Annotated in this window: 54 protein-coding genes and 1 riboswitch (2 of these 55 only partly in view); of the genes, 35 read left to right on the top strand and 19 right to left on the bottom strand. The window is 63.5% G+C overall.

Going from position 1 to position 55,391, the window contains the following annotated elements; translation table 11 throughout:
- Positions 1-522, bottom strand: partial view of a DUF2269 family protein gene (locus FJ960_RS08365; RefSeq protein ID WP_140713068.1) — the 5' portion only. The gene continues 30 nt to the left of window position 1, outside the view; only the first 522 of its 552 coding nucleotides appear in the window; it begins with the start codon at positions 520-522; its stop codon lies off the left edge, out of view.
- Positions 523-844: 322 nt separating this feature from the next.
- On the opposite strand from FJ960_RS08365, the gene FJ960_RS08360 reads away from it, so the two are divergent.
- From FJ960_RS08360 to ftsH, 15 genes are all read left to right on the top strand, one after another.
- Positions 845-1,225, top strand: a complete 381-nt coding sequence (locus tag FJ960_RS08360; protein WP_140713066.1) for a cbb3-type cytochrome c oxidase subunit I — start codon at positions 845-847, stop codon at positions 1,223-1,225.
- Between the two features lie 385 nt (positions 1,226-1,610).
- Positions 1,611-2,144 carry a DUF1465 family protein gene (locus FJ960_RS08355; RefSeq protein ID WP_027141789.1) on the top strand — a complete coding sequence of 178 codons (534 nt, stop codon included), beginning with the start codon at positions 1,611-1,613 and terminating at the stop codon, positions 2,142-2,144.
- A 96-nt stretch (positions 2,145-2,240) separates the two neighbouring features.
- Entirely contained in the window at positions 2,241-2,753 is a 513-nt protein-coding gene (gene ruvC / locus FJ960_RS08350) for a crossover junction endodeoxyribonuclease RuvC (RefSeq protein WP_027141790.1), read from the top strand.
- A gap of 13 nt (positions 2,754-2,766) precedes the next feature.
- Positions 2,767-3,387 carry a Holliday junction branch migration protein RuvA gene (gene ruvA, locus FJ960_RS08345; RefSeq protein WP_027141791.1) on the top strand — a complete coding sequence of 207 codons (621 nt, stop codon included), beginning with the start codon at positions 2,767-2,769 and terminating at the stop codon, positions 3,385-3,387.
- 43 nt (positions 3,388-3,430) lie between these two features.
- Positions 3,431-4,468 (top strand): Holliday junction branch migration DNA helicase RuvB, encoded by a 1,038-nt coding sequence (gene ruvB / locus FJ960_RS08340; protein ID WP_027141794.1) that lies wholly within the window; start codon positions 3,431-3,433, stop codon positions 4,466-4,468.
- A gap of 194 nt (positions 4,469-4,662) precedes the next feature.
- Positions 4,663-5,559, top strand: coding sequence for a metallophosphoesterase (locus tag FJ960_RS08335; RefSeq protein WP_140713064.1), 897 nt, complete (start codon positions 4,663-4,665; stop codon positions 5,557-5,559).
- Between the two features lie 169 nt (positions 5,560-5,728).
- Entirely contained in the window at positions 5,729-6,199 is a 471-nt protein-coding gene (ybgC, locus tag FJ960_RS08330; RefSeq protein ID WP_140713062.1) for a tol-pal system-associated acyl-CoA thioesterase, read from the top strand.
- A gap of 259 nt (positions 6,200-6,458) precedes the next feature.
- Positions 6,459-7,169, top strand: coding sequence for a protein TolQ (gene tolQ, locus FJ960_RS08325; protein WP_015315267.1), 711 nt, complete (start codon positions 6,459-6,461; stop codon positions 7,167-7,169).
- Positions 7,170-7,180: 11 nt separating this feature from the next.
- Positions 7,181-7,633 carry a protein TolR gene (tolR, locus tag FJ960_RS08320; RefSeq protein WP_027141797.1) on the top strand — a complete coding sequence of 151 codons (453 nt, stop codon included), beginning with the start codon at positions 7,181-7,183 and terminating at the stop codon, positions 7,631-7,633.
- Between the two features lie 7 nt (positions 7,634-7,640).
- Positions 7,641-8,792 carry a TonB family protein gene (locus tag FJ960_RS08315; RefSeq protein ID WP_140713060.1) on the top strand — a complete coding sequence of 384 codons (1,152 nt, stop codon included), beginning with the start codon at positions 7,641-7,643 and terminating at the stop codon, positions 8,790-8,792.
- Between the two features lie 39 nt (positions 8,793-8,831).
- The gene (gene tolB / locus FJ960_RS08310) at positions 8,832-10,142 is read left to right on the top strand and encodes a Tol-Pal system beta propeller repeat protein TolB (RefSeq protein ID WP_027141799.1); all 1,311 of its coding nucleotides are present in this window, start codon (positions 8,832-8,834) and stop codon (positions 10,140-10,142) included.
- Between the two features lie 235 nt (positions 10,143-10,377).
- Entirely contained in the window at positions 10,378-10,884 is a 507-nt protein-coding gene (gene pal / locus FJ960_RS08305; RefSeq protein ID WP_027141800.1) for a peptidoglycan-associated lipoprotein Pal, read from the top strand.
- A gap of 179 nt (positions 10,885-11,063) precedes the next feature.
- Positions 11,064-12,158 carry a tol-pal system protein YbgF gene (gene ybgF / locus FJ960_RS08300; protein WP_140713058.1) on the top strand — a complete coding sequence of 365 codons (1,095 nt, stop codon included), beginning with the start codon at positions 11,064-11,066 and terminating at the stop codon, positions 12,156-12,158.
- Between the two features lie 58 nt (positions 12,159-12,216).
- Complete coding sequence (gene tilS / locus FJ960_RS08295; protein ID WP_140713248.1) at positions 12,217-13,584, top strand: tRNA lysidine(34) synthetase TilS; 1,368 nt, start codon at positions 12,217-12,219, stop codon at positions 13,582-13,584.
- Between the two features lie 122 nt (positions 13,585-13,706).
- Positions 13,707-15,632 carry an ATP-dependent zinc metalloprotease FtsH gene (gene ftsH / locus FJ960_RS08290; RefSeq protein WP_027141803.1) on the top strand — a complete coding sequence of 642 codons (1,926 nt, stop codon included), beginning with the start codon at positions 13,707-13,709 and terminating at the stop codon, positions 15,630-15,632.
- A 66-nt stretch (positions 15,633-15,698) separates the two neighbouring features.
- On the opposite strand, the gene FJ960_RS08285 is transcribed toward ftsH, so the two are convergent.
- Positions 15,699-16,064 (bottom strand): helix-turn-helix domain-containing protein, encoded by a 366-nt coding sequence (locus tag FJ960_RS08285; protein ID WP_140508974.1) that lies wholly within the window; start codon positions 16,062-16,064, stop codon positions 15,699-15,701.
- Between the two features lie 183 nt (positions 16,065-16,247).
- Between FJ960_RS08285 and FJ960_RS08280 the strand changes: the two genes are divergently transcribed.
- Both FJ960_RS08280 and FJ960_RS08275 read left to right on the top strand, forming a co-directional pair.
- Positions 16,248-17,012: an SDR family oxidoreductase gene (locus FJ960_RS08280; protein ID WP_140508975.1), complete on the top strand. Its 765-nt coding sequence runs from the start codon at positions 16,248-16,250 to the stop codon at positions 17,010-17,012.
- Positions 17,013-17,040: 28 nt separating this feature from the next.
- Positions 17,041-17,910, top strand: coding sequence for an NAD(P)-binding domain-containing protein (locus tag FJ960_RS08275; protein WP_140713056.1), 870 nt, complete (start codon positions 17,041-17,043; stop codon positions 17,908-17,910).
- A 73-nt stretch (positions 17,911-17,983) separates the two neighbouring features.
- Here FJ960_RS08275 and FJ960_RS08270 read toward each other — a convergent pair whose 3' ends face one another.
- Entirely contained in the window at positions 17,984-18,838 is an 855-nt protein-coding gene (locus FJ960_RS08270) for a hypothetical protein (RefSeq protein WP_140713054.1), read from the bottom strand.
- A 369-nt stretch (positions 18,839-19,207) separates the two neighbouring features.
- Between FJ960_RS08270 and glmM the strand changes: the two genes are divergently transcribed.
- The 5 genes from glmM (at position 19,208) to serA (ending at position 25,907) form a co-directional block, all read left to right on the top strand.
- A complete protein-coding gene (glmM, locus tag FJ960_RS08265; protein ID WP_027141808.1) occupies positions 19,208-20,560 on the top strand; it encodes a phosphoglucosamine mutase in 1,353 nt (450 codons plus the stop codon).
- A gap of 248 nt (positions 20,561-20,808) precedes the next feature.
- Entirely contained in the window at positions 20,809-21,651 is an 843-nt protein-coding gene (locus tag FJ960_RS08260) for an outer membrane protein (protein ID WP_140713052.1), read from the top strand.
- A 302-nt stretch (positions 21,652-21,953) separates the two neighbouring features.
- Positions 21,954-22,811, top strand: coding sequence for an outer membrane beta-barrel protein (locus tag FJ960_RS08255; protein ID WP_140713050.1), 858 nt, complete (start codon positions 21,954-21,956; stop codon positions 22,809-22,811).
- Between the two features lie 254 nt (positions 22,812-23,065).
- On the top strand, positions 23,066-24,241 hold the full coding sequence (locus FJ960_RS08250) for a phosphoserine transaminase (protein ID WP_140713048.1): 1,176 nt from the start codon (positions 23,066-23,068) through the stop codon (positions 24,239-24,241).
- Between the two features lie 64 nt (positions 24,242-24,305).
- Entirely contained in the window at positions 24,306-25,907 is a 1,602-nt protein-coding gene (serA, locus tag FJ960_RS08245; protein WP_027141812.1) for a phosphoglycerate dehydrogenase, read from the top strand.
- A gap of 204 nt (positions 25,908-26,111) precedes the next feature.
- Here serA and FJ960_RS08240 read toward each other — a convergent pair whose 3' ends face one another.
- On the bottom strand, positions 26,112-27,029 hold the full coding sequence (locus FJ960_RS08240; protein ID WP_027141813.1) for a DMT family transporter: 918 nt from the start codon (positions 27,027-27,029) through the stop codon (positions 26,112-26,114).
- 211 nt (positions 27,030-27,240) lie between these two features.
- On the opposite strand from FJ960_RS08240, the gene FJ960_RS08235 reads away from it, so the two are divergent.
- Entirely contained in the window at positions 27,241-28,539 is a 1,299-nt protein-coding gene (locus FJ960_RS08235; protein ID WP_140713046.1) for an adenylosuccinate synthase, read from the top strand.
- 75 nt (positions 28,540-28,614) lie between these two features.
- Entirely contained in the window at positions 28,615-30,378 is a 1,764-nt protein-coding gene (locus tag FJ960_RS08230; protein WP_140713045.1) for a hypothetical protein, read from the top strand.
- Positions 30,379-30,404: 26 nt separating this feature from the next.
- Here FJ960_RS08230 and FJ960_RS08225 read toward each other — a convergent pair whose 3' ends face one another.
- Genes FJ960_RS08225 through FJ960_RS08210 form a run of 4 tightly spaced genes read right to left on the bottom strand, consistent with a single transcriptional unit; the run spans position 30,405 to position 33,470 of the window.
- Entirely contained in the window at positions 30,405-30,704 is a 300-nt protein-coding gene (locus tag FJ960_RS08225; protein ID WP_140508989.1) for a CcdB family protein, read from the bottom strand.
- The gene (locus FJ960_RS08220) at positions 30,704-30,946 is read right to left on the bottom strand and encodes a type II toxin-antitoxin system CcdA family antitoxin (protein ID WP_181166098.1); all 243 of its coding nucleotides are present in this window, start codon (positions 30,944-30,946) and stop codon (positions 30,704-30,706) included. Before FJ960_RS08220 ends, FJ960_RS08225 begins: the two co-directional genes overlap by 1 nt.
- A 57-nt stretch (positions 30,947-31,003) precedes the next feature.
- On the bottom strand, positions 31,004-32,824 hold the full coding sequence (locus tag FJ960_RS08215) for an ABC-F family ATP-binding cassette domain-containing protein (RefSeq protein ID WP_140713043.1): 1,821 nt from the start codon (positions 32,822-32,824) through the stop codon (positions 31,004-31,006).
- A gap of 1 nt (position 32,825) precedes the next feature.
- A complete protein-coding gene (locus FJ960_RS08210) occupies positions 32,826-33,470 on the bottom strand; it encodes a thiamine diphosphokinase (RefSeq protein ID WP_140713041.1) in 645 nt (214 codons plus the stop codon).
- Between the two features lie 87 nt (positions 33,471-33,557).
- A riboswitch (TPP riboswitch) is annotated at positions 33,558-33,672 on the top strand.
- A 43-nt stretch (positions 33,673-33,715) separates the two neighbouring features.
- Between FJ960_RS08210 and thiB the strand changes: the two genes are divergently transcribed.
- From thiB to FJ960_RS08190, 4 genes are all read left to right on the top strand, one after another.
- Positions 33,716-34,714 (top strand): thiamine ABC transporter substrate binding subunit, encoded by a 999-nt coding sequence (gene thiB / locus FJ960_RS08205; protein WP_140713039.1) that lies wholly within the window; start codon positions 33,716-33,718, stop codon positions 34,712-34,714.
- Between the two features lie 23 nt (positions 34,715-34,737).
- Positions 34,738-36,405 (top strand): thiamine/thiamine pyrophosphate ABC transporter permease, encoded by a 1,668-nt coding sequence (thiP, locus tag FJ960_RS08200; RefSeq protein ID WP_140713037.1) that lies wholly within the window; start codon positions 34,738-34,740, stop codon positions 36,403-36,405.
- Positions 36,398-37,174, top strand: coding sequence for a thiamine ABC transporter ATP-binding protein (gene thiQ, locus FJ960_RS08195; protein ID WP_140713035.1), 777 nt, complete (start codon positions 36,398-36,400; stop codon positions 37,172-37,174). Before thiP ends, thiQ begins: the two co-directional genes overlap by 8 nt.
- Before the next feature lie 232 nt (positions 37,175-37,406).
- The gene (locus FJ960_RS08190; protein ID WP_140713033.1) at positions 37,407-38,876 is read left to right on the top strand and encodes a M48 family metalloprotease; all 1,470 of its coding nucleotides are present in this window, start codon (positions 37,407-37,409) and stop codon (positions 38,874-38,876) included.
- A gap of 16 nt (positions 38,877-38,892) precedes the next feature.
- Here FJ960_RS08190 and FJ960_RS08185 read toward each other — a convergent pair whose 3' ends face one another.
- Both FJ960_RS08185 and FJ960_RS29435 read right to left on the bottom strand, forming a co-directional pair.
- Positions 38,893-39,756: an RNA polymerase factor sigma-32 gene (locus FJ960_RS08185; protein WP_027141824.1), complete on the bottom strand. Its 864-nt coding sequence runs from the start codon at positions 39,754-39,756 to the stop codon at positions 38,893-38,895.
- 71 nt (positions 39,757-39,827) lie between these two features.
- Positions 39,828-40,013, bottom strand: a complete 186-nt coding sequence (locus tag FJ960_RS29435) for a hypothetical protein (protein ID WP_181174179.1) — start codon at positions 40,011-40,013, stop codon at positions 39,828-39,830.
- Between the two features lie 61 nt (positions 40,014-40,074).
- Here FJ960_RS29435 and FJ960_RS08180 point away from each other — a divergent pair, with 61 nt between their 5' ends.
- The 3 genes from FJ960_RS08180 (at position 40,075) to FJ960_RS08170 (ending at position 42,433) form a co-directional block, all read left to right on the top strand.
- The gene (locus FJ960_RS08180; RefSeq protein ID WP_140509004.1) at positions 40,075-40,848 is read left to right on the top strand and encodes an amino acid ABC transporter substrate-binding protein; all 774 of its coding nucleotides are present in this window, start codon (positions 40,075-40,077) and stop codon (positions 40,846-40,848) included.
- 137 nt (positions 40,849-40,985) lie between these two features.
- Positions 40,986-41,666, top strand: coding sequence for an amino acid ABC transporter permease (locus tag FJ960_RS08175; protein WP_027141826.1), 681 nt, complete (start codon positions 40,986-40,988; stop codon positions 41,664-41,666).
- Positions 41,663-42,433 (top strand): amino acid ABC transporter ATP-binding protein, encoded by a 771-nt coding sequence (locus FJ960_RS08170; RefSeq protein WP_140509006.1) that lies wholly within the window; start codon positions 41,663-41,665, stop codon positions 42,431-42,433. Before FJ960_RS08175 ends, FJ960_RS08170 begins: the two co-directional genes overlap by 4 nt.
- Before the next feature lie 78 nt (positions 42,434-42,511).
- Here the strand turns inward: FJ960_RS08170 and FJ960_RS08165 are convergent, their stop codons facing one another.
- The 6 genes from FJ960_RS08165 to FJ960_RS08140 all read right to left on the bottom strand — a co-directional run bounded on the left by FJ960_RS08165 (position 42,512) and on the right by FJ960_RS08140 (position 48,971).
- Complete coding sequence (locus FJ960_RS08165) at positions 42,512-43,093, bottom strand: CarD family transcriptional regulator (protein WP_006327799.1); 582 nt, start codon at positions 43,091-43,093, stop codon at positions 42,512-42,514.
- 369 nt (positions 43,094-43,462) lie between these two features.
- Positions 43,463-43,801: a ferredoxin FdxA gene (fdxA, locus tag FJ960_RS08160; RefSeq protein WP_013892564.1), complete on the bottom strand. Its 339-nt coding sequence runs from the start codon at positions 43,799-43,801 to the stop codon at positions 43,463-43,465.
- 235 nt (positions 43,802-44,036) lie between these two features.
- On the bottom strand, positions 44,037-44,423 hold the full coding sequence (locus tag FJ960_RS08155; protein WP_140713031.1) for an RNA-binding S4 domain-containing protein: 387 nt from the start codon (positions 44,421-44,423) through the stop codon (positions 44,037-44,039).
- Positions 44,424-44,433: 10 nt separating this feature from the next.
- Positions 44,434-47,835: a helicase-related protein gene (locus FJ960_RS08150; protein WP_140713029.1), complete on the bottom strand. Its 3,402-nt coding sequence runs from the start codon at positions 47,833-47,835 to the stop codon at positions 44,434-44,436.
- A gap of 298 nt (positions 47,836-48,133) precedes the next feature.
- Positions 48,134-48,370 (bottom strand): hypothetical protein, encoded by a 237-nt coding sequence (locus FJ960_RS08145; protein ID WP_140713027.1) that lies wholly within the window; start codon positions 48,368-48,370, stop codon positions 48,134-48,136.
- A gap of 139 nt (positions 48,371-48,509) precedes the next feature.
- The gene (locus FJ960_RS08140) at positions 48,510-48,971 is read right to left on the bottom strand and encodes a TetR/AcrR family transcriptional regulator (protein WP_181174178.1); all 462 of its coding nucleotides are present in this window, start codon (positions 48,969-48,971) and stop codon (positions 48,510-48,512) included.
- Here FJ960_RS08140 and FJ960_RS08135 point away from each other — a divergent pair.
- On the top strand, positions 48,947-49,426 hold the full coding sequence (locus FJ960_RS08135; protein WP_181169922.1) for an NAD(P)/FAD-dependent oxidoreductase: 480 nt from the start codon (positions 48,947-48,949) through the stop codon (positions 49,424-49,426). The genes FJ960_RS08140 and FJ960_RS08135 overlap by 25 nt on opposite strands.
- Before the next feature lie 98 nt (positions 49,427-49,524).
- Here FJ960_RS08135 and phbB read toward each other — a convergent pair whose 3' ends face one another.
- Together phbB and FJ960_RS08125 are read right to left on the bottom strand one after the other, a co-directional pair.
- A complete protein-coding gene (gene phbB / locus FJ960_RS08130; protein ID WP_140713023.1) occupies positions 49,525-50,250 on the bottom strand; it encodes an acetoacetyl-CoA reductase in 726 nt (241 codons plus the stop codon).
- Between the two features lie 109 nt (positions 50,251-50,359).
- Positions 50,360-51,538, bottom strand: coding sequence for an acetyl-CoA C-acetyltransferase (locus FJ960_RS08125; protein WP_140713021.1), 1,179 nt, complete (start codon positions 51,536-51,538; stop codon positions 50,360-50,362).
- 294 nt (positions 51,539-51,832) lie between these two features.
- On the opposite strand from FJ960_RS08125, the gene phaR reads away from it, so the two are divergent.
- Positions 51,833-52,441, top strand: a complete 609-nt coding sequence (phaR, locus tag FJ960_RS08120; RefSeq protein WP_027141834.1) for a polyhydroxyalkanoate synthesis repressor PhaR — start codon at positions 51,833-51,835, stop codon at positions 52,439-52,441.
- Positions 52,442-52,461: 20 nt separating this feature from the next.
- On the opposite strand, the gene FJ960_RS08115 is transcribed toward phaR, so the two are convergent.
- Complete coding sequence (locus tag FJ960_RS08115) at positions 52,462-53,604, bottom strand: citrate/2-methylcitrate synthase (RefSeq protein WP_140713019.1); 1,143 nt, start codon at positions 53,602-53,604, stop codon at positions 52,462-52,464.
- Positions 53,605-53,696: 92 nt separating this feature from the next.
- Between FJ960_RS08115 and FJ960_RS08110 the strand changes: the two genes are divergently transcribed.
- Positions 53,697-54,785, top strand: a complete 1,089-nt coding sequence (locus FJ960_RS08110; protein WP_140713017.1) for a citrate synthase/methylcitrate synthase — start codon at positions 53,697-53,699, stop codon at positions 54,783-54,785.
- 207 nt (positions 54,786-54,992) lie between these two features.
- Positions 54,993-55,391, top strand: partial view of a patatin-like phospholipase family protein gene (locus tag FJ960_RS08105; RefSeq protein WP_140713015.1) — the 5' end (the start) only. Its footprint extends 732 nt past the window's final position; the window shows 399 of its 1,131 coding nt (coding positions 1-399); the start codon lies at positions 54,993-54,995; its stop codon lies beyond the right edge, outside the window.

The following is a 55,391-nucleotide window of genomic DNA, read 5'->3' as shown; positions in this document are numbered from 1 at the left end:
CCGGCCGAGCGCCATTGTGGCGCCGGCGGCAAGAACCACAATCATGCCGGCGAGAATGGCGACGTCGTGCAGGGTCGGCTTCAGCACCATGTCGGTGACGATGACCAGCATCACCGCATAATCGAAGCGCGCCGCCCGCAGGATGCGCTGGCCGTAGGCAAGTGCCGCGGGCGTCACGCCGTCCCTGGCGATCATCGCGGTCATGTGGTCGGCTGTCGGCTTGAAAACGAACATGCCGATGCAGAAGGTCGTGGCGTAGCCGGCAAGGCCGATCAGGATCCAGAGATCGGAAAAGCCGACCCAGAATGAGCACATGATCAAGCCGAAGGCCAATGTCAGCATCGACATCGGCGCGAAGAAGCGGTTGCCCAGCTCGCCGGTGGCGCGCATCGCCTGCAGCGTTCCCTGAATGTTGCCGGCACGATCCGCCAGCGTCGCCAGCACCATCAGCGTGAAGCCGCCACCGACCCAAAGCATCGCCGAAACGATGTGCAGCAATTTGACGATGGAATACCAATCCATGACTTTCTCCCGATGTCCAATGGTTGATGGCGAGGCGGCCATTGCCCGCTCGCCGATCAGATGCCGCAGCGTTTAGCGCCGCGGCTGTTTCGAAACGATGTCGTGGAAAAGCCGGCTGTGTTTCAGACTGCCGGCTAACGAAAGGAGCGACTAATATGATGAACGCACCGCCCGATTTTCTGCTATGTCGGGAGCGTCGGGGGGCGACATCGTCCGGAAACAGTGCCGATGCTAGTGCCGACGCTGGAAGTCCGGCGGCGACAGCGCTCGCCTGGCGATCAACTCATTCCCAGCTTGGGAAAAGGCAATTCGGGGGACTAATATGCAAGGGACAGCACGGAATTTCTTCACGCTGGCGATCATCTATGCGCTGTGCGGCATGGCACTCGGCATCCACATGGCCATCAGCGAAGATCACGGCCAGATGCCGACCCACGCCCACACTATGGTGGCGGGCTGGCTGATGTCGGCGGTCTTCGCGTTCTTTTACCACCTGTTTCCGGCAGCCGGGCAAAAGACGCTGGCCCTGGTCCATTTCTGGCTGACGGCAATCAGCGGCATCGGGCTCATGATCGGCCTTTATATACTGCTTGCCGGAAATCCGCGGATCGAGCCGTTGCTGGGGATATCCTCGATCGGCTTCTACGCAGGCATTCTGCTGTTTGCTTTCGTTGCCTTGCCAGTGGTGTGGAAAAAGACCTGAGGGAAGGTTGAAACCGGGCCTGTGCGGCTGTGCTGTTACGGCACAGGAGCACGGTGTCGGGTTAAAAAATATCAGGGATGTTAAGGGTTCATTAAGCTTTACAGGCGTTTACTATGTCCATCCAGTGATCTGGATTCTTACCGAGTGGTTGGAGCCACTTTGTTTGACGCCTCCCTGTTAAACTCCTGAGAGCCGCCTTATCCGCGGCTCTTTTTTTGTCCGCATTCCGGCGGCATTCCGCGCAGCGGTTCCCCGTTAACCTTCTGTTAAACATGTGCTTGCCTTCACCCCGGACGAAGCGCATTTTCAAGCTTCAGTTATATAGCGTCCCGGGTGTATCGGCAGAGAGCCGAATCGGCCGGTTGCGAGTGCAGGGGCATTATCAATGAACGAGCCTTCGAAGGGCATTGCGAAAACCGTGAAGCTGGCGGAGCGCCGGGTTTTTTCGCACTCCTTCAAGCCGCTTTACCAGGAAGGCATGGGGCTGGTCGAACAGGCGGCGGAGTATCTCGACGGCAAGGGCCGGGCCGAGGCCAAGAAACTGTCGCGGCTGGCGGCCACGCTCTACGCGGCCGAATCGATGCGACTGACCACGAGGCTGATGCAGGTTGCCTCGTGGCTGCTTTTGCAGCGCGCGGCGAATTCCGGCGAGATGACCCGCGACCAGGTCGCCTCGGAAAAGTCCAAGGTGCGTCTCGATACCGCTTCCGCCCATGACGAAGCGGCCGGCTGGGCCGAACTGCCAAACGATTTCCTCGACCTCGTTAACCGATCGCTGCGCCTGCAGGCATTGGTGCGCCGCATGGATGAAGAGATCTACGGCGCCGGCGCGGTGGTCGACATGCAGCCCGTGGCCCGCCGGCCCAATCCGGTTTCGGACCAGATCAGCCTGCTCAACACGGCGTTCGCCCGCAATTAAGCGATCCCGCAATCGCTCCCCTTGAATTGGCAAGGGTTGTTTCTGGTTTGTTCACATTTCGCTGGCATCGCTGTCCGCCGGGGGTAAAGTCACCGGATGGGGGACGCGATTCGCATCATCGGTATCGATCCGGGGCTCAGGCGCACCGGCTGGGGCATTGTCGAGAGCCTCGGCAATTCCTTGCGTTTTGTCGCTTCGGGTACCGTGCGCTCCGAGGACAAGGCAGCGCTGGCGACGCGGCTCTGTCAACTGCATGATGGGCTTGCCGAAGTCCTGCATCAGGCCATGCCGCATGAGGCCGCCGTCGAACAGACCTTCGTCAACAAGGACGCCGTTGCGACGCTGAAGCTCGGCCAGGCGCGCGGCATCGCCATGCTGGTCCCGGCGCGGGCGGGCCTCGTCGTCGCCGAATATGCGCCCAACGCGGTGAAGAAGGCGGTGATCGGCGTCGGCCACGGTGACAAGAAGCAGATCCACATGATGGTGAAGGTGCTGCTGCCGAAGGCGATCTTCGACACCGAACACGCCGCCGACGCGCTGGCCATCGCGATTTGCCACGCGCATCACCGGCAGAGTGCGGCCTATCGGCTGGCAGTATTGGCATCATGAGAGGCTATTGGGGATGATCGGCAAGCTCAAGGGCACGCTCGACGAGGTCGACGAAGACCATTGTCTCGTCGATATCCACGGCGTCGGCTATGTCGCCTACTGCTCGACCCGCACGCTGGCGGCACTGCCTTCGCCCGGCGAAGCGGTGGTGCTGTTCATCGAGACCTATGTCCGCGAGGACATGCTGCGGCTCTACGGTTTCCAGTCGCAGCTCGAGCGCGAATGGTTTCGGTTGCTGATGAACAACGTGCCGGGTGTCGGCGCCAAGGTGGCGCTGGCCATCCTGTCGACGTTAGCGCCGGCCGATCTCGCCAATGCCATTGCACTGCGCGACATCGCCATGGTTTCCCGCGCCCCTGGCGTCGGCAAGAAGGTGGCCGAGCGCATCGTCACCGAATTGAAGGCCAAGGCACCGGCCTATGCAGGCACCGCCACCGGCACCATCGGGCTCAAGCAGGAACTCGGCGAAGGTGTAGCGCCGGCGCCGATCACCGACGCGGTCTCGGCCCTGGTCAACCTCGGCTATTCGCGTGACACCGCCGCCAATGCGGTGTCGGCGGCGCTGAAGACGGCGGGCGAGGGCGCCGATGCGTCGAAACTCATCCGCTTCGGGCTGAGGGAACTGGCGCGGTGAGCCATCGCTTGTCCGAGGCGCTACCCTGTGCAAGTAAGGACCCATGAGCCTTTCCCCCCGTCTCATTGCACCGGAAAAGCGTGGCGAGGACGCCGAGCAGACGTTGCGGCCGCAGACGCTCGACGATTTCGTCGGTCAGGCGGCGGTGCGGGCAAACCTCAAAGTCTTCATCGAGGCCGCCAAGGGCCGCAAGGAGGCGCTCGATCATGTGCTGTTCGTGGGACCGCCGGGGCTGGGCAAGACGACGCTGGCGCAGATCATGGCGCGTGAGCTCGGCGTCAATTTCCGCTCGACCTCCGGGCCGGTCATCGCCAAGGCAGGCGATCTCGCGGCACTGCTGACAAATCTCGAAGAAGGCGATGTGCTGTTCATCGACGAGATCCACAGGCTCAACCCGGCGGTGGAGGAAATCCTCTATCCGGCGATGGAGGATTTCCAGCTCGACCTGATCATCGGCGAGGGACCGGCGGCGCGCTCGGTCAAGATCGACCTCGCGCGCTTCACCCTGGTGGCAGCCACCACGCGGCTCGGTCTGCTCACCAATCCGTTGCGCGACCGCTTCGGCATTCCGGTGCGGCTCAATTTCTACACCGTCGAGGAGTTGGAGCAGATCGTGCGGCGCGGCGCTCGCATCCTGCAGATGCCGCTCGGCAATGACGGTGCGCTCGAGATCGCACGGCGCGCGCGCGGCACGCCGCGCATTGCCGGCCGGCTGTTGCGGCGGGTGCGCGATTTCGCCTCGGTTGCCGGCGACGGCCATGTCGACCGCCTGATCGCCGACGAAGCCTTGACCCGGCTCGAAGTCGACGCGCTCGGCCTGGACGCGCTCGACCGCCGCTATCTCAGCATGATCGCGCGCAATTTCGGCGGCGGGCCGGTGGGTATCGAGACGATCGCGGCGGGCCTGTCCGAGCCGCGCGACGCCATCGAGGACATCATCGAACCCTATCTGATCCAGCAGGGCTTCATCCAGCGCACGCCGCGCGGACGCATGCTGACCGCCAATGCCTGGCGCCATCTCGGCCTCGATGCGCCGAAGGATCTGGCGCAGCAGCAGATCAATTTGTTCCAGGAAGAGTAGCCCGCCGCGGCTTTCACGCCGATCAAGCATCAGTGAACGGACCTGCGCAAATTCTCCTCATCTTCGCCGGCTTGCAGGCGTATTCTTGGATTGTATCGGGCTCGCTGCCTCTTGCACGTCGTCGTCCCAAATCGAGATCGCTTTTGGGGAGACAGGCATCAGCGCATGCCGAAATGAGGTGCCGGAGTCACTCAATGATAACCAGACGCGGGTTCCTGCGCTTCATCGGCGGGTCATTCCTGTCGGTGGCCTCGTTCAGTGCCTACGCCGTCGGCATCGAACCGATGCTGCTGACGCATGTGAAGCGCTATGCGCTCACGCCACCGCATTGGGCCGCCGGATTGAAGCTTCGCGTCGTCGCGCTTGCCGACATCCACGCCTGCCGGCCGTGGATGACGCCGGAGCGGATCGCTTCGCTTGCCGAAGAGGCGAATGCTCTGCAGCCGGACCTGATCGTGCTGCTCGGCGACTACATCGCCGGCATTCGCCTGTTGTCGCAAAGGGTGACGCCGCCGGAATGGGCTGGCGCCCTATCGGGCCTCAAGGCACCGCTCGGCGTGCTGTCGATCCTCGGCAATCACGACTGGTGGGCCGATGGCTTCGCGCAGCGTGCCGGAGTTGGTCCGACGATCGCGCGCAAGGCATTGGAGAAGGTCGGCATCCCGGTTCTGGAGAACGACGTCGTGCGTCTGGAAAAGGATGGACATGGCGTATGGATCGCCGGCCTCGCCGATCAGTTGGCGCTGTTGCGGAAAAAGAAGCACGAGCGTCCCAGGCGATTGGACGATCTCGACGGCACGCTGGCTAAAATCAGCGACCCCGCGCCTGTCATCCTGCTGGCGCACGAACCAGACATTTTTCCAAAAGTGCCGTCGCGCGTGTCGCTGACGCTAGCGGGACACACCCATGGCGGGCAGGTGCGGCTGTTCGGCTATTCGCCTATCGTGCCGTCGCAGTTCGGCAATCGCTACGCCTATGGCCATGTCATCGAGAACGACCGCAACCTGATCGTCTCGGGCGGGCTCGGCTTCAGCAATTTGCCCATCCGCTTCGGCATGCGTCCGGAAATCCTGCAGATCGACCTCGGCTGACCGGCACTTCAGGGTAGGCTTCGGATTGCGTCCTTCACGTCCGGCTCGGCCTTCTCGCCATTGAACGCTTCGACGACGCCAGCACGGGTCTTGATCCGCGCCGTCAACAGTGTCATCGGGTTCATGCGCCAAAAATACCTGCCGCATCGGCATCCAAAAGGGAAGCGCAATGGGCGATCATGGTGAATCCGCGGCTTTGCTGGCTGGGCTTTCCGGCGCGCTGACCGAGTTCGGCCACCGGCTGATGGCGCGGGTCTATTATGCCGATACCGATTTCTCAGGTCTCGTCTATCACGCGCGCTATCTCGAATTCCTCGAGCGCGGCCGCTCCGATTATCTCAGGCTCACCGGCGTGCATCATACCGAACTCGCCGACGGCAAGCATGGCGAGAAGATCGTGTGGGTGGTACGCCGCATGGAGATCGACTTCCGCATCCCCGCCCGCATCGACGACATACTGACCGTCGACACCCGCACGCGGGACATCTCAGGCGCGCGCATCTTCATGGCGCAGCAGCTCAAGCGCGGCGACGAGGTGCTGGTCGAGGCCAAGGTCGAGGCGGCGATCATCGGCGAGAACGGCCGGCCGAGGCGCTTCCCCAGGGAATGGGTCGCGGCCTTCATGCCTCGGGTACGCTGATATTCAGGTGATGCCGGCCTGCGATGCCCGGGCGCGGCAATGCGCCGCGCCTGATGGACTAACCCATCCTTAACCATAACGGTTCATGAAGAGATTGGCGAAGATTGGCGTTATCCAGCGCCTTCCTTTCACCAATATTTGCCCCGAAAAGGCCGCTAACGGCACGGTTTGGGGTGTCCGGTAGCTTCGTGCGAACCGACCACAAGGGATGCCATGGGCCAGCCGCCAGCTTCGCCCGGAAAATCTTAAGGACGTAACGATGGAAAATATCGCACTCGCCGAACCGGGCGCGCAATTGTCGATTTGGGCCTTGTTCATGCAGGCCAGCTGGGTGGTCAAGCTGGTCATGATCGGGCTGCTTTGTGCCTCGGTATGGACCTGGGCGATCATCGTCGACAAACTGGTTGCCTATGGCCGCATGCGGCTGGCGCTGAACCGCTTCGAGCAGGTTTTCTGGTCCGGGCAGTCGCTGGAGGAACTCTACCGCACGCTCGCCGACCGCAAGACGACAGGCATGGGCGCCATTTTCGTCGCCGCCATGCGTGAATGGAAGAAGAGTTTCGAGAAAGGCGCCAAGTCGCCGCTCGGCCTGCAGACCCGCATCGACAAGGCCATGGACCTGGCGCTGACTCGCGAGATGGAGAAGCTGGAGGGACGCCTCGGCTTCCTTGCCACGACCGGATCGGCAGCACCTTTCATCGGCCTGTTCGGCACCGTCATCGGCATCATGACGTCGTTCCAGGCCATCGCCGGCTCCAAGAACACCAGCCTCGCGGTGGTCGCGCCCGGTATCGCCGAAGCGCTGCTGGCGACGGCCATCGGCCTGCTCGCCGCTATTCCGGCGGTCATCGCCTATAACAAGCTGTCATCGGATGCGAGCAAGATCGCTGTGCGCATGGAGGGGTTCTCCGATGAGTTCTCCGCCATACTCTCGCGCCAAATCGATGAAAAAGTCGCGCCTAAGGCCTGAGGAGTAACGAGATGGGTATGTCCGTAGGCATGGGAGGGCGCGGCGGGCGCGGCCACCGGCGGCGCGGCCGCCACCATGCGCTGATGTCGGAGATCAACGTCACGCCGATGGTCGACGTCATGCTCGTGCTTTTGATCATCTTCATGGTCGCCGCGCCGATGCTGACGGTCGGCGTGCCGATCGACCTGCCGGACACGCAGGCCAAGGCGATGAATGCCGACACCCAGCCGATCACCGTCTCGATCGATGCGACCGGCAAGATATTCCTGCAGGAAACCGAGATTCCGATCGAGGAACTGGTGGCCAAACTGCAGGCGATCTCGAAGACCGGTTATGAAGAGCGTATCTTCATTCGTGGCGACAAATCGACCGACTATGGCACGGCCATGAAGGTCATGGCTCGCATCTCGGCCGCTGGTTACAAGAACATCGGCCTGGTTTCACTGCAGGAACAGGATCAATAGACGCACGATGAGGACCGGCCTCACCACATCGGTGATCCTGCACACGGCGGTGCTGGCCTTCGGCTTGTTCACCCTGTCGGCGCCGGCCGCGCTTCCGTCGGCCGACGTGGAGTCGGTTGCGGTCGACATCGTGCCGATGGAAGCCATTGCGCAGACGCTACAGGGCGACAAGAAGGCCGTGATGCATGAAAAGCCGGCGCCGTTGCCGACGCAGCGTCCCGACGTCGTGCCGGATGCGCAGAAGGTGGGCGAAAACAGCGTCGACACCGACAAGCCGATAACGCCGGAAGCCAAGCCGAAACCCGTCGAAACGACGTCGGCCCCGGCGCCAGCGCCAACCCCGAAGGAAATCCCGAAGACCGAGGACGTGCCGAAGCCGCAGGAAAAGCCCAAGCCCATTCCGGCGACGGAAGTGGCGCCAGCGCCGACGCCCAAGGAAGAGGTCAAGCCCGAGCCGGTCAAGAAGACGGAGCCCAAGCCGACGCCGGCCAAGCCGACACCGCCGCCGCAGGACAAGACCGCTGCTATCGATCCGACCCCTGAGGTCAAGCCGGATGCCGTCGCCGAGGCCATAGCCAAGGACCCGCCCACAGAAGAGACCCAATTGCCGAATTCGGCGCCCGCGCCGGAAGCGCGGCCAAAGCCGCAGCCGGCACAGGCCGAAAGCGCCAAGGCGCCTGACCGCAAGGATGCCGACAAGCCGGTCAAGGAAGCCTCGTCGAAGCCGAAGTCCGACGACAAGCAGTTCAACGCCAATGAGATTTCGGCCCTGCTCGACAAGCAGAAGCCGTCCGGCGGCGGCGCCAAGCGCTCGACCCAGCAGGCGTCGCTCGGTGGCGACAAGAATCAAGGCCAGAAGCTGTCGAAGTCCGAGCAGGGCGCCCTGGAAAGCCAGTTGGGCGGTTGCTGGACCTTGCCGGCCGGACTTGAAGGTTCGGAGAATTTCGTCGTCGTCGTCCGTTTCAACCTGAACAACTCAGGCAAGCTCGACGGCCGTCCCTCCGTTGAAACATCGAGCGGCAACAGGCAGTTCGATGAGAGTGCGGTGCGCGCGGTTCAGAAATGCGACATGGCCGGCCTGCAGGTTCCCGCCGGCAAGCAAGATATCTGGAACGACATCCGGGTCACCTTCGATCCAAGGGAGATGCTCGGCCTGTAGGCCCTGATATCCGAAAATCAGTATGAGAAGCGAGAAGACATGAAATCAATCCTCAAGCCGCTCCTGATGATTGCCGCGATGGCGATGGGCATGACCGCTGCCGGCACGCTGCCGGCGCTGGCGCTCGTCGAACTCAACGTCAACAAGGGCAATGTCGAGCCGCTGCCGATCGCCATCACGGATTTCCAGGGCGGTGATGCGCTTGGCGCCCAGATTTCCCAGATCGTCACCGCTGATCTCAAGCGCTCCGGCCTGTTCGCGCCGATCGACAAGAGCGCCTTCATCGAGAAGATCGCCAATCCGGACGCAACCCCCCGCTTCGACGACTGGAAGGTAATAAACGCGCAGGCGCTGGTCACCGGCAGCGTCAGCAAGGAAGCAGACGGCCGTATCCGCGCCCAGTACCGTCTGTGGGACACCTTTGCCGGACAGCAGATGGCCGGCGAGCAGTTCTTCGCCAACGATGCCAATCAGCGCCGCGTCGCCCACATCATCGCCGATGCCATCTATGAGCGGCTGACCGGGGAGAAGGGCTATTTCGACACGCGCGTCGTGTTCATCGACGAGTCCGGCGCCAAGAACGCGCGCAAGAAGCGCCTCGCCATCATGGACCAGGACGGCGCCAACGTCCGCTACCTTTCGGATGGCCGGTCAATCGTGCTGACGCCACGCTTCTCGCCGAACCGGCAGGAAATCACCTACATGTCGTATGAAAGCGGCCAGCCGCGGGTCTATCTCCTGCAGATCGAGACCGGGCAGCGCGAACTGGTCGGCAATTTTCCCGGCATGACGTTCGCGCCGCGCTTCTCGCCCGACGGCCAGAAGGTGATCATGAGCCTGCTGCGCGACGACGGCAATTCCAACATCTTCGCCATGGACCTGCGCAGCCGTTCGACGACGCGGCTGACCAACTCGACCGCCATCGACACCTCCCCCTCCTATTCGCCCGACGGCAGCAAGGTGGTGTTCACCTCCGACCGTGGCGGCCGCGCGCAGATCTACGTCATGGGCGCCGACGGCTCGGGCCAGACCCGCATCTCCTTCGGCGACGGCGTCTATTCGACGCCGGTATGGTCGCCGCGCGGCGACCTCATCGCCTTCACCAAGCAGAGCGGCGGCGAATTCCAGATCGGCGTCATGAAGACCGACGGCTCTGGCGAGCGCATCCTGTCGTCCGGCTTCCAGCAGGAAGGCCCGACCTGGGCCCCGAACGGCCGCGTGCTGATGTTCTTCCGTGACTCCAATGGCGGCCCGAAACTGGTTTCCGTCGATCTCACCGGCCGCAACGAACAGCCGATCCCGACATCGAATTTTGCTTCGGATCCGGCCTGGTCGCCGTTGCTGGAATAGGTTCGACTGAATTGCCACACAAGCTGAAAAGGGGCCGTTTTCGGCCCCTTTTTCCCGCCTTCGTCGCGTTTTGGCCGCATTTCCGCCTAGGGTCCGCGCCAACTGTGGCTCATGACAAAACGGCTGCGGACGGGCAGTTTAAACCGAATTTTAACCGTGTTTCTTGAATGCCGGTTAACCCAAACGTGGTTACTGGGTGATCAACGAAATCACTCGAATACGAAGGAGAGGCGGCATGGGCCGTATCGCAGCACTTACCAGAAACCCGGTCATGATCGCGCTGGTGGCGATGCTCGCCGTCGCCGGTTGCGCCTCGAAGAAGACGCCGAACAGCGCCGCTGACCTTGGCCTCAATGGCGCGGGTGCTGCAACACCCGGCTCTGCGCAGGACTTCACCGTCAACATCGGCGACCGCATCTTCTTCGATACGGACTCGACCTCGATCCGGGCCGACGCGCAGACGACGCTTTCGCGTCAGGCGCAGTGGCTGAACCAGTACAAGCAGTATGCCATCGTCGTCGAAGGCCATGCCGACGAACGCGGCACGCGCGAATACAATCTGGCGCTCGGTGCCCGCCGTGCGGCCGCTACTCGCGACTTCCTGGTTTCCAAGGGTGTTTCGGCCAGCCGCCTCAAGACGATTTCCTACGGCAAGGAACGTCCGGTCGCGGTATGCGACGACATCTCCTGCTGGTCGCAGAACCGCCGCGCCGTCACCACGCTCAGCGGCGCTGGATCCTGATCGGCAAAAATACAACACACTTCTGCGAAAGGCGGCCTCCCGGCCGCCTTTTTCATATCCGGAGGCCCGAAACAAAATTTGGCCGAAGTCTCGCGCCCTGCTATGAGCCGAGGGCGCTTGGCTGGTCTCACATCGATTGGAAGGCGCGAACAAGCTAACGATTGGACGGCGAGAGGCACATGCATTTGAGATCGGTTCTGAGCGGCACGCTTGCGCTGCTGCTCCTATCAGGCGTAACCGCTTTGGCGAGCGGTTCGGGGCAATCAACCGAGAGCGGGTTTTCCTTCCATCTGCCGACACTTGAGTTGCCCAGCCTTTTCGGTGAGAAGAAAAAGCAGGATCAGGTCCAGCTCGCGCAGTCGAGCGGCGCCGGCGTGACCGGGCTCGAGGACCAGCTGCGGCAGCTGACCGGCAAGGTCGAGGAACTCAATTTCCAGATCCTGCAAATGCAGGAGCAGATCCGCAAACAACAGGAAGACAACGAGTTCCGCTTCCAGCAGCTGGAAGGCGGCTCGCAAGGTGGACAACCGCCGGCGCAGAAGAAATCAGACGCCACCACCGGAACCAACACCGACGTGGCCTCGGCCCCGGCAACCCGGGCGCCGGCTGATGCCGGGGCCGCGCCCGGCGGCGATCAATCCACAAGCGGCAAGACGGTCGAGGACGTCATTGTCGAATCACCCGACGGCGACCCCGGCAAGGTGATCCCCGGCAAGGGAGCGCCCGAAAAGACCTTTGGGTCCATCACCGTCGACAAGAATGGCAATGTGATCGATGCCGGCGGCAATACGCAGGCAACCGCACCGGCACAGGACACGGCACCCGCCAACGGCGCACCCGCCAAGGCCGGCAAGTCCGGCGGCACGGTGGTCGCGGCGCTGCCCGCCACCAACAATCCCGAAGAGCTCTACCGCAACTCCTACCAGTTCATCCTGTCGGGCGACTACGGCACCGCCGAACAGGGTTTCCGCGACCACATCTCCCGCTTCCCCAAGGACGCCAAGACGGCGGACGCACATTACTGGCTGGGCGAATCGCTGCTTGGCCAGCAGAAATACCGCGATGCGGCGGAAGTCTTCCTCGCCGCCAGCAAGGACTATCCCAAAGCCAAGAAAGCGCCCGACATGCTGTTGAAGCTCGGCGTGTCGCTGGTCGGCCTCAAGCAGCATGATGTCGCCTGCGCCACCTTCAGCGAGGTCGGAAAGCGCTATCCCGATATTTCCAGCACACTCAAGGAACGCGTCAAGCAGGAGAAGGCACTGGCTGCGTGCTGATCTTTCCCAGGGATGTCGCAGTCCCAAACCCGGGACCGCTTTTTGGCGACATGCATTGATGCTCGACACCGGGCCTGATTTTTCGACGAGACTTTTTTCGCATATCGATTTTGCCAACGGCGCTGTTGCGGCCGTATCGGGCGGCAGCGACTCGACTGCGCTCCTTCTTCTTGTCAAACAGCATCTCGACCGAACCGCACCGTCCGCCAGGCTGCTGGCTGTAACCGTCGACCACGGCTTGCGGCAGGGTTCGGCTGATGAGGCACTGGCCGTGGCGAAGCTTTGCGCGGAGCGCGGCATCGCCCACCGTATGCTGGCCTGGTCCGGAGAAAAACCGTCGACCGGCCTCCCGGCGGCAGCGCGCGAGGCGCGCTACCGGCTGCTGGCCAGCGCCGCGCGGGCGGAAGGCATCGGCCTGATCGTGACCGGACATACATCCGACGACCAGGCCGAGACGGTACTGATGCGGCTCGATCGCAACGATGCGGCCCGCCACGAGGGACGGGGCCTTGCCGGCATGGCACCCGCCACCTTGCATGACTGGCGCGACTGGATCGTGCGACCGCTTCTTGGGGTGCGGCGCCATGCGTTGCGCGATTTCCTGCGGCGCCAACAGGTCGGCTGGACCGAGGACCCGACCAATGCCGATGAGGCCTTCGAGCGGCCGCGCATGCGCGCAACCCTTGCCGGGGAGGCCGGCGCACAGCGCATGAACGACGCGCTGGCGTTGGCCGCGAAGGAGGCCGACGCCCGCACGCGTGTTGGCGCGGAGGCCGCCTGCCTGGTCGAGCGCTTTGCCAGCCGGCCGGCAGTGGGCCTCATCCGGCTCGATCCGGCCCTGCTCGGCGCCGGCGACGATCGGGCGGCCGTCTACGCGCTGCGCATTCTGCTGGCAACGTCGGGCGGGATTGCCTTCCTGCCGGACCTGGCTCGCAGCGAGGCGTTGTTCGCCCGGCTGAAGGCCGGGTTTCTTTGCGCCACATTGTCGCGGACGGTGGTCGACTTCCGGCGCGCCGGCATCTTCCTGCACCGAGAGATGCGGGGCTTGCCGGCGGCAGCGGCGGCGGTCGACGCGGCCATCTGGGATGACCGCCGCCAAATCACGTTGAACGACGCCAGCGGTGCATTGTTGATCGCGCCATTCGGGGCAGCGGCGGCGAAGCGGCTGGCTGTAGGCCGGGGCGAGACCCCGCCCAGCCTGTTGCGCGCGGCATTGGCGGCTGAACCAGCCCTGCCGGAAGCCGTCGGGAAGGCTGGTCCGGCGCCTGATTGGCCCGCACCGCAAGGGTTCGCGGCCTCGCCGATCGTTAGCCCCTTTGCCCGCTTCCTGCCGTCCTTCGATCTGGCCCCGGCACGCGCCGTCGCCGGGTTGATCGGCGCCGCGCCGCTTCCCGCCTTGCCATTGCGTGGCCACAGTGCCGGTTGACGCTGGGCGAAAGCTTAACCCAGACATGCTGTTCTGCTTGGCAAGGGGGGACGCTCTCCCTATGTTAGGCCCAAGTTTCCTCTCATGATGCTGTCCGCTCGCGGACGCCAACGGGACAATTGATGAATCCGAACTATCGCAACCTCGCGCTCTGGGCGATCATAGCGGTCCTGCTCATCGCCCTCTTCAATCTGTTCCAGACGCCGCAGACGCGCGGGGCTTCGAGCGATGTGCCTTATTCGCAGTTCCTGCAGGATGTCGCGGCCGGCCGGGTCAAGACGGTGACCATCGCGGGCGCCCGCATCACCGGCACCTACACCGACAACTCCAGTGGCTTCCAGACCTATTCGCCCGGCGATCCGCAGCTGGTCTCGCGGCTGCAGGACAAGAACGTCACCATCAATGCGCGGCCTGAGACCGACGGCTCCAATTCGCTGTTCGGCTACCTGATCTCGTGGCTGCCGATGATCCTCATCCTCGGCGTGTGGATATTCTTCATGCGCCAGATGCAGTCCGGCTCCGGGCGCGCCATGGGCTTCGGCAAGTCCAAGGCCAAGCTCCTGACCGAGGCGCATGGCCGCGTCACCTTCCAGGACGTCGCCGGCGTCGACGAGGCCAAGGAAGATCTCGAAGAGATCGTCGAGTTCCTACGCGATCCGCAGAAATTCCAGCGCCTCGGCGGCAAGATTCCGCGCGGCGTGCTGCTGGTCGGCCCTCCCGGCACCGGCAAGACGCTGCTTGCCCGCTCGGTCGCCGGCGAAGCCAACGTGCCGTTCTTCACCATTTCGGGCTCGGACTTCGTCGAGATGTTCGTCGGCGTCGGCGCCAGCCGCGTCCGCGACATGTTCGACCAGGCCAAGAAGAATGCGCCCTGCATCATCTTCATCGACGAAATCGACGCCGTTGGCCGCCATCGCGGCGCCGGCCTCGGCGGCGGCAATGACGAGCGCGAGCAGACGCTGAACCAGCTGCTGGTCGAGATGGACGGCTTCGAGTCCAACGAAAGCATCATCCTGATCGCCGCCACCAACCGGCCCGACGTGCTCGATCCGGCATTGCTCAGACCAGGCCGTTTCGACCGCCAGGTGGTGGTGCCGAACCCCGACATCGTCGGCCGCGAGAAGATCCTCAAGGTGCATGTGCGCAACGTGCCGCTGGCGCCCAATGTCGACCTTAAGGTCGTCGCTCGTGGTACGCCCGGCTTCTCTGGCGCCGACCTGATGAACCTGGTCAACGAATCCGCGCTGATGGCGGCGCGGCGCAACAAGCGCCTCGTCACCATGGCCGAGTTCGAGGACGCCAAGGACAAGATCATGATGGGCGCCGAGCGCCGCTCGTCGGCCATGACCCAGGCCGAGAAGGAGCTGACCGCCTATCACGAGGCCGGCCACGCCATCCTGGCGCTCAACGTGCCGTCGGCAGATCCGCTGCACAAGGCGACCATCATCCCGCGCGGCCGCGCGCTCGGCATGGTCATGCAGTTGCCGGAAGGCGACCGCTACTCCATGAGCTACAAATACATGATCTCGCGCCTCGCCATCATGATGGGCGGCCGAGTCGCCGAGGAGTTCAAGTTCGGCAAGGAGAACATCACGTCCGGCGCTTCCTCCGACATCGAGCAGGCGACCAAGCTGGCACGCGCCATGGTCACGCGCTGGGGCTTCTCCGACAAGCTCGGCCATGTCGCCTATGGCGACAACCAGGAGGAAGTGTTCCTCGGCCATTCGGTGGCGCGTACGCAGAACATCTCGGAAGAGACCGCGCAGATCATCGACGGCGAGGTGCGCCGGCTGATCGACGAAGCCTATTCGACGGCTAAATCCATCCTGACCAAGAAGAAGAAGGAATGGATCGCGCTGGCACAAGGCCTGCTCGAATACGAGACGTTGTCCGGCGAGGAGATCAAGCAGTTGATCGCCGGACAGAAGCCCTCGCGCGACCTTGGCGACGACACGCCGCCGAGCCGTGGCTCGGCCGTGCCGAAGTCCGGCCGCCGCAAGAAGGGCCCCGAGCCCGAAGGCGGCATGGAGCCGCAGCCGTCCAGCTGAGCTTAGATTACAGGTTTCAAGAAAAACGCCGCGGTTTGAAGCCGCGGCGTTTTTTATTCGTGCTGGTCATGAAGCGTGTGGCGCGGGCGCATCTGCCTTGCCGGGACGCCTTTCAGTCCGCACCGCATGTTGCTTGCCCCATCTGGCGAGCGGGATCAGGGCATTGTCCAGCTCGATGCCGAAGTCGGTGATCGAATATTCGACCCTGGGCGGCACTTCGGGGAAGACCTGGCGATGGACGATGCCGTCCGCCGCCATTTCGCGCAGCTGCTGGATCAGCATTTTTTCGCTGATGTCGGGCACCAGGCGCTTCAGCTCGCCGAATCGCGCCGGCGCTTTGTGTATCTGCCAGAGCAGCAACGCTTTCCATTTGCCGCCGATCACCTCGAGTGCGGGTCCAAGTCCGCAACTATCTGGCTGTTTCTTTCCCATGTTTCATCCAATTCTGAGCAATCGGTGGGTGGCTTACATTTTTGTCGGTACTTGAGAAAAACCAAGTCGGCCCATAGCTTCGGACCAGATCGCAAACACCGGCGAGCACCACAACACCATATCGGTATCCCGCTTCGGCCTGCAAAGGCCGTCGAGGGCAGGATTTTGTCAAAAGGATGCATCATGACACGATACGCAAACAGCAAAGCGGTGGTGATCGGCGGAACCCACGGCATGGGGCTCGCTGTCGCCGAGGCATTGGTTGAGGGCGGCGCCGAGGTGCTGGTCACCGGCCGTGACGAACGCAACATCGATGCCGCACGCGCCAGGCTGTTTTCGCGCGCCCATGTGCTGCGGTCCGACATCGGCGACATGGCCGCTATCGTTACACTCGGCGCAGAGGTCGGGCAGAAGCTCGGCCAGATCGATTTCCTGCACGTCAATGCCGGGATCGCCTATCTGGAGCCGGTGCCGCAGGTGACCGAAGACAGCTACGACCGCATCTTCAACATCAATACCAAGGGGGCCTTCTTCACCGTTCAGCGGCTCTTGCCCCTCATTAGGGATGGCGGCGCCATCGTCTTCACCTCGTCCGTCGCCGACGAATCCGGCACCGGCGGCATGAGTGTCTATTCCGGGTCGAAGGCAGCACTTCGCGCCTTCGCCAAGGTGCTGGCCGCCGAACTGCTGCCGCGCCGGATCCGCGTGAATGTGGTCAGCCCCGGCTTCATCGACACACCGACAATGGGTGTGGCCAGCGCTTCCGCCGAGGAGCGTGCGGCCTTCATCAGGATAGGCGACAAGGTCACGCCGATGAAGCGTCACGGCACGATCGAGGAGGTGGCGCGTGCGGTGCTGTTCCTGGCTTTCGACGCGACCTTCACCACGGGTGCCCGGCTGACCGTGGATGGCGGCCTTGGCCAGGATCTGAGCCCTCTGCCGGCGTGACCGGCAAAGCGAACAAAGGAAAAGCAGGATGAGTGATATTGCTGTAATCGGCCTCGGTGCCATGGGCACGGCGCTCGCCGAAGCCTTTCTTGAGAAGGGGCACGCGGTGACGGTGTGGAACCGCTCAGCGGCAAAGTCGGAGCTCGTCGCGGCAAAGGGCGCCATAGTGGCCAGGAATGTCGAGGAGGCGGTCAGGTCGAGCCCGCTGATCGTGGCATGCCTTCTGGTCTACGACACTGTCCATGAGGTGCTCGGTCCCGCAGGGGACGCGCTTTCGGGACGCACATTGGTCAATCTCACCAACGGCACACCCGAACAGGCGCGAGCGATGTCCGTCTGGGCCGCCCAATGCGGTGCCGACTATATCGACGGCGGCATCATGGCGGTACCGCCGATGATCGGCGGGCAGAATGCCTTGATACTCTACAGTGGCTCCAGGCAAGCGTTCGACGATCATGCAGGCCGGCTCGATGCGCTCGGCACCAGCAAGTATCTTGGCGAGGATGCCGGTCTCGCGCCACTCTACGACATCTCGCTCCTGGCCGGCATGTACGGGTTGTTCGCCGGTGTGCTGCAGGCATTGGCATTGACGGGCAAGGCTGGAATCCCCGCCGGCGAATTCATGCCGCTGCTGACATCGTGGCTTCAGGCGATGCAAGGCGGATTGCCGAAATGGGCGCAACAGATCGACAGCGGCGACCACACCGCCAATGTCGTTTCCAATCTGGGCATGCAGGCAGATGCCTATATCAATCTGGTTGATGCCAGCAAAGCGGCTGGTGTCAGCACCGAACTCGTCTTGCCGATGCAAAATCTTATGCGACGCGGTGTGGCGGCTGGCATGGCCAACGCCGATCTTTCAAGTCTGGTCGGGCTCCTCTCCAAGCAAGGGAGTTGAGCCTGGCCAATGCCGAACAAAAAAGCCCGCGAACCTAGCGGCTCGCGGGCTTTGTTTTTTCAGATGCGGTCGATCAGCTCTTCAGCTTGGCATTGCAGAGGCTGTAGAAGCCGCCGCCCTTCTGGATCCACTTCAGGCCGCCAAGCGTGTTGGCGTCCTTGTTGGCGTAGTACTGTTCGAGGCAGGTGTGCATGCGGCCCTTGGCCGGGGTCTCGCTGGCGAATTTCGGCGAGATGGCGGTCGGGAAAGTCACGCCCTTTGGCGCCACAGCAGTCGGCTTTGCTGGTTCCTTGGTGTAGGTCGCCTCGCTCGGAGCCGGCACGGTATCATCGTCAGAGGCGCTGGCGCCGCATTCGCTCTTGCGGAAGTCGTTCCACTTCATGCCGTTCAGCGTGTTCGCCGTCTTGGCAGCCTGATATTTGGTGCTGCATTCGGCCATGCTCAGGCCCTTGCCAGCAGCGGCGGCCGGGGCGGTCGTGGTCGCAGCCTTGGTGGTCGCCGGCTTGGTGGTGTCAGCGGCGGCGGATGCGCCAGCGGCGCATTCGGTTTTGCGGAAGTCGTTCCACTTCATGCCGTTCAGCGTGCCGGCGGCCTTGGCCGCCTGGTACTTGGTGCTGCATTCCTTGGCGGTCAGGCCCTTGGCCGTGCTGTCGGCGGCAGCCTTGGTGGTCTTGGCCGGCTTGGTTTCGGCCGGCTTGGTTTCAGCAGCCTTGGTCGTGGCCGCCTTGGTGTCGGTGGTGGCCGCGGCGTCGGTGCCGCACTGTGCCTTGCGGAACTGGTTCCAGGTCGCCCCGGCAAGTGTCCCCGCGTCCTTGGCGGCGTTATACTTCGTGCTGCACTCGGCCATCGTCAGCGCGTTGGCTGGCGCGGCCAGGAACAACGTCGCGACCGCAAGGCCGGTCAGAGTAGCAATTCGGTGGATGAGCATAGCGTTTCTCCGTGGCTCCAGCCCATTATACGTCCCAGCGAATCAATAACGCTCAACGGTCGGTTGCGCCAGATGCCAAGTGGCGTATATATCGCCGAAAATCGCATTCTGACGACAAGGTGATGAAATCATTTGGCCTGACGGCCGCCGAAGCAAGAATTCTCGGGGTGCATCCGCACCGAATGGCTCGCAAAACTGGTATATTGTGAGGCAACCGCGTCTCCATGCTAAGCTGCCGCCATGTTGTGTGCAGTGCACAACAATGATTTTCTAAGGATTGGTAACATATAATCACACAATGTGATCGAGGCGCGGCGGCCAATTGTGGCATGACGTGCCGGCTAAGGACAATCGAGGGTACTGGCTAGCATGGCAGGGAATTACTTCGGCACGGATGGCATTCGCGGGCGCGCCAACAAGTTTCCGATGACCGCCGAAATCGCCATGCGGGTTGGCATGGCCGCCGGTCTTTCGTTCCAGCGCGGCAGCCATCGCCATCGTGTCGTGCTCGGCAAGGACACCAGGCTTTCCGGCTACATGATCGAGAACGCGATGGTGGCCGGCCTTTGCGCCGCCGGCATGGACGTGTTCCTGCTCGGCCCGATCCCGACGCCGGCGGTCGCGATGCTGGTGCGTTCGCTGCGTGCCGACATCGGCGTCATGATCTCGGCCTCGCACAATCCCTATTACGACAACGGCATCAAGCTGTTCGGGCCTGATGGCTACAAGCTCTCCGACGAGATCGAAGAACGCATCGAGAGCATGCTCGACAAGGATATCGAACTGGCGCTCGCCGATTCCGACGGGCTTGGCCGCGCCAAGCGTGTCGACGGCGTGCATGACCGCTACATCGAGTTCGCCAAGCGCACCTTGCCACGCTCGATGTCGCTTTCGGGCCTCAGGATCGTCGTCGACTGCGCCAATGGCGCGGCCTACAAGGTGGCGCCCGAGGCGCTGTGGGAACTTGGCGCCGAGGTCGTGGCGATCAATGTCGAACCCAACGGCTTCAACATCAACAGGGAATGCGGCTCGACCCATCCGGCCGGGCTGCAGAAGAAGGTGCATGAAGTGCGCGCCGACATCGGCATCGCGCTCGATGGCGATGCCGACCGCGTCGTCATCGTCGATGAGAACGGCGCCATCGTCGACGGCGACCAGATCATGGCGCTGATCGCCGAGTCATGGCACCAGAGCGGGCGGCTGGCCGGCGGCGGCGTCGTTTCGACGATCATGTCCAATCTCGGCCTCGAACGCTTTCTCGGCGACATGAAGCTGCAATTGCACCGCACCAAGGTCGGCGACCGCTATGTCGTGGAGCATATGCGCGCGCATGGGCTCAATGTCGGCGGCGAGCAGTCGGGCCACATCGTGCTGTCAGACTTTTCGACCACGGGCGACGGTCTGGTCTCGGCGCTGCAGGTGCTGGCCTGCATCAAGCGGCAGGGCCGCCCGGTCAGCGAACTGTCGAAGAAGTTCGAGCCGGTGCCGCAACTGTTGAAGAACGTTCGCATCGCCGGCGGCAAGCCGCTGGAGGAAGCCCCGGTCAAGGCCGCGATCGAAGACGCCCGCCACCGTCTCGGCAAGGCCGGGCGGCTGGTCATCCGTCCATCCGGCACCGAGCCGCTGATCCGTGTCATGGCCGAGGGCGACGATCCGCAGCTGGTCGAGGCCGTGGTCAACGACATCGTCGGGGTGATCTCGGAAACCCGTAGCGCCGCCTGATCGCCGCCCAGGGGAAGGCGTCGCGCGCCGCCTTGGTTGCATCGAAGCTCGCCCCTCCGGCGGGCTTTTTTGTTGGCCACAACTGGTCTCCTTCTGTCGAAATCATGGCCGAATCCCTGGAACTTTAGAGATTCGTGGTTAATCGACAGGGTTAAACGCCTTTTAACCTTTGCAATTCATTATCCACGCCTGAAAGCCAATCTCATTCGGACGCGATCGCCGTTCCGAGGTTTCTAGGGGTGACAAGCATGTTCAATACAGCAAGAAGGGCCCTGTTCGCGCTGCTGTTCGCGGGCTTGGCCTGGCCGGCGTTCGCAGCCGACCTGCCGGAGCCACAGGTCGAAGAGGCACCGCCACCGGTCTACGAGCAGCCGGTGGACGTCGGCGGCTGGTATATCCGCGGCGACATCGACTATCATAAGTCGAAGGTGGGCGACATCGACTACATCACCTATGGGGCCGCCCCTTGCCCCTGCGGACCTCCTGTCGGTGTCGCCGGCAGCAAGACTTTCGATTATGGCAAGCTCAAAGGCGGCTTCTCGCTCGGCGGCGGCGTCGGCTACAAGATCAACGAACACTTCCGTACCGACCTGACCGCCGACTACTGGTTCAAGTCGAATTTTAATGGCGGAACCTCGGATCTCACCTCGACCTCGACCGAAGTGTCGAAGATGAGCGCCTTGCTGCTGCTGGCCAATGCTTATGTGGATATCGGCACCTGGCACGGCATCACGCCCTATGTCGGCGCCGGCATCGGCGGTGCGCGGATCAAGTGGGATACCGTCCACGATCCGAACACCACCGAGACCAATCCTGGCGCGTCCAACTGGCGTTTCGCCTACGCGGTCATGGCCGGTGCTTCCTACTGCCTGACCGACAAGATCATCCTCGATGCTGGCTACCGCTTCTCCCATATCCAGGGCGGCCGCATGTTCGAATACGACACGAGCAGCGCCGGGCCTGGCTTCGACCATGGCTTCAACACCCACGAGGTGCGGGGTGGCCTGCGCTACCAGTTCGGCGGCAACAACGGTTGCGCCGCACCGGTGGTGGCTTACCAGCCCGAACCCGAGCCGATCTACACCAAGTAAGACTTGCACGACCCGATATATGCGAACCGCCCGGCCCAGCCGGGCGGTTTTCGTTTGGGTTGTCGCCACGGAAGTACTTCAGACGTCGCATCGAAATAGAACCAAGCGGCACACTTCAGATCTTTGCTTTCCTGCATGCCGGCTTCTCCAAAGTCAGGTCATTTTGGGCGACATGCATTAGCGAAATCAATTCGCTAACGCTCTGTTAGCCTTAACCGCGACTTAACCACTATGGTTAACAATGCTCCTTGAAACGATGGTGCGTCACCTATGCGACGCGCCGAATTCGGGAGCCGGGGACCATGATATCAATATCGCGTATGGGGCTGGCGCTTGCCGCATTCCTGTTGCCGCTGACGCCTGCAATAGCCGCCGACTACGATCCACCGATCTATGTCGACCAGGCACCCGACTATGTGCCGGTCGAGGTCGGCTCTGGCTGGTACCTGCGCGGCGACGTCGGCTATGCGTTCAGCCACCCATTCGATAACGAGGAGGTCTCGAGCGGGCCCCTGAACAGCTTTACGTCCGAGAGCAGCCTTTTTACAGGCAGCGTCGGCATGGGCTATCACGTCAACGACTATCTTCGGGTGGAACTGAATGGCGGGATTCTGCCGACCAATAAATTCGCCGATCATCAGAAACTTGCCACCACTTGCAAAGGCACGACGCTCGTAGATGACGGTTTCGGAACCATCAATTCCGCGCCCGCATCGCAGTTGTGCGACCAGATCGACAACGGCAGCAACAAAGCCTACAGCCTCATGGCCAATGGCTATGTCGATCTCGGCACTTATGTCGGGATCACTCCTTATGTCGGCGGCGGCATCGGCCTTGCGTATAACAAATATTACAAGAGCATCGGCGCCAAGGATTGTGTGGAAACACCGGTAAATTCCGCCGGAACGGGCGGGTTTTTCTGCAATGACCCCGCAGGGTATGATGGCCAAACCGATACGGCCGCCAAATTCAACTTCGCTTACTCGATCGGCGCCGGGCTGTCTTATCAGGTTACGAAGAACGTTTCCGTCGATCTTGGCTATGAGTATTTCTCGGTGCCGGACGGCAAATATGTCGCCTACGACAATGGCGCCTTCAACGTTCACAAGGGCATAGACTACCAGACGGTCAAGCTCGGTCTGCGCTACGACCTCTGGTAAGGCCTGGGAAAGGCCGGGACTTTGACGGCGGATCCCCGTGGTCCGCCGTTTGCGTTTGGATCCCGAAATCCTGATCGCAGACATTTCTTGTTTGATTACATGTCGCTGTCCGCCGCGCACTTTTGGGCGACATGCGTCTGGTATCCCGGCAGCGACAAAAACTTTCCTCTTGACGCCCGAGGCCTGAACGCATATCGCCGTCCGTGGGCCACCCCTCCCCAACGAGGGGCCACTATCTGGAAGGATAGACCACGATGACGACGCTTACGAAGCCCGGACTCCGTCCGGCAAATCCCAATTTTTCCTCAGGTCCCTGCGCAAAACGTCCCGGCTGGTCGGTCGAGGCGCTGAAATCCGCCGCGCTCGGCCGTTCCCACCGCGCCAAGATCGGCAAGACCAAGCTCGAGCAGTCAATCGCGTCGACGCGCGAGATTCTCAAGGTCCCGGCCGACTACCGCATCGGCATCGTGCCGGCCTCCGACACAGGTGCCGTCGAGATGGCGCTGTGGTCGCTGCTCGGCGAGCGCGGCGTCGACATGGTCGCCTGGGAAAGCTTCGGCTCCGGCTGGGTCACCGACGTGGTCAAACAGCTGAAACTCGCCGATGTCCGCAAGATCGAAGCCGGCTATGGCGCACTGCCGGATCTGACCAGGATCGATTTCGATCGCGATGTGGTCTTCACCTGGAACGGCACGACCTCGGGCGTCCGCGTGCCGGACGGCGGCTTCATTCCCGCCGATCGCAAGGGCCTGACCATCTGCGACGCTACTTCCGCGGCCTTCGCGCAAAGGCTCGATTTCGAGAAACTCGATGTCGTGACCTTCTCCTGGCAGAAGGTGCTGGGCGGCGAGGGGGCGCATGGCATGCTGATCCTGTCGCCACGTGCCGTCGCGCGGCTGGAGAGCTACAAGCCTTCATGGCCGTTGCCGAAAATATTCCGCCTGACCTCGGGCGGCAAACTGATCGAGGGCATCTTCAAGGGCGAAACCATCAACACGCCGTCGATGCTTTGCGTCGAGGACTATCTCGACGCGTTGAACTGGGCGAAGTCGATCGGCGGCCTCGATGCGCTGATTGCCAGGGCGGATGCCAATGCCGCCGTGCTCGACCGGTTCGTGGAAAGCTCATCCTGGCTCAGCCATCTCGCCGTCGCGCCGGCGACACGATCGAACACGTCGGTTTGTCTGTCTTTCAGCGACCCGGATGTCGCGGCGCTCGACGCTGATGGGCAAGCGGCGTTCGCCAAGGGGCTTGTCTCGATGCTCGACAAGGAAGGCGTCGCCTACGACATCGGTTCCTATCGCGATGCCCCGCCGGGATTGCGCATCTGGTGCGGCGCAACCGTCGAGGCCTCCGATCTCGAAGCGCTGATGCCCTGGCTCGATTGGGCTTTTGCCAGCCAGAAGGCGTCGCTGAAAGCGGCTGCCTGAAACTCTCCGTGGCGGCCCGAGGGCCGCCCATTCCCGGATCAATCCCATTTTCAAGGAGGCCGCCATGGCGCCCCGCGTTCTCGTCTCTGACAAACTCTCTCCCACGGCCGTGCAGATCTTCAAGGATCGCGGCGTCGAGGTCGACTATCTGCCCGATCTCGGCAAGGACAAGGAAAAGCTGCTCGAAGTGATCGGCCGCTATGACGGCCTCGCCATCCGCTCGGCGACCAAGGTCACCGAGAAGCTGATCAACGCCGCCACCAATCTCAAGGTCATCGGCCGTGCCGGCATCGGCGTCGACAATGTCGATATCCCTGCGGCAAGCCGCAAGGGTATCATCGTGATGAACACGCCCTTCGGCAATTCGATCACGACGGCCGAACACGCTGTGGCGATGATCTTCGCGCTCGCCCGCCAGATCCCGGAAGCCAACGCTTCGACCCATGCCGGCAAATGGGAGAAGAACCGCTTCATGGGCGTCGAGATCACCGGCAAGACGTTGGGCATCATCGGCTGCGGCAACATCGGTTCGATCGTCGCCACACGCGGCGTCGGGCTAAAGATGCATGTCATCGCCTTCGACCCCTTCCTGTCGGACAAGCGCGCCGAGGAGCTCGGCGTCGACAAGGTGGAACTGGACGAACTCTTCGCCCGCGCCGACTTCATCACCCTGCACACGCCGCTGACCGACAAGACCCGCAACATCATCGATGCGGCAGCCATCGCCAAGATGAAGAATGGCGTGCGCATCATCAACTGCGCCCGTGGCGGGCTGGTGGTCGAGGCCGACCTGGTCGCGGCGCTGAAGAGCGGCAAGGTGGCGGGCGCCGGCATCGACGTGTTCGAGGTCGAGCCAGCGGAGCAGAATGCGCTGTTCGGCATGGAGAACGTGGTGGCGACACCACACCTTGGCGCCTCGACGGCGGAAGCACAGGAGAATGTCGCGCTGCAGGTCGCCGAACAGATGGCCGATTATCTGATCAAGGGCGCGGTCTCCAACGCCATCAACATGCCCTCGATCACGGCGGAAGAGGCGCCGCGGCTGAAGCCGTTCGTCAAGCTCGCCGAAGTGCTCGGCGCCTTTGTCGGACAGGTCACCGAGGATCCGATCAGCGAGGTTGAGATATTGTTCGACGGCTCGACCGCGACGATGAACACCCGTGCGCTGATCAGTGCCGCCCTTGCCGGACTGATCCGGCCGCAGGTCGCCGACGTCAACATGGTCTCGGCGCCGATCATGGTGAAGGAGCGTGGCATCATCGTCGCCGAGGTCAAGCGCGACAAGTCGGGCGTCTTCGACGGCTATATCAAGCTCACCGTCAAGACCGAGCACAGGACCCGCTCGATCGCCGGCACCTGCTTCTCCGACGGCAAGCCGCGCTTCATTCAGATCAAGGGCATCAATCTCGACGCCGAGGTCGGCCAGCACATGCTCTATACGACCAATGCCGACGCACCAGGCATCATCGGGCTGCTCGGCACGGTGTGCGGCGAGAATGGCGTCAACATCGCCAACTTCCAGCTTGGGCGCAATCGACCCGGCGGCGACGCCATCGCGCTGCTCTATCTCGACGCGCCGTTCCCGGAAAAAGTGCTGGAGCAGGTGCGAGGCCACATGTCGATCGACTCGGCAAAGCGCCTCCAGTTCGACGTGGGCGGGATCTAGCTCTCCGCACCTCCCCAGGTGACAAGCACACGACGCCCCGTTTGCCGGCATGCATGCGGGGCGTTTCCATGACCGCCGGAACCGCCCGGCGAATGCGCCGTTGCCGACGGTGGCATGATTTGGAAGCCTCTAGTCAGCGGTTCAATGTTTGATGGAATCGCCGAACCGCTTCAACTCTTTACATGGCAATCCCTAGGGAAAGTGCTACGCGCGCTTCCTGGAATTGCTCTGGCCAGAAGCCATCTTGCGCCCGCTGTGTTCGGCGAGCCCGATGCCGCCCAGAACGAGAACCAATGCCAGCGCCTGATAGAGCTGAAAGGTCTCGCCAACGATCAGCACCGAAAGCAGCGTGCCGAAGATCGGCACCAGATTGATGAACAGGCCAGCGCGGTTGGCGCCGATGAGCTCGTTGCCCCTGATATATGTTATCTGCGAGATCACCGAAGCGCCGATCGCCGTGTAGACGATGACAGCCCAGCCGCGCGTATCGGGCACGATCACCTTGCCGGCGGCGGCTTCCCACAGGAAGAAGGGCAGCGAGGTGATGAGTGCGGCGAACGACATGGCCAGCATCAGGCTCTGCCAGCGCATCGCCGGCTTCAGCCGCAACCCGACCGAATAGCCGCTGTAGAGAACGACCGCGACCAGCATGATGGCGTCGCCGAAATTGAGTTCCAGCGTCAGCAGCCGGCGGGGATCGCCATGACAGGCCGTCAGGATGACGCCGAAGATGGTCAGCGCCACGCCGGCGATCTGCGCCCAGTTCACGCGCAGGCGGAAGAAAACGAAATTGGCTGTCATGATCAGGATCGGCATCGCCGCCTGTTCGATCGAGACATTGATCGCGGTGGTGTAATTCAGCGCGGTGTAGAAGATGGTGTTGAACAGGGTGAAGCCGCTGGCGCCCAGCGCCGCCAGCACGAACCAGTGCCTGCGCACGACATGCCAATCCTCCTGGATCGTGCGCCAGCCGATCGGCAGCAGGATCGCCACGGCCAGCATCCAGCGCAGGAAGACCAGCGTCATCGGCGAGACGTGGTCGACCGCCAGCTTGCCGGCCACCGAATTGCCGCCCCACAGCAAGGTGGTGAGCAGCAGGAATATGTAGGCGCTTCGATGCATCGCGGGCTTCCGGCCGCGGGATGGGCTGCGGTGTTTGCCGGCCTATTGCCCCCACCAGCCCAAGTAAATGATGTCAAAGCCGGAAATTGTTGTGCCTCAGGGCATTTTTGGCGGCAAAGAAAGGTCGCACTCGCGAGGTCTTGACGCTATAGAGGCCTGTCGTTTCGAACCATATCCAAGCCGCGCGGCGGCGCCTCAAGGGAAAAGAAACATGGCCAATGTGGTGGTCGTCGGCTCGCAGTGGGGCGACGAAGGCAAGGGCAAGATCGTTGACTGGCTGTCGGAGCGTGCCGATGTGGTGGTGCGTTTCCAGGGCGGCCACAATGCCGGTCATACGCTGGTCGTCGACGGTAAGGTCTACAAGCTGTCGCTGCTGCCTTCGGGCGTCGTGCGGGAAGGCAAGCTGTCCATCATCGGCAATGGCGTGGTCTTTGATCCGCATGCTTTCGTCGCCGAAGTGGAGAAGCTCAAGGCGCAGGGTGTGGAAGTGACGCCGGATCGCCTGAAAATAGCCGAAAACACGGCGCTTATCCTGTCCGTACACCGGGAACTGGACGGATTCCGCGAGGATGCCGCTTCGAATTCCGGAACGAAGATTGGCACGACCCGACGCGGTATCGGCCCCGCCTACGAGGACAAGGTGGGCCGGCGCGCGGTTCGGGTGATGGATCTGGCGGATTTGGAAACTTTGCCCCTGAAGGTCGACAGGCTGCTGACGCACCACAATGCGCTGCGTCGCGGGCTCGGCCACGCCGAAGTCACGCATGACGCGATCATGCAGGAATTGACCTCGGTCGCGAACAACATCCTGCCCTATATGGATCGCGTCTGGAAGGTGCTCGACGACAAGCGCCGCGCCGGCGAGCGCATCCTGTTCGAGGGCGCGCAAGGCACGCTGCTCGATATCGACCACGGCACCTATCCGTTCGTCACCTCGTCCAACACGGTCGCCGGCCAGGCCGCAGCCGGCGCCGGCGTCGGCCCGGGCGCCATCGGCTACGTGCTCGGCATCACCAAGGCCTACACGACGCGCGTCGGCGAAGGTCCGTTCCCGACCGAGCAGAAGAACGAGGTCGGCGAGTTCCTCGGCACGCGCGGCCATGAATTCGGTGTCGTTACCGGGCGCAAGCGCCGCTGCGGCTGGTTCGACGCGGTGCTGGTGCGCCAGGCGGTCGCCGTCAACGGCATCAAAGGTATCGCGCTGACCAAGCTCGACGTGCTCGACGGGCTGGACGAGATCAAGGTCTGTACCGGCTACAGGCTCGACGGCGAGACGATCGACTATCTGCCGGCAAGCCAGGGCGCGCAGGCCCGCGTCGAACCCATCTACGAGACGCTGGAAGGCTGGAAAGGCACCACCGCCGGCGCACGCAGCTGGAACGATCTTCCGGCCCAGGCCGTCAAATATGTCCGATATATAGAGGAGTTGATCGGCGCGCCGGTCGCGCTCCTCTCCACCAGCCCGGAACGGGACGACACGATACTTGTGACCGATCCGTTTCAAGACTAGTTTCTGAAGCCTTTCCGGGCATCGCGGCTGATTTGCGGGGGCCGGCGCGGAGGCAAAATACAGGTCGACTGACGCATGGCAGATTTCGTTGCTGTTCTGAAAAACGCGTTCGAGAAGCACGGCGACGAGACGCCCGAGAAGCGTAAGCGCATCTATAACAGCGTTCGCGCCATGCTGGCGAAAAAGCTTGCGGAATATTCGCCGCCGCTGGCTCCCGAGGCCATAGACAAACAGAAACGCTCGCTGGACGACGCCATTGCCGGCGTCGAGCGTGAGTACGTCAAAAGCGTTCCGGAGACGGATCCGCTCGCGGAACTGGAACACATCTTTTCTTCCATCGACCGTAACAAGAACCAGTCGAGCCACGTCAAGCAGCCAGTCAAGGCCGAACCGGTTCCCGCTTCCTCTCCGTATCGGCCCGCCCCTGCCGCGGCCAGCCCGGCGCCGTACAAACCGGCGCAGCCCGTGGCGAATCCCGAGCCCTACCGGCCTGCTCCAGCCGCCAAATCCGAGCCAGGCTGGCAAAGGCCGACGCCGGTGCAGCCCGTTCCGGACTTTTCGGAAAAGACCTTGCCGGGGATGGACGCGAATCGGGATGACGACCAGGACGATGTCTTTGCCGATGACGAAGCGTCGGCGGGCGCCGACACTTTCGAGCGTTCGCGCCCGGCTGAACGCAAGCGCAGCTATGGCGGGTTGATCGCCGCCGTCGTCGCATTGCTGGTCGTTGCCGGCGGCGGTTACGGCATCTGGCTGAACAAGGATGCCTTCGGCAAGATGCTGGGCATGGACGGCAGCAAGGTTGTTGCCAAGACCGAACCGGTGAAAACGACGCCGGCCAAGCCGGCAACCGATGCCGCGGCCGCGCCTCCGGCGCCCGCGACAGGCGCCGAAGGCACGAAATTCACGCAGCGGCTGACGCCTGAAGGCGGCGAAACCGATCCCGGCCCGGCGGGTGGGCAGAGCGGCATAGGCGAGGGCGAATCCGTCGCCGCGTTGACGACGCCGCCAACGGCAACGAATGCGCCGGCCACGGCAGCGCCGGCGGTTCCCGCGCCGGCTGCCAATACGCCGGCTGCCGGTACGCCCGCGGCGGGCGCGCCAGCCGCGACCACGCCCGCGGCGGGCACCCCGCCCGCGACACCACCCGCCAATGGAACCGCGCCCGCGGCCCCGGCCGATGCCGCCGCCACGCCGCCGCCCGCGCGGGCAGGCGCCACGCCGCCGGCACCGGCAGGCGCGACGCCGGCGGCACCGGCCGCGGCTGCTGCGCAGACCGCGGTTCCGGTCGGCCAGAAGGCGATCTTCTATGAGGAGCGCACCAGCACCGCGCAGGGTTCGGCCGAGCCCGGCAGCATCGTCTGGTCGCTGGTGCAGGAATCGCCCGGCGGCGACCTGCCGCCCGAGCCGGCGATCCGTGCCGAGGCGACCATTCCCGGCAAGGACATCCAGCTGCGCATGACAATCCGTCGCAACACCGACCAGACCCTGCCGGCCAGCCATATCATCGAGATGATCTTCCTGACGCCCGACGGCTTCGAGGGCGGCGGCGTCGACAACATATTGCGCGTCGCCATGAAGAGCTCCGAACAGGATGCCGGCAGCCCGCTGATCGGCATCCCGGCCAAGATCGCCGACGGCTTCTTCCTCGTCGCGCTCAACGATACCAAGGCCGACGAAGACGCCAACATGACCCTCTTGCGCGGCCAGGACTGGATCGACGTGCCGGTGGTCTACAAGACCGGACGGCGGGCATTGCTGACCATGGAAAAGGGCCTTCCCGGCGAGAAGGTGTTCGACGAGGCGATCAAGGCCTGGCAGGCCAAGACCGCGGGTTGAGAAGGCGGCGCAACGGTCGCCTTCGTTCAGAAACCCTGGAACAGCATGTCGAGTGCGGCGGCGATTTCGTCGTGATGCCGGGAAAGATTTCCTTCGACGTCCGGCAATTCGGAGGCCGACAAGGCTGAGATGAATTGTGTGACCATCACATGGTCTTTGCCGTCGATGGCGAAGGTCGGGTTTAGTCGGCGGCCCGGCACCGGAGCCATATTGGGCGGCATCAACGGAATGACGACTCTCGTGGTCAACCTATCAAGAAGGTCGGACTGAACATCGAGGAGATAACCGTTGCCGTCGATATTCCGATAAAGATCGTAACGTGCCATCAAAACAGCCGGTATTTGGCCAATGGCAGTCCGTTGCGCTCCACGTAGGCGTTGGAACTTTCAATCGCTTCCTTGTTCTCTTCTTGCCAACGGCGCGTTTTTTCCGCTGCAATTGCCTTGGCAATACCTGCTTCGGCAGCGCGGGAGATGTTGATGCCTAGCGCTTTGGCATCTTCGATCAGCTGGGCGTCAATGGACGTGTTGACCGACTTTCGCTGAGATTTCTGTGTCGATTGCAGCATGGAAATTGCCTTCCTTTATGCGCATAATATATGCGCGCCCAAGGCCGCATGCAATCTTCACCCTTCCATCTCTTCCCGCAGCATTTCAAGCTCCAGCCATTCTTCCTCGAGCGCCGCCAACGTGGCGCGCTCCTTATCGAGGGCGGCGATCGTCTTCTGGAACGAGGCCGGGTCGCGCTCGTAATAGGCCGGATCGGCGATGTTGTTTTCTAGCCGCGAGATCGATGCGGTCACCGCCTCGATCTTCTTGGGTAGGGACTCCAACGCGAACTTCTGCTTGAACGACAGTTTCTTCGCCGGCCCTTTCGGCGCCGCCGGCTCGCTCCTGCCCGACGTGGGCACATCGCCGGCTTCCGCCTTGGGACGCGCTTTTCGGTCGTCCAGCCTGGTGCCGCCGCGTTGCGCCAGCATGTCGGAATAGCCGCCGGCATATTCGACCCAGCGGCCGCCGCCGTCCGGCGCGATGATGCTGGTGACGGTACGGTCGAGGAAATCGCGGTCGTGGCTGACCAGGATGACGGTGCCGGCAAAACCGGCAACCAGTTCCTGCAGCAGTTCCAGTGTCTCCATGTCGAGATCGTTGGTCGGCTCATCGAGCACCAGAAGGTTCGCCGGCCGTGCCAGCACGCGCGCCAGGATCAGCCGCGCCCGCTCGCCACCGGAAAGCTCACGCACAGGGGTGCGGGCCTGTTCCGGCTTGAACAGGAAATCCTTCATGTAGGAGACGACATGGCGCTGCTCGCCATTGATGACGAGATTTTCGCCGCGCCCGTCGGTCAGATATTGCGCCAGCGTCTCCTGCGGATCGACCGCCTCGCGCTTCTGGTCAAGCGTGGCGATTTCCAGATTGGTGCCGAGCCGTACCGAACCGGCATCCGGCGCCAATTCGCCGGTCAGCATCTTCAGAAGTGTCGTCTTGCCGGCGCCGTTCGGCCCGACAAGACCGACGCGGTCGCCGCGCTGGATGCGGGTCGAGAACCCCTTGACCACGGTGAGATCACCAAAGCTCTTCTCGATGTTCTTGGCTTCGATCACCAGCTTGCCGGATTCGGCGGCGTCGCTTGCCACCATGGTCGCGGACCCTTCGGCGCCGCGATGGCCGCGAAAGCGCTGGCGCATGGTCTGCAGTTCGCCCAATCGGCGCATGTTGCGCTTGCGCCGCGCCGTCACGCCATAGCGCAGCCAGTGCTCCTCGCGCACGATCTGGCGGCCGAGCTTGTGCTGCTCGCGCTCTTCCTCTTCCAGCACCAGGTCGCGCCATTCCTCGAAATGGCCAAAGCCCTTGTCCAGCCTGCGGGTCTGGCCACGGTCGAGCCAGACGGTGGCGCGCGACACGCGTTCGAGGAAGCGGCGGTCATGCGAAATGACGATGAGCGCCGAGGAAGTCCGGACGAGCTCTTCTTCCAGCCATTCGATGACCGACAGATCAAGATGGTTAGTCGGCTCATCAAGAAGCAGAATGTCGGGCTCCGGCGCCATGACGCGGGCAAGGGCGGCGCGCCTGGCCTCGCCGCCGGACAGGTCTCCTGGCCGTTCCTCGCCCGACAGGCCGAGATGCTCCATCAGATAGCTGGCGCGGTAGGGATCGTCGGCTGGCCCGAGCCCCCCTTCGACATAGGCCCGCACATTGGCGAAGCCGTCCATGTCTGGCATTTGCGGCAGATAGCGCACTGTCGCGGAAGGCTGGCGGAACACCTCGCCGTCCTGCGGCTCGACCAGGCCGGCGGCGATTTTGAGCAGCGTCGACTTGCCGGACCCGTTGCGGCCGACCAGCGCGATCTTGTCGCCGGCCGAAGCGGTCAAGGCGGCGCCGTCGAGCAGCGGTGTGCCGCCAAAAGTCAGTTTTATCCCGTCGAGATTGAGAAGAGGCGGGGCCATGTCAGCTTTCAGGCAAAGGATAGGGATGGGCGAGCAGCAGGGCTCGGCCATGGCGAAGCGCGATATCGAGGCGGCCCTTGACCTCGTTGGAAACGGTCAACGATGAACCGAAAGCCACCTCGACCTTGTCGAGCGGCCATTTGGCGCCGGTGACGGTCAGGCCGGAGAGTTCGGAGAAGCCAAGGATCGAAAACAGCGTGCCGTCGGCATAATCGAAGCCGGCCCTGCCGAGCAGCAAGGGGACAGCCTCCTGGGCACCGCTGGTCAGAAGCACATCCGTTCCGGCTTCGGCCAACCGCAGACCAAGCGCCAGGTGCAGGAAGGCGTGGTCGGCGCGCTTGCCGCCGAAGGCGCCCGCCAGCACAAGGCGCGTCGCCCCGCGTTCAAGGGCTGCCGCGATCGCCAGTTCGCCGTCGGTCTTGTCCTTTTCCGCCGGGAAGGTTTGCCGCGGCACCGCGGCCAGGTGGGCGGGCAGATGGGGCGGCACGGAATCGAAATCGCCGACCCACAGTTCCGGAACAAGGGCCAGCATCCGCGCGTGGCCGATGCCGGCGTCGGCGGCGATGACGCGCGAGCCTTCGACCTGGCGGTCAAGCCGGGGCGTGCGGATGAGATCGCCGCCAAGCAGGATGGTGAATGTGCTCATATCCCGTCGCCCTTACCAGCCCGGCACGGGAAACGGAAGGCGGCAAACTCCCACTTGCGTGTCCCGTCGGCCGGGCTTATGTGTCGAGACGCTCTAACGGGGTGCCGGACGCGACTTTCGCGGGCCGGCTGAGAGGCAGTCTCGCCAACCCGCTGAACCTGATCCGGTTTGTACCGGCGGAGGGATTAGACGTTTCGGACAATCCGACGCCTCAATTCCTTTCAACGCAAACGAAGGAGGCGCCGATGCGCACGCTTTTATATTCCCTCATCGCGGCCACTGTAGTGACCCTGTCCGGACCAGCTTTGGCCAAGGACAAGCTCACCGTCTACACCTACGAGAGCTTCACCGCCGACTGGGGTCCAGGCCCGGTGGTGAAGAAGGAATTCGAGGCCGAATGTGGCTGCGATGTCGAATTCGTCTCGGTCGCCGATGGCGTGGCGCTGCTCAACCGCGTCAAGCTGGAAGGCGCTTCGACCAAGGCCGATATCGTGCTCGGCCTCGACACCAATCTCACCGCCGATGCCAAGGCGTCGGGCCTGTTCGCGCCGCACGGCGCGGTGAGCGATGTCAATGTGCCGGGCGGCTGGAGCGACGATACTTTCGTCCCCTTCGACTACGGATATTTCGCTGTCGTCTACGATACCGAAAAGCTGAAGACGCCGCCGAAAAGCCTGAGGGACCTGGTCGAGGGCAGTGCCAATGACAAGATCGTCATACAGGACCCGCGCACGTCGACGCCCGGTCTCGGCCTGCTGTTGTGGGTGAAGTCGGTCTATGGCGACAAGGCGCCGGAAGCCTGGGCCAAGCTCAAGGCCAAGGTGCTGACGGTGACGCCGGGCTGGAGCGAGGCCTATGGCCTGTTCACCAAGGGCGAGGCGCCGATGGTGCTGTCCTACACCACCTCGCCGGCCTACCACATGGTCGCCGAGAACACCGAGCGCTACCAGGCGGCATCCTTCGAAGAGGGCGAGTACCTGCAGATCGAAGTCGCCGGCATCACCACGACAGGCACCAAGAACCCGCTGGCGGCCAAGTTCATGGCTTTCATGACCGGGCCGAAATTCCAGGACGCCATACCGGAGACCAACTGGATGTTCCCAGCCGGCAAGACCGGCAAGCCGCTCAACCCTGCCTTCGACAAACTGGTCAAGCCGACCAAGACCTTGCTGTTCAGCCCGGAGGAAGTCGCGGCCAACCGCAAGGCCTGGGTGGACGAATGGCTGGCGGTGATGAGCAAGTAGATTTTGTGGGCGAGTCTCGTAAGATGACCGCCAAGGAACACAATGTTTCCCAAGTCGATCGTTGGTTCTCAGTGCAAACCCGCTCTGACCCCCGCATCACAGCCGGCATTGTCGCGCTTGCCGCAACCTCGCTGCTGATCGGCGGCGCTTTTGCCGGGCTGCTCGCCGAAGGCCCCTACGATTTTTCCGGCGCCTGGGCCGCCTTCGATCCTTACCTCTTCCGTGTCGTGCGCTTCACGCTCTGGCAGGCGGCCCTGTCGACGCTGCTCTCGGTCGGGCCTGCCCTGTTGGTGGCGCGGGCGCTGTCGCGGCATCCACGTTTCCCCGGCCGCGCCTTCATCCTGCAGCTCTTCGCCGTGCCGCTGGCTCTGCCGGCGATCGTCGCGGCGCTCGGCATACTGGCGCTCTACGGCCGAGCCGGTTATTTCGCCGGTCTGTCCAACTGGGTCGGCGGCCAGGGTTGGCCGGGCATCTACGGCCTCTCCGGCATTCTCGTTGCCCATGTCTTCTTCAACCTGCCATTGGCTACCCGCCTTCTCCTGGAGGCGCTGCAAACCATCCCCTCAGACCAGTGGCGGCTGGCGAGCCAGCTCGGCATGGGAGCGCGACCGGCGTTGCGGCTGATCGAATGGCCGACGCTGCGGGCCGCCTTGCCTGGTGCCGCCGGACTTGTCTTCATGCTCTGCATCACATCCTTCACCATCGTGCTGACGCTCGGCGGCGGACCGGCCGCGACGACGCTGGAGGTCGGCATCTATCAGGCATTGCGCTTCGATTTCGATCCCGCGCGGGCTGTCGCGCTGACATTGTTGCAGATCGCGCTGACCTTTGTCGTGGTGCTGGCGTTGGCCCGGCTTGGCGCCAACGTGGCCGGCGACGCCAACCTGTCGGTCGCGCCGCGCCGCTATCTCTTGGTCAACAGGACTGAGGCCGTGCTGAATGCCCTGCTCATCGGGCTGGCGCTGCTGTTCGTCGTGGGACCCATGGCGGCAACCGTGGCGGCCGGATTGGGCGCCGATCTCGGCCGGCTGGCCGGTGAGGCCACTGTCCGGCAAGCGACACTGACCAGTGCCGTGCTCGCGTTCCTGTCGGCGTTGCTTTCGGTGATGCTGTCGCTGGCTCTCACAATGGCGCGGAGGGCGCTGGCATTGAACCGCCGCTCCGGCTCAAGGACACTGCTCGAACATGCCACCGATACCGGCGCCGGGTTTGTGCTGGTGGTGCCGCCGATCGTCATCGGCGCCGGCTGGTTCCTTCTGTTGCGCCATCTCGGCGATGTCTTTGCTGTCGCCCCGCTCATGGTCGTCACCGTCAACGCCGTCATGGCGATGCCTTTCGCGCTGCGCGCCGTCCGTCCCGCCTATGATGCGGCAAGCGAGCGTCACGAGCGGCTCTGCGCGCAGCTCGGAATTTCCGGCTGGTCAAGGCTGTGGCTGGTCGACTGGCCGTCGCTTCGGCGGCCGCTCGCCACCGCCTTTGCCTTCGCCATGGCGCTGTCGCTTGGCGATCTCGGCGTGATCGCCCTGTTCGGCAGTGATTCCGTGCAGACCTTGCCCTACCTTCTCCTGGCGCGCATGGGCAGCTACCGCACGCAGGACGCCGCCGGCCTGGCGTTGTTGCTGGGCCTTGTCTGCCTGGCGCTGGTGCTGGCAGCGGACCGGCTGGGCAAGGGGATGGCCCGCGATGTCTGACGGGGCGGCTGACGGCAAAGGGGTTCCGGTGCGGCTGGACAAGGTCTCGTTCAGTTATGGCGAGGCGTTGTTCGCCTTCGATGTCGGATTCACCGCGACGCAGATCACCGCCATCATGGGGCCGAGCGGTTCGGGAAAGTCGACGCTGCTCAATCTGATGGCCGGGTTCGAGACGCCGAGATCCGGCCGCGTACTGATCGGCGGGGCCGACGTCGGTGCCGAGCCGCCGGCCATGCGGCCGGTGTCGATGGTATTCCAGGAAAACAATCTTTTCGCCCATCTTTCTGTCCAGCAAAATGTCGGGCTCGGCCGTTCGCCATCGTTACGGTTGACGGATACAGACCACGCCGATATCGCGGGCGCCCTTGCACGCACCGGCCTTGCCGGCAAGGAGAAGCGGCTGCCGCGCGAGCTTTCGGGCGGCGAGCGTCAGCGCGTCGCCCTGGCCCGCGTGCTGGTGCGTGACCGCCCGGTGCTGCTGCTCGACGAACCCTTCGCCTCGCTTGGGCCCGCCTTGCGCGATGACATGCTCGACCTGGTTGCCAGCCTCCATGCCGAGCGTGGCATGACTGTGCTGTTCGTCACGCACCAGCCGCAGGATGCCCGCCGCATCGCGCAGAAAGTGGTGTTTCTGGACAATGGCACCATCGCTGCCTCAGGCACCTCGGACGATTTCTTTGCAGGGGCTGGGCCGGAGGCGTTCCGGCGCTATATCGGTGCCGGTGCCGGGGATGCGTTATCACGAGATATTGCCCGGAAGCGGACATAATTTACGCTCAAACCGGCTTGAGGCGATGTGGCGCTTGCTTGCCATGACTGGAGTAGTGTGGCTAGGTCCGCTCGATACCGGTCCGGCACAGGCCGTGATTTGCCTACAGCATCTGCTGCCCGCCCCGAGGGGCGCGTGACGGACGCTGTAGCAGTTTGTTTTGCGCATGCCGTGGTCATGCGCAAGGACCTGAAAGGAAGCCATTCTGGCGATCAGCGCTGACAGGCTACGAATGAATCCGCTGGCGCGGTTCCTGGCGCTGGCTGGCTTTGCCGTGGCGCTGGCAAGCTGCCAGATGTTCACGCCTCCCGAGGTCCAGGAATCCGGCTTCCAGCCATCCGACAAGCCCATCACAGTGGACAATGTCGCCGCCAACAACAAGCTTGCCGAACTCGCCAAGGCGCAGCATCCGCGCATCCTTGCAACGTATGGCGGCGAATATTCCGATCCCAAGCTCGAGCGCATGGTCGCCAAGGTGGTCGGCAATTTGACCGTGGTATCGGCCAACCCGACCCAGACCTATCGCATCACCATCCTCAATTCGCCCAACGTCAACGCCTTCGCGCTGCCGGGCGGATATCTCTACATCACGCGCGGCCTCTTGGCGCTGGCCAATGATTCGTCCGAGCTCGCCGCCGTCATCGCGCATGAAATGGGCCACGTCACCGCCAATCACGGCCTGCAGCGCCAGCAGCTGGAGGCCGAGGAAGGCCTGGCGACCAAGGTCGTTTCCGATGTGCTCGGCGACAGCCCGACCGCCAAGGCAGCACTGATCCGCGGCAAGCTCAGGCTGGCGCAGTTCTCGCGCAATCAGGAACTGGAGGCGGACGCCATCGGCATCAAGTCGATCGGCGAAGCCGGCTACGATCCCTATGCCGCCGGCCGCTTCCTGCAGTCGATGTCGGCCTACACCGATTTCCGTTCGATCAGCGGTGCCACGGACGCCAGCCTCGACTTTCTGGCCACCCACCCCAACACGCCGCAACGCATCGATCTGGCACAGCGCCACGCCCGCCAGTTCGGCGCGCCCGGTTTCGGCACACGCGACCGCGATTCCTTCCTCGCCGGCATAGACGGCCTGCTTTATGGCGACACGCCGGAAGAAGGCTATGTGCGCGGCGAAACCTTCCTGCATCCGGGCCTTGGCGTGTCATTCACGGTACCGGACGGTTTCATCATCGACAATTCGGCGGCAGCGGTGACGGCGACCGGTCCGGGCGACATAGCGATCCGCTTCGACGGCGTTTCGATCGACAAGAACCGCGCCTTGACCGACTATATCAGAAGCGGCTGGGTGGCTGGCCTCGACGACAGCACCGTCAAGCAGGAAACCATCAACGGCAATGAGGCGGCGACCGCGCACGCAGGCGCCGAAGGCTGGCAGTTCGATATCGCGGTGATCCGGGCCGGAGGCCAGGTCTACCGGTTGCTGACCGCGGCTCCCTCGGCCAGCAGCTCGCTGGAGACGGTGGCTCGCTCGGTCAGCGGCTCCTTCCGCATTCTCAGTCCCGCCGAAAAGGCGGCACTGAAGCCACTGCATATTCGTGTGCTCACCGTACAGCCGGGACAGACCATGGGTTCGCTTGCTGCCCAGATGGTGGGGGTCGACCGCAAGCTCGACCTGTTCCGCGTGCTCAACGCGCTGTCGCCGGGGGCCGCGGTTTCGGCCGGCGACAAGGTCAAGATCGTCACCGACAAGTAAGCGCCCGTTGCGGGAATCAGGCGGCAGTCGCCATGAATTCGGGGTTCTGCTTCACCAGCGCGACCTTGAGCTTTTCCATGGCGCGGGCCTCGATCTGGCGCACGCGTTCCTTGGAGATGCCGAGCGTTTCGCCGAGAGCCTCAAGCGTGGCGCCCTCGTCGGTAAGCCGGCGTTCCTCGATGATGCGGAGTTCGCGAGCGTTGAGAGCTTGAAGCGCCTCCCTCAGCCAGAGCGAGCGGCGCGCGACGTCGATCTTGTCGCCGACAATCTCGTCGGGCAAGGGATCGTCCGAGACCAGGAAGTCCATCCGCTCGGTCGCACCCGCATCGTCGGCAAGCGGCACGTTGAGCGAGGAGTCGGGCGCCGACAGGCGTGAATCCATCAACTCCACATCAGCTTCGGAAACGCCGAGCGCAACCGACACCTCGCGGTAAAGAGTTGTGTTGGAGAGCGGTTCGGCGCCGTTCGCGAGACGGGCACGCAAGCGCCTGAGATTGAAGAACAGGGCCTTTTGCGCCGAACTGGTGCCGCCGCGCACGATCGACCAGTTGCGCAGGATGTAGTCCTGCATCGAAGCGCGAATCCACCACGTCGCGTAGGTCGAAAACCGCACCTCGCGCTCCGGCTCGAAGCGGGCGGCGGCCTCGAGAAGACCGACATGGCCTTCCTGGATCAGGTCGCCGAGCGGCAGGCCGTAATGACGGAATTTCGAGGCCATCGAAATGACCAGACGCATATGGGCAACGGTGATGCTGTGCAACGCATTCTGGTCGTTGTCCTCTTTCCAAAGCAGTGCCAGCCGATGCTCCTCGTCGCGTTCGAGGTAAGGCGCCCTCATTGCCGCGCGGACCATGACCCGACCTGCCGTGTCTTCCATCATAAGGCGCTCCTTGGCTCAGGCGTGCGAATGACAAACTGGCAGGAACCGGCTTGAAATGACGGCGTCGTGCCCTAGAACAGCCAAAACTGCCGTGCGCGGGAAAGGTTCCGCTGGCGCAGGCAGGCGAGCGATGACGTCCGGGCAATTTCGGCACGGCTGCCCGGAATCCCGATGCTGCAACGAAATTCTTTTTGGAGTATTTGATTTCTGGAATTAGCCTTCTTTGAAATTTCGTTCCTTATTTTTCCGACCTGCATCTGTCATTTTCCAGCCCTCACAACATGCCTGATATCAGGCCAAGGACGGGATCACAGAAAAATGAAATGGCTGAAGTCGCTCATCATCGCCGGAACGCTGCAGGCCCTGACGGTCGCATCGGGGCATGCCGGCGCCAATCTCGACCAGATCAAGCAGGCCGGCGTCATCAAGGTCGGTACGGAAGGCACTTACGCTCCGTTCACCTATCATGATGCATCCGGAGCGCTCGTCGGATTCGACGTCGAAATCGCCAAGGCGATCGCCGACAAGCTCGGCGTCAAGGCGCAGTTCCTCGAGGGCAAGTGGGACGGTCTGATCGCCGGCCTCGACGTCAACCGCTATGATGCCGTCATCAACGAAGTCGGCATCACCGATGCCCGCAAGGCCAAGTATGATTTCTCCGATCCCTACATCGCCTCCAAGGCGGTGCTGATCGTGCGCGGCGACAATACCGACATCAAGACTTTCGCCGATCTCAAGGGCAAGAAGTCGGCGCAGTCGCTAACCTCCAATTTCGGCAAACTGGCCGAGTCGAATGGCGCCGAACTGGTCGGCACGGATGGCTTCGACCAGTCGATCCAGCTGCTTTTGACCGGCCGTGCCGACGCCACCATCAACGACAGCCTGTCGTTCCTCGACTTCAAGAAGCACAAGCCCGACGCCAATGTGAAGATCGCCGCCCAGGAAGAGAATGCCGATTACTCCGGCGTCATCGTGCGCAAGGGCGATCCGGAACTGGTGGCGGCCATCAACAAGGCCCTGGCCGACATCAAGGCCGACGGCACCTACCAGAAGATCGCCGACACCTATTTCGGCCAGGACGTCTCGAAGTAATTCATAAGGCGGGGCGGATTGTCGCCCCGCAGCCCATCCAGCGGCGAGCCGTCTTTGACGGCTCGCCGCTTTTGTCGTGATATGGCTGACGCATTCGCGCTTCGATGACGCTGCCCGTCCCTTCCGGAGGATATTTCGTGCCGCACTGGCTGCAACTGATGCTGGATTCGCTGCCCTCGCTGCTGTGGGCAGCGTTGATCTTCACCGTGCCGCTGACGCTGCTGTCCTTCGTGCTCGGCCTGACGGTGGGATTGGGCGCAGCGCTCGGCCGGCTGTTCGGGCCGAAGCCGCTGGTGGCGCTCGTGCGCTTCTATGTCTGGATCTTCCGCGGCACGCCGCTCCTGGTGCAGCTGTTTCTGATCTTCTACGGCCTGCCGTCGGTCGGCATCCTGCTCGACGCCTTTACCGCGGCGCTGATCGGCTTCACGCTCAATATCGGCGCCTACACGTCGGAAATCATCCGCGCGGCAATCGGCTCGGTGCCGAAAGGCCAGTGGGAGGCCGCCTATTCGATCGGCATGACCTGGAGCCAGGCGATGCGGCGCACCATCCTGCCGCAAGCCGGCCGGGTGGCGGTGCCGCCGCTCTCCAACACCTTCATCTCGCTGGTCAAGGACACGTCGCTGGCCGCCGCCATCACCGTGCCGGAGATGTTCCAGGCGGCGCAGCGCATTGTCGCCACCACGTATGAGCCGCTCATCCTCTATGTCGAGGCGGCGATCCTCTATCTGGCGATGAGTTCGGTGCTTTCGGCCTTGCAGACACGGCTGGAGGAGCGGCTCAACCGCTACGGCGGCTTCCTGGAGGCACGCTCATGATCGGCCTCACCAACATCGAAAAGCGTTTCGGCGACAATCTCGTGCTGAAGGGGGTGACGGTTGCCATCGCCGAAGGCAGCGTCACCGCGCTGGTCGGGCCTTCGGGCGGGGGAAAAAGCACGCTGCTGCGCTGCATCAACCTCCTGGAGATCCCAACATCGGGCACGGTGCGGATCGGCGACGAGACGCTCGAGTTCCGTCCCGGCGGGAAGGTGTCGGCGGCGGACATAAGGCGTCTGCGCCTGCAGACCGGCATGGTGTTCCAGAATTTCCAGCTGTTTCCGCACCGTACCGCCATCGAAAATGTCATGGAGGGGCTGGTCACGGTGCTGAAATGGCCGGAGGCGCGCGCCCGCGAGCGGGCGCTCGCGCTGCTGGAAAAGGTCGGCATGGCGCACAAGGCGGATGCCTGGCCGGCGACGCTGTCGGGTGGCCAGCAGCAGCGCGTGGCGATCGCCCGGGCGCTGGCGCCGTCGCCGAAGGTGCTGCTGTGCGACGAACCGACTTCGGCACTCGACCCGGAACTGGCGCAGGAGGTGGTCGATGTGCTGAGTCAGCTCGCCAGCGAGGGAACGACCATGGTGATAGCGACGCATGATTTGCGCCTCGCCTCCAAGATCGCCCAGGAAGCGGTGTTCCTCGACGCCGGCGTCATCGTCGAGCAGGGGCCATCCGCCACGCTGTTCGGCAATCCGGAGCGCGAAAGGACCAAGCGGTTCATCGCCACGCTGAAGCAGGAGGCGGCGGAGAAGAAGGCCGGCGCATAGGCGCGGCAGTCTCCGGCAATCCCAAAGACAAAAAACCCGGCGCGAGGCCGGGTTTTCGTTAACTCGAAGGCGAAAAGCTCAGGCGGCTTCTTCCTGCTCGGCTTCCTCATTGTCGGCCTTGGCGCCACGCTTGGGGCCTTTGTTGAGGTTGACTTCGATCAGGCGCACGGCTTCGGTTTCCGACATGCGGTTGACGGCCGCGATCTCGCGAGCCATGCGGTCGAGCGCCGCCTCGTAGAGCTGGCGTTCGGAATAGGACTGCTCCGGCTGGTTGTCGGCACGGTAGAGGTCGCGCACGACTTCCGAGATCGAGATCAGGTCGCCTGAATTGATCTTGGCATCATATTCCTGGGCACGGCGCGACCACATGGTGCGCTTGACGCGGGCGCGACCCTGCACGACCTTCAGCGCGCGCTCGACATAATCCTCTTCCGACAGCTTGCGCATGCCGATCGAGGTCGCCTTGGCGACCGGCACCTTCAGGCGCATCTTATCCTTCTGGAAGTCGATGACGAACAGTTCCAGCTTGTGGCCGGCCACTTCCTGCTCATCGATCGAGACGATCTGCCCGACGCCATGCGCCGGATAGACGATGTACTCGCCGGTCTTGAAACCGTGACGCGCGGCAGTGGACTTCTTCTGCGGGGTGATCGTTGCCATTACGCCCTGAACTCCTTGTTGTGGGCCGGCGGCGGTGCCGGCTGAACTCGCGTGATCGGGGTCACCGACCATTAGCCGCACAACAGATGAACCCACCGGAAAGGCCGGGACCGGCAACCCGCACGAACTGCGGCCGCCTGGCCCAGATCGCTCTGGTCCGGAATGGGATTTTCACCTTTCAGTGATTTGGGGCGTCTGCGCCATAAATCGACGTTGTGTCACCGGCATGTTTTGTTGATGTAACACAAAAAGTCGGAAGAATCAAGGTTTTGCTGCGTAAGCGAAGGCCACAACCAATCGCCGCCTGTCAAGGCGGTTAATCCGACGTGCCTGTTACGCTGCGTCATACGAGCCTTTACAGCGGCGTTGTCAATCGCCTTCGCCCGGCTCGGCGGAGAAGTATTTCTCGAACTTGCCGGCCTCTCCGTCGAAGGTCTTGGCGTCGGCCGGCGGCTCCTTCTTGGCGGTGATGTTGGGCCATTTCTCGGCGTATTCGGTGTTGATCTGCAGCCATTTGTCGAGGCCGGACTCGGTGTCGGGCTTGATCGCGTCGGCCGGGCATTCCGGCTCGCAGACGCCGCAGTCGATGCACTCGTCGGGATGGATGACGAGCATGTTCTCGCCCTCGTAGAAACAGTCGACCGGACAGACCTCGATGCAGTCCATATATTTGCATTTGATGCAGTTGTCGGTCACGACATAGGTCATCGGTCGGCTCCGGGATGTCCCGTTTTTGTTGGCTTTTTTGTGAGGTAACGCCTTTATCTGCCGCTTGCAAGGGTGGCCATTCCCAGCGGCGCCAGGGTTTGGGAATGGAATTCCAGGCGGCCAGTGCCACGAGGGCCTGACATGCCCCACCGGCCGTCGCGTTTGCCGCTCCCGCTTCTGCCTTTTGTTTGTCTTTGCCCTCGGGAAACACACCCCCGCGTCTGGTCGACAAGGCTCAATCTTCACCGAGCAATCGGTCGGTCTGGCGGCGCTCTTTTTTGGTTGGGCGGCTGCTGCCTGCCTCGCGCAGCGCAGGGATAGCATCGGGAAGGGCGTCGGCCTTGGGTGCGAGCGGCGGCGACATGTCTTCATAAAGTGTGCGAGCTTCCTCGGCCGGGCCACGCCGCACACCGGCGCCGAGCACCTTCCAAACGAAGATACGCCGGTCGAGCGTGATGGTCAGCACATCGCCTGGCTTGACCAGATCGGAAGCCTGCGCTGCTTTGTCGCGATTGATGCGCACGCGGCCGGCTACAACCAATTTGGCCGCCAGCGAGCGCGATTTCACCGCGCGCGAGAAGAACAGCCATTTATCGATGCGCTGGCGGTCTTCAGCAACCATCGAAGTGAGCCTACTTCTTTAATTGGTCGCGTAAGGCTGCGAGCTTGGCGAAGGGGGAATCCGGGTCGAAGCGCATCGGGCGCTCCTCGCGCGGCTTGGGCTGGAAGGCGGGCTTTCCGCCCCCCTTGCCGCGATCGGGGCCCTTGCCTTCCGGCCTGCCACCCTTCCAGTCGGGCCGGCCTTCGCCGCGCTCGGGACGCTCGCCTTGCGGCTTGGGCTTGAACTTCGAGCGGTCGAAGCGTGGCTTGCCGGCGCCGTCGCGGCGTCCTTCATGGGCCGGACGGTCCGCGGGAGCGCCTGTTGCCGGTGCACCGGCGGCATCGGCCGTCGCATTGCCTCGGCCGCGCGCCTGTCCGTTCTGCGGGCGGTTGTTGCGGCCGTCGCGATGGCGCGGACGCTGGTCAAAGCGACCTTGGCGCCACAACAGGATCGGCTTTGGCGCTTCGGCTTCCTGCGCGTGTTCGCCGGCAGCGTCCGCAACTGCCACTGGTTCGGTGGCTTCCGTCGGCGCGGAGGCCTCGACGGTCGGCTCCGCCGCTGCGGCGTTCTCTTCTGTGGGCGCGGCGTCAATCTCGGCAGTTTCAGGTTCGGCCTGCGGTTCAACCGGCGCCGGCTCGACCGGTTCAACGGCGGCTTCGGCTACCGGCGCCTGTTCGCCCGCAACTTCGGCCGTGGCTTCCGCCTGTTCTTGCGCGACAGGCTCTGCTGCCGTTTCCGCGATGACCTCGGCCGGAGCTTCGATGGCGGCCTCGGCGGCTGCCGTTGCCGAACCCTCGACCGCTGCCTCCGCGGCCGCATCTACAGCGCCGGCTTCCGTTACTGCGGCTTCCACTGCCGCCTCTTCCGCCGCCTTGGCCTGTTCCGCGCGGGCTGCCTCTTCGGCTGCCTGCTTGGCTGCGGCGGCTTCCCGCGCGGCAGTGTCCTGCGCTTCCAGCCGTGCCTTGACTTCAGCAGCCGGTTTCGGCTCGGCGCGATAGCCTAGGCCCTTGAGGATCTCTTCCATGTCGTCGGCGGTGGCTCCGAGGATCGACATCATCGGCGGCGTCACCATGAAAGACTGGCCGTCATAGGCGCCGTCCGGTCGCTGGCCGAGGCCGGGCTTCCAGTTGGTCGCCGGGCGGATCAGATCGGCCAGCCGCTCGAGAATGTCGATGCGTACGGCGCGGCGGCCGAGATTGCGGTAGCCGGCAAGCTTATAGAACGCCTTGTCGAAGGCCGGATCGATGACCACCGAGGTGCGGCCCGACGCCAGCGCATGGACGACGTCGCCGAAGCCAGGCTTGTCCTTGCCGTCGTTCTTCAGCGCCCACAGTAAGGTCACCAGTCCGGCGGGGGCCGGCTTGATCAGCGCCGGCACGAAGACGTGGTAGGCACCGAAGCGCACGCCGAGCCGGCGAAGTGCCGCGCGACCTTCCTGGTCGAGCGACTTCATCTCCTCGGCGATGTCCCGGCGATTGATGAGGCCGAAATTCTCGACCAGCTGGAAGGCGATGCCGCGGCCGATGCCGGAAATCTGCTCGGCATTCTTCAGGTCGACCAGTGGCTTCAGCAGGGATTCGATCTGGAAATTGACGAAGCGTTCGGCGCGCGCGGCGACCCTGTCGCGCGCTGGGCCCGTCAGCTGTTCGTCTGCCAGCAGCACCAGACGCGGCTTCAGCGCGTCCTCGCCCGAAACCAGCGTGCCGATCGGCGCGCCGATCCAGCGCAGCGTGCCGTCCGAACCGAGCGCGAGATCGCCATTGGCGCAGGCGCCGAAGCGCTCCGCGCGTGCCTCGAATTCGGCGGCCAGCGCCTTTTGCGCGGCCGTGCGCACGGCCTTGGCGTCCTCGCCACCGGCGGTCTGGTCGGCGGTGAAGCGGAACCCTTGCAACTCGCCGACATGATGGCCTTCGACAAGGACGGTTCCGGTAGGGCTGATTTCGGCTTCAGGCATGGTATTTTCTCTAAGGCGCCGCATGAGGACGGAAGTCCTGCGGTCTACGAAGCGTTTCGTCAACCGCTCATGCAGCGCATCCGACAATCTGTCTTCGATTTCGCGCGTCTTTTCCCGCCAGTGTGCCTGATCGGCCAGCCAGCCGGGCCGGTTCGACACGAATGTCCAGGTGCGGATCTGGGCAATGCGGTGCGACAGCGTATCGATGTCGCCCTCGGTGGTGTCGGCGCGGCGCACCTGCTCGGCCATGTAATTTTCGTCGACATGGCCATGCCGGGCGAGGTCCATGTAGATCGAGGCGATGAGATCGGCATGCTGGGCCGGCGCAATCTTGCGATAGTCGGGCAGCGCGCAGGCTTCCCACAGCAGCGCCACACGTTTGGCGTTGGTTGCGAGCGCGCGGATGTCTTCGTCGCGGGAGAGATGTTCGAGCGCTTGTGCATCGACGGCCGGCAGCGCGCGTGTCAGGCCCTCGACTGGGGCGTTGGTTTCGATCGACCGCTTCAGCGCATCGAGGCTGGCGAAATCGAATTGCGCGGTGCGCCATTGCAGCACCTTCACCGGGTCGAAGTCATGGCCCTCGATCTTCTGGACCAGATCCTCGTCGAGCGGATCGACCTGGCCGGTGACGCCAAACGTGCCGTCGCGCAGATGCCGGCCGGCGCGGCCGGCGATCTGGCCGAGTTCGGCCGCCGTCAGATTGCGGTACTGGTAGCCGTCGAATTTGCGGTTCTGGGCAAAGGCGACATGGTCGAGATCGAGGTTAAGCCCCATGCCGATCGCGTCGGTGGCAATGAGGTAGTCGACATCACCCGACTGGAACAGCGCCACCTGGGCATTGCGGGTGCGGGGCGACAGCGCCCCGAGCACGACGGCGGCACCGCCCTGCTGGCGGCGGATCAGCTCGGCGATGGCGTAGACCTCGTCGGCGGAGAAGGCGACGATCGCGGTGCGCCGTGGCAGGCGGGTCAGTTTCTTGGAGCCGGCATAGGCCAGATGCGACAGCCGCGGCCGCGTCACCACCGAGACGCCCTTCAGCAGCCGCTGGAGGATGCCGTGCATGGTGGCCGCGCCGAGCAGCAGCGTTTCCTGGCGGCCGCGCAGATGCAGGATACGGTCGGTGAAGATATGGCCGCGCTCGAGGTCGCCGGCCAGTTGCACCTCGTCGATGGCGACGAAGGCGGCGTCGGTCTCGCGCGGCATGGCTTCGACGGTGCAGACCGAATATTTGGCGCCTTGCGGCTGGATCTTCTCCTCGCCGGTGATCAACGCCACCTTGTGGGCGCCGACCTTCTCGCAGACGCGGGTGTAGACCTCGCGCGCCAGCAGCCTCAGCGGCAGGCCGATGACGCCGGTTTCGTGCGCCACCATGCGCTCGATGGCGAGATGGGTCTTGCCGGTGTTGGTGGGGCCAAGCACTGCGGTCACGTCGCGGCCCGACAGGATCAGCGGCTCGGTGTGTTTCTGCTGGATGTTCATCGGCTCGGAAATAAGGCTTTCTGGCCTCTCGTGGTCGGGAGCGTGCCTGGACGGCGCGTATGACAGCCGACACATAGGGATTTCGGGCGCGAAGCGAAAGCGGAATGTTCCAACCGGTTTCCGAAGACGTCCGCGTCAGCCCGCAAATCAGCCCCTGCTTAACAGTTGGAACGAGTCTGGAACGAATCAGCGACGAATCGGTGACTCCGTCAGGTTCAGCTTTTGTTCACGGCTAGATATGGATTTTGGGACCTCGAGTCTCACCACATGCTGAATCACCGGATTGGCCCGTTTTATGCTAGGCGGACTTTGCCATTAATCTTTGCCTGTGAAGGATGCGGGAGGATCGGTATGCCCCGCTCAAAGTTGTGAAATCGTTAATCTTTCTGAACTCGACATTAAGGAATAGCAGGCGATCGCGGCCATTAATGTTAACATTGCGCCCAAAGCCGGAACGAATCGGCGACAAATCAGCGTCAGCGGTTTTTTCTCCTTTTGTTCCCCCAATATCTTGTGTTGTGAACAGCTTATCCACCGAGAATCCACAGGCTTGACCACAGGGTTTCGCACAGACGCGCTGCCGCCATTAACCTTTGCGTGCCGGAACAGGACATGTCGGGTTGGGAGGGTCCGATAATGTCGTGGTCATGCGCACAGCAATGCTCGCCGCCGGTTCAGGATGCATCCGCCCCGGTTGCATAGCGCTGCAGGACCGGACCGACATCCCTGATGATTTCTTCGTGCGATAAGGCTACGACGGGCGGCCGCCGCAGCAGATATCGGCACGTCGCCAGACCCAGCAACTGGCTGGCGACGAGGCCGGCGCGCCGGCCGGCGTCGGAGGGGTCGCCGAACGGTGCCACAACCAGCCGGACCTGAGTGGCGAATACGTCGCGCACCTTCTCCGCGGCGAATTCATTGGACGCAGCCGAGCGCAGCAGAATGACCATGCCGGTGGCGCTGGGAGAATTCTCCCAAATGCGAAGAAAACGCCGGATGATTGCGTCGCCGATGGAGGCCCGGTCGGTCACCTGCGTTGCGGGCAGTTGCAGGTCGAACAGCGCCGCCCTGGCGAACAGCTCATCCTTGCTGCGGAAGTAGCCCGGCGAAGGTGCTCGACCTGAGTTGGAGTACACGTTTTCGCGTTCATCATCGCATCGCCAAGTCCTGTCGCCATCGGTCGTTGTTCGTCATGGGCGATGCTGCCCATGTGCACAGCCCCGCCGGCGGTCAAGGCATGAACACCGGTCTGATCGATGCCGTGGTGCTGGGAGAAGTACTCGGCGACGTGATCAACGGCATCCGCGGCGAAAGCGAACTCGAGCTTTACGAGACGCTTCGCCGTCCAGCGGCGCAGGAAGTGATTGACCTCGCGGGCAGGCTGACCGGCATGGCACTCACGCGCACCCCGTTCCGGCGCTTCCTGCGCAACCTCGTCCTCGGCTTCGTCAATATCAACCCGATCGCCAAGCGCAAGATTTCACTGAAGCTGTCAGGTCTCAGCCGGGCCGATATGGCCAAGCTGCCGGCACCGTCACAATCGGGTGTACGCAAGCAGTCCATGAAAAGCGGGCTTAAGCTGGTCGCATGAATCGACAGCGTCCGCTTCCGTGTCCGTAATGGGCGAGCATCAAAAATGAAAGCGCCGGCGGAACTGCCGGCACTTTCAGATTTGGCTACACGGTTTGATCAGACGAAGTACTGGCCACCGTTGGCGGTGAGGGTCGAGCCGGTGATGAAGCCGGCGTCTTCGGAAGCGAGGAAGACGACGCAGCGCGCGATCTCTTCCGGTTCGCCAAGGCGGCCGACCGGGATTTGCGGGATGATGCGTTCGTTGAGCACCTTTTCGTCGATTGCCTTGACCATCTCGGTGGCGATGTAGCCAGGGCAGATGACGTTGACGGTGATGCCCGCGCGGGCGCCTTCCTGGGCGAGCGCCTTCGAGAAGCCGATGTCGCCGGCCTTGGCAGCGGAGTAATTGACCTGACCGGCCTGGCCCTTCTGGCCGTTGATCGAGGAGATGGTGATGACGCGGCCGAACTTGCGGTCGCGCATGCCGCTCCACAGCGGATGGGTCATGTTGAAGACACCGGACAGATTGGTGTCGATGACCTCTTTCCACTGCTCGCGGGTGATCTTGTGGAACATGGCGTCGCGGGTGATGCCGGCATTGTTGACCAGTACCGAGACAGGGCCGAGGTCGGCCTCGACTTGTTTGATCCCGGCCGCGCAAGCGTCATAGTCGGCGACCGACCATCTGTAGACCGGGATGCCGGTCCGCGCCTTGAACTTCGCCGCCGCCTCGTCATTGCCGGCGTAGTTCGCGGCAACCGAATAGCCGGCGTTCTTCAAAGCGATCGAGATCGCCGCGCCGATGCCGCGCGATCCACCTGTGACGATTGCAACCTTGGTCATGCATTTTCCCCTTTTTGAAATCGCCCTGTTGTCGGGCTTGGCAGGCACTGGATCTACTACAGGCACCACATGTGAAACGGGCGGCTTGCGCCGCCCGTTTCAAAGTCTATCAGAAAGCCTCCACACACATGGCGACGCCCATGCCACCGCCGATGCATAGGGTGGCCAGCCCCTTCTTGGCGCCGCGTCGGCGCATTTCGAAGACCAGCGTGTTGAAGATGCGGGCGCCCGAGGCGCCGATCGGGTGGCCGATGGCGATGGCACCGCCGTTGACGTTGACGATCGAGGGATCCCAGCCCATGTCCTTGTTGACGGCGCAGGCCTGTGCGGCGAACGCCTCGTTGGCCTCGACAAGGTCGAGATCCCCTGCCGACCAACCGGCCCGTTCCAAAGCCTTGCGTGAAGCGGGAATGGGTCCGGTGCCCATGATCGCCGGATCGACGCCGGCGGTCGCCCAGGAGGCGATGCGCGCCAGCGGGGTGATGCCGCGCCTGGCCGCTTCCGCTTCGCTCATCAGCAGCGCACCGGCGGCACCGTCATTGATGCCGGAAGCGTTGGCCGCGGTCACGGTGCCATCCTTGTTGAAGGCTGGCTTCAGCTTGGTCATGGCATCGATCGTGGCGCCGTGACGGATGTACTCGTCCTGATCGACAACCGTGTCACCCTTCTTGCCCCTGATGGTGAAGGCGACGATCTCGTCCTTGAACTTGCCGGCCTTCTGCGCGGCCTCGGCCTTGTTCTGCGAGGCCAGCGCGAACTGGTCCTGGTCATCGCGGGTGATCTGGAACTGGCGGGCAACGTTCTCGGCGGTGTTGCCCATGTGGTAGCCGTTGAAGGCGTCCCACAGCCCGTCCTTGATCATGGTGTCGATCATCTTGTAGTCGCCCATCTTGACGCCGGCGCGCAGGTGCTCGGCGTGCGGCGACAGCGACATCGATTCCTGGCCGCCGGCGATGATCACCTTGGCGTCACCGGTGGCGATCTGCTGCATGCCGAGCGCGATGGCGCGCAGGCCCGAACCGCAAACCTGGTTGAGGCCCCAGGCGGTGGTCTCCTTGGGCAGGCCGGCCAGGATCGAGGCCTGGCGGGCCGGGTTCTGGCCTTGCGCCGCGGTCAGCACCTGGCCGAGGATGACCTCGTCGACCTCGCCCGCCTCGACACCGGCACGCGCCAAAAGTTCCTTGACGACGACGGCGCCGAGTTCATGCGCGGGCGTGGCGGCGAAGGCACCGTTGAAGGAGCCTACGGCCGTGCGCGCGGCGCTGGCAATGACGATGGAAGCGGACATTTTCTTCTCCAGACTTCAAGGGTTGTTGTGCCGTTGAGGACTTTTCTTGCCCTTTCCCAATCCCAAGTCAAACCGGAAATCGGCATGGCGCCCATGCGCCGCAAGCAGGCCAAGTCTCGCCGCTCCGGTGGCCCAGCCGCTGCTGCGCAGCATATTTAGCCTGCCATGCAGCATTATATGATCCCGCAGTGCACAAACTGCTTGGAATTGTAAGGCTTTTGCGCATATCCTCAAAAAGGGCGCAATCGTTACCGGCTGCTTACTCAGGCGTGCCGGTGTCCGGGGAGGATGCAGATGGCCGCAAAAGACGACCCGATCATTATCAAGAAATACGCCAACCGCCGCCTCTATAATACGGGGACGAGTACCTATGTGACGCTCGAGGATTTGGCCGAAATGGTCAAGAAGGGCGAGGAATTCACCGTCCAGGACGCCAAGACCGGTGACGACATCACCCATCCGGTGCTGACCCAGATCATTTTCGAGCTGGAGAACAAGGACGGGCAGAACATGCTGCCGATCCCGTTCCTGCGCCAGCTGATCGCCTTCTACGGCGACCAGATGCAGATGATCGTGCCGAGTTTCCTCGAACAGTCGATGATCGCCTTCTCAAAGGAACAGGAGCGGTTCCGCGAGCAGATGAAGGGCGCCATCGGCAAGTCGCCGCTGGACGTGATGAAGATGGCGACGCCGATCAAGGCGCTGGAAGAACAGACGCGCCGCAACATGGAAATGTTCCAGAATGCGATGCGGCTGTTCACGCCATTTCCGCCTCCGGGCTCGGCGCCCGCCGCGGCGCCCGCCGAACCGGCCAGGAAAGAAACGCCGGAAAAGCCGGACGATCTGCAACAGCTGAAGGACCAGATCGCGGCCATGCAGCGCAAGCTCGACACGATGTCGTAAGCGCATAGCGCTCACGACATTTATGGCAGCAATCCTTCATAGCGGCCGCGCGGCCGGATGATGCTGCCGCTCACGATCTGTTCGACCATGTGCGCGGCCCAGCCGACGCTGCGTCCAAGCGCGAACAGGTGGAACGGTGCATCGCGCGGCAAGCCAAGGCCGCGCGTCAGCACGGCCAGGGCAAAATCTATGTTCGGTTGAGCGCCGGTCGCGGCAATGGCGGCGGTTTCCAGCGACCGCAACGTCTCGTCGGTGTTGTCGAGGCCCGCCAGAAGCGCTGCGGCCCGGGGATCGCCCTCGGGATAGAGCGGGTGGCCGAATCCTGGCAGTGGCCGGTCGTGGCCAAGCCAGCGCCGGATCGCGGCCTCGGCGCCATGCCGCGCCGCGTCTTCGGCGAGTTGCATCACGGCTTCGCCAGCGCCGCCGTGGCGGGGACCGGACAGTGTCGCCAGGCCCGCCAGCAGACACGCGGCGGGCGAAGCTCCGGTCGAGGCCGCGACGCGGGCCGCGAAAGTCGATGCGTTGAGTTCGTGATCGGCGAGCAGGACAAGGACGCGACGGATCGCTTCCGCGCCATCATCGTCCACCGACCAGCCCCGTGCCAATCGCTGGTGCACCGGTTCTGGTCCCGCCATGGCACCGAGGGCGCTGGCCAGAACGCCGATCGCGTGCGCGGCGTCAGCGCACAGCGAGGCAGCACTTCGTCCAAGCGAAGGCCGCGCCTGGCCGGCTAGCAAGGCGAGTTGCGCAAAGGCCGGGGCGCGACCGATCTGGGGCGGTGCATCTGGCGACGGCGCTTCGAAACTGATCGGGCCGGGCAGAGCCCAGAGCAGTCCGGCGGTTTCTTCCAGCGTGGTACGGTCGGACAGCGCAACCGCGTCCCGGCCCCGATAGATGAGGTGGCCGTGCCAGACTGTCGAGATCGCGGTGACGATCGACGGCTCGCCCCAGGCGATCGCGCTTTCGGCAATGGCCGCAGGGCTGCGCCCGCGCGCCCTTCGCGTCGCCAGCGCCGCGATGTCGTCGGCGCGGTACTGGCTGCGGCGCGGATCGGCTCGATCCGGGCGCATGCCGATGCGGCCGCGGCTGACATAGGCATAGAGCGTCTGCGGCCTCACCCCAAGCCTTTCCAGCGCTTCTTCCCGCGACAGCCATTCCGACATATCGGCCCTGATATTGATTCAGTTGATCAAGATTGATGCTTATGTTGCCCAGCCTTATTTCCCATCGAGAAAAGCTTCAAGGAGACAAGGCTATGGCGAATGGGCTCGATGATGTGGTGGCGGCCGAAACAGTGCTGTCCGATGTGGATGGTCTGGGTGGCCGCCTGACGATCCGCGGCCACTCGCTTGGGGAATTGGCAGGGCGATGGAGTTACGCCCAGGTCGTGCGCCTGCTGCTGGACGGGTTCTTCGACGATCTGCCTGGCGACGCCGAACTGTCGGCAAGGTTGGGTGAGGCTCGCGTCGAGGTGTTCGACCGGCTCGCGGCTTCGCTGCCCTTGCTGGCACCGCTCGATATCTACAGCGCCATGCGCGCCGGCATGGCCTTGCTGCCGGATGGCGAGACGCTGACGGACGCCTTGCGGCTGATCGCGGGGCCCGCGGTGCTGACGCCGGCCCTGCTGCGCCTGCGGCGCGGCGAGCAGCCGATCGCACCCGACGGCAAGGCGGATCATGCCGCCGACATGTTAGGGATGCTCAAGGGTTCCGTCCCGTCGCCGGCATTGGCAAAGGCGCTCGACACCTATCTGGTCACCGTCTGCGACCATGGCCTCAATGCCTCGACCTTCGCCACCCGCGTCGTTGCTTCGACCTTGGCGGGCCTGACATCGTCGGTGCTGGCCGGCCTTGGCGCGCTCAAGGGCCCGCTGCATGGCGGCGCGCCTGGTCCTGTCATTGAGATGCTCGACGCCGTCGCCGCGCATGGCGACGCTGCCGGCTGGCTGCGCGACAAGATCGCGCATGGCGAGCGCATCATGGGCTTCGGCCATCGCATCTACCGCGTGCGCGATCCGCGTGCCGATGTGCTGAAAGCAGTGGTGCGCAAGCTTGGCGGCGAGGGCGACACCGGCCGCCGGCTGGCTTTCGCCGAGGGGGTCGAGCAAACCGCGCTCGACGTGCTTCGGATCGCCAAGCCGCAGCGCTCGCTGCAGACCAATGTCGAATTCTACACCGCGCTGGTGCTGGAAGCGGCGGGATTTCCGCCCGGTGCCTTCAGCAATGTCTTTGCCGCCGGGCGCGTTGCCGGCTGGGTCGCGCACGCGCGCGAGCAGCAGACGACCGGACGGCTGATCCGTCCGCAGTCCCGCTATGTCGGGCCGGTGCCGGACCTCGTCGCCTAGATTCTCTGTTTGTTTCGAGAGCTACGGCCTCTCCGCATTGCAGCGGAGGGGCTTTTCGCATGACCGAAACTTCATGTGATCACGCGACCGTGTTCGTGTTCTTGCCTTGGTCCGTCCTTATATGCTGCACTGCAACATAGGCCGGCGACAGCTGCTTCCCTCCAATGACGTTGGGGCAGGCCGGCGCATCAGGATGACAGGAACGCCATGACGAAGAACGGCAAGGCGGAGGAAAAGAAAAAGATCAACATCGCTCTCCAGGGTGGCGGCTCGCATGGCGCCTTTTCCTGGGGCGTGCTCGATCGGCTGCTGGAGGATGGCAGGCTGGAGATATCGGCGGTGTCCGGTACCAGTGCCGGCGCGATGAACGCGGTGGCGCTGGCTGACGGTTTCGTCAGGGGCGGGGTCGAGGGCGCGCGCGAGAAGCTGGACGATTTCTGGCACGCGGTGGCGGCGAAGGGACGGTTCAGCCCGGTGCAACGCATGCCGTGGGATGTCGCCTGGGGCAACTGGTCGATCGAGAACACGCCGGGCTATGTCTTCTTCGACACCATGTCGCGGGTATTCTCGCCCTATGTCGCCAACCCGCTTGGCCTCAATCCGCTG

Source organism: Mesorhizobium sp. B2-3-11 (assembly GCF_006442215.1).
In the GTDB taxonomy this organism is placed as follows: domain Bacteria; phylum Pseudomonadota; class Alphaproteobacteria; order Rhizobiales; family Rhizobiaceae; genus Mesorhizobium; species Mesorhizobium salmacidum.
Note: the sequence above shows the minus strand (reverse complement) of the source record. Positions and strands in the feature narration are given on the sequence as shown.

Excerpts from the sequence above, each read along its gene's own strand:
- FJ960_RS08360 (WP_140713066.1), top strand. The coding sequence starts at position 845 with ATGCAAGGGACAGCACGGAATTTCTTCACGCTGGCGATCATCTATGCG.
- FJ960_RS08355 (WP_027141789.1), top strand. The coding sequence starts at position 1,611 with ATGAACGAGCCTTCGAAGGGCATTGCGAAAACCGTGAAGCTGGCGGAG.
- ruvC (WP_027141790.1), top strand. The coding sequence starts at position 2,241 with ATGGGGGACGCGATTCGCATCATCGGTATCGATCCGGGGCTCAGGCGC.
- ruvA (WP_027141791.1), top strand. The coding sequence starts at position 2,767 with ATGATCGGCAAGCTCAAGGGCACGCTCGACGAGGTCGACGAAGACCAT.
- ruvB (WP_027141794.1), top strand. The coding sequence starts at position 3,431 with ATGAGCCTTTCCCCCCGTCTCATTGCACCGGAAAAGCGTGGCGAGGAC.
- FJ960_RS08335 (WP_140713064.1), top strand. The coding sequence starts at position 4,663 with ATGATAACCAGACGCGGGTTCCTGCGCTTCATCGGCGGGTCATTCCTG.
- ybgC (WP_140713062.1), top strand. The coding sequence starts at position 5,729 with ATGGGCGATCATGGTGAATCCGCGGCTTTGCTGGCTGGGCTTTCCGGC.
- tolQ (WP_015315267.1), top strand. The coding sequence starts at position 6,459 with ATGGAAAATATCGCACTCGCCGAACCGGGCGCGCAATTGTCGATTTGG.
- tolR (WP_027141797.1), top strand. The coding sequence starts at position 7,181 with ATGGGTATGTCCGTAGGCATGGGAGGGCGCGGCGGGCGCGGCCACCGG.
- FJ960_RS08315 (WP_140713060.1), top strand. The coding sequence starts at position 7,641 with ATGAGGACCGGCCTCACCACATCGGTGATCCTGCACACGGCGGTGCTG.
- tolB (WP_027141799.1), top strand. The coding sequence starts at position 8,832 with ATGAAATCAATCCTCAAGCCGCTCCTGATGATTGCCGCGATGGCGATG.
- pal (WP_027141800.1), top strand. The coding sequence starts at position 10,378 with ATGGGCCGTATCGCAGCACTTACCAGAAACCCGGTCATGATCGCGCTG.
- ybgF (WP_140713058.1), top strand. The coding sequence starts at position 11,064 with ATGCATTTGAGATCGGTTCTGAGCGGCACGCTTGCGCTGCTGCTCCTA.
- tilS (WP_140713248.1), top strand. The coding sequence starts at position 12,217 with ATGCTCGACACCGGGCCTGATTTTTCGACGAGACTTTTTTCGCATATC.
- ftsH (WP_027141803.1), top strand. The coding sequence starts at position 13,707 with ATGAATCCGAACTATCGCAACCTCGCGCTCTGGGCGATCATAGCGGTC.
- FJ960_RS08285 (WP_140508974.1), bottom strand. The coding sequence starts at position 16,064 with ATGGGAAAGAAACAGCCAGATAGTTGCGGACTTGGACCCGCACTCGAG.
- FJ960_RS08280 (WP_140508975.1), top strand. The coding sequence starts at position 16,248 with ATGACACGATACGCAAACAGCAAAGCGGTGGTGATCGGCGGAACCCAC.
- FJ960_RS08275 (WP_140713056.1), top strand. The coding sequence starts at position 17,041 with ATGAGTGATATTGCTGTAATCGGCCTCGGTGCCATGGGCACGGCGCTC.
- FJ960_RS08270 (WP_140713054.1), bottom strand. The coding sequence starts at position 18,838 with ATGCTCATCCACCGAATTGCTACTCTGACCGGCCTTGCGGTCGCGACG.
- glmM (WP_027141808.1), top strand. The coding sequence starts at position 19,208 with ATGGCAGGGAATTACTTCGGCACGGATGGCATTCGCGGGCGCGCCAAC.
- FJ960_RS08260 (WP_140713052.1), top strand. The coding sequence starts at position 20,809 with ATGTTCAATACAGCAAGAAGGGCCCTGTTCGCGCTGCTGTTCGCGGGC.
- FJ960_RS08255 (WP_140713050.1), top strand. The coding sequence starts at position 21,954 with ATGATATCAATATCGCGTATGGGGCTGGCGCTTGCCGCATTCCTGTTG.
- FJ960_RS08250 (WP_140713048.1), top strand. The coding sequence starts at position 23,066 with ATGACGACGCTTACGAAGCCCGGACTCCGTCCGGCAAATCCCAATTTT.
- serA (WP_027141812.1), top strand. The coding sequence starts at position 24,306 with ATGGCGCCCCGCGTTCTCGTCTCTGACAAACTCTCTCCCACGGCCGTG.
- FJ960_RS08240 (WP_027141813.1), bottom strand. The coding sequence starts at position 27,029 with ATGCATCGAAGCGCCTACATATTCCTGCTGCTCACCACCTTGCTGTGG.
- FJ960_RS08235 (WP_140713046.1), top strand. The coding sequence starts at position 27,241 with ATGGCCAATGTGGTGGTCGTCGGCTCGCAGTGGGGCGACGAAGGCAAG.
- FJ960_RS08230 (WP_140713045.1), top strand. The coding sequence starts at position 28,615 with ATGGCAGATTTCGTTGCTGTTCTGAAAAACGCGTTCGAGAAGCACGGC.
- FJ960_RS08225 (WP_140508989.1), bottom strand. The coding sequence starts at position 30,704 with ATGGCACGTTACGATCTTTATCGGAATATCGACGGCAACGGTTATCTC.
- FJ960_RS08220 (WP_181166098.1), bottom strand. The coding sequence starts at position 30,946 with ATGCTGCAATCGACACAGAAATCTCAGCGAAAGTCGGTCAACACGTCC.
- FJ960_RS08215 (WP_140713043.1), bottom strand. The coding sequence starts at position 32,824 with ATGGCCCCGCCTCTTCTCAATCTCGACGGGATAAAACTGACTTTTGGC.
- FJ960_RS08210 (WP_140713041.1), bottom strand. The coding sequence starts at position 33,470 with ATGAGCACATTCACCATCCTGCTTGGCGGCGATCTCATCCGCACGCCC.
- thiB (WP_140713039.1), top strand. The coding sequence starts at position 33,716 with ATGCGCACGCTTTTATATTCCCTCATCGCGGCCACTGTAGTGACCCTG.
- thiP (WP_140713037.1), top strand. The coding sequence starts at position 34,738 with ATGACCGCCAAGGAACACAATGTTTCCCAAGTCGATCGTTGGTTCTCA.
- thiQ (WP_140713035.1), top strand. The coding sequence starts at position 36,398 with ATGTCTGACGGGGCGGCTGACGGCAAAGGGGTTCCGGTGCGGCTGGAC.
- FJ960_RS08190 (WP_140713033.1), top strand. The coding sequence starts at position 37,407 with ATGAATCCGCTGGCGCGGTTCCTGGCGCTGGCTGGCTTTGCCGTGGCG.
- FJ960_RS08185 (WP_027141824.1), bottom strand. The coding sequence starts at position 39,756 with ATGATGGAAGACACGGCAGGTCGGGTCATGGTCCGCGCGGCAATGAGG.
- FJ960_RS29435 (WP_181174179.1), bottom strand. The coding sequence starts at position 40,013 with ATGCAGGTCGGAAAAATAAGGAACGAAATTTCAAAGAAGGCTAATTCC.
- FJ960_RS08180 (WP_140509004.1), top strand. The coding sequence starts at position 40,075 with ATGAAATGGCTGAAGTCGCTCATCATCGCCGGAACGCTGCAGGCCCTG.
- FJ960_RS08170 (WP_140509006.1), top strand. The coding sequence starts at position 41,663 with ATGATCGGCCTCACCAACATCGAAAAGCGTTTCGGCGACAATCTCGTG.
- FJ960_RS08165 (WP_006327799.1), bottom strand. The coding sequence starts at position 43,093 with ATGGCAACGATCACCCCGCAGAAGAAGTCCACTGCCGCGCGTCACGGT.
- fdxA (WP_013892564.1), bottom strand. The coding sequence starts at position 43,801 with ATGACCTATGTCGTGACCGACAACTGCATCAAATGCAAATATATGGAC.
- FJ960_RS08155 (WP_140713031.1), bottom strand. The coding sequence starts at position 44,423 with ATGGTTGCTGAAGACCGCCAGCGCATCGATAAATGGCTGTTCTTCTCG.
- FJ960_RS08150 (WP_140713029.1), bottom strand. The coding sequence starts at position 47,835 with ATGAACATCCAGCAGAAACACACCGAGCCGCTGATCCTGTCGGGCCGC.
- phbB (WP_140713023.1), bottom strand. The coding sequence starts at position 50,250 with ATGACCAAGGTTGCAATCGTCACAGGTGGATCGCGCGGCATCGGCGCG.
- FJ960_RS08125 (WP_140713021.1), bottom strand. The coding sequence starts at position 51,538 with ATGTCCGCTTCCATCGTCATTGCCAGCGCCGCGCGCACGGCCGTAGGC.
- phaR (WP_027141834.1), top strand. The coding sequence starts at position 51,833 with ATGGCCGCAAAAGACGACCCGATCATTATCAAGAAATACGCCAACCGC.
- FJ960_RS08115 (WP_140713019.1), bottom strand. The coding sequence starts at position 53,604 with ATGTCGGAATGGCTGTCGCGGGAAGAAGCGCTGGAAAGGCTTGGGGTG.
- FJ960_RS08110 (WP_140713017.1), top strand. The coding sequence starts at position 53,697 with ATGGCGAATGGGCTCGATGATGTGGTGGCGGCCGAAACAGTGCTGTCC.